At 71.8% G+C, this 56,643-nt stretch carries 51 protein-coding genes and 1 riboswitch (1 of these 52 only partly in view); of the genes, 24 read left to right on the top strand and 27 right to left on the bottom strand.

Annotated elements, in window-relative coordinates:
* The first annotated feature begins 13 nt into the window (after positions 1-13).
* Positions 14-610, top strand: coding sequence for an LON peptidase substrate-binding domain-containing protein (locus tag AC3CCI_RS03135; protein WP_354593584.1), 597 nt, complete (start codon positions 14-16; stop codon positions 608-610).
* A 192-nt stretch (positions 611-802) separates the two neighbouring features.
* Here the strand turns inward: AC3CCI_RS03135 and AC3CCI_RS03130 are convergent, their stop codons facing one another.
* From AC3CCI_RS03130 to AC3CCI_RS03105, 6 genes are all read right to left on the bottom strand, one after another.
* Positions 803-1,288 carry a hypothetical protein gene (locus tag AC3CCI_RS03130; RefSeq protein WP_488628072.1) on the bottom strand — a complete coding sequence of 162 codons (486 nt, stop codon included), beginning with the start codon at positions 1,286-1,288 and terminating at the stop codon, positions 803-805.
* Between the two features lie 167 nt (positions 1,289-1,455).
* A complete protein-coding gene (locus AC3CCI_RS03125) occupies positions 1,456-2,607 on the bottom strand; it encodes a M20 family metallopeptidase (protein ID WP_354593582.1) in 1,152 nt (383 codons plus the stop codon).
* Positions 2,604-3,659, bottom strand: coding sequence for a ketopantoate reductase family protein (locus AC3CCI_RS03120; RefSeq protein ID WP_488628071.1), 1,056 nt, complete (start codon positions 3,657-3,659; stop codon positions 2,604-2,606). Before AC3CCI_RS03120 ends, AC3CCI_RS03125 begins: the two co-directional genes overlap by 4 nt.
* Positions 3,660-3,674: 15 nt before the next feature.
* Positions 3,675-4,466, bottom strand: a complete 792-nt coding sequence (locus AC3CCI_RS03115) for an SDR family NAD(P)-dependent oxidoreductase (protein ID WP_488628070.1) — start codon at positions 4,464-4,466, stop codon at positions 3,675-3,677.
* Entirely contained in the window at positions 4,466-5,779 is a 1,314-nt protein-coding gene (locus AC3CCI_RS03110) for an MFS transporter (protein WP_354593579.1), read from the bottom strand. Before AC3CCI_RS03110 ends, AC3CCI_RS03115 begins: the two co-directional genes overlap by 1 nt.
* 88 nt (positions 5,780-5,867) lie before the next feature.
* On the bottom strand, positions 5,868-6,767 hold the full coding sequence (locus AC3CCI_RS03105; RefSeq protein ID WP_488628069.1) for a polysaccharide deacetylase family protein: 900 nt from the start codon (positions 6,765-6,767) through the stop codon (positions 5,868-5,870).
* A 183-nt stretch (positions 6,768-6,950) separates the two neighbouring features.
* Between AC3CCI_RS03105 and AC3CCI_RS03100 the strand changes: the two genes are divergently transcribed.
* Both AC3CCI_RS03100 and AC3CCI_RS03095 read left to right on the top strand, forming a co-directional pair.
* Positions 6,951-7,991, top strand: a complete 1,041-nt coding sequence (locus AC3CCI_RS03100; protein ID WP_488628068.1) for an Lrp/AsnC family transcriptional regulator — start codon at positions 6,951-6,953, stop codon at positions 7,989-7,991.
* A gap of 24 nt (positions 7,992-8,015) precedes the next feature.
* Positions 8,016-9,203 carry a N(5)-(carboxyethyl)ornithine synthase gene (locus AC3CCI_RS03095; RefSeq protein ID WP_488628067.1) on the top strand — a complete coding sequence of 396 codons (1,188 nt, stop codon included), beginning with the start codon at positions 8,016-8,018 and terminating at the stop codon, positions 9,201-9,203.
* 149 nt (positions 9,204-9,352) lie between these two features.
* On the opposite strand, the gene AC3CCI_RS03090 is transcribed toward AC3CCI_RS03095, so the two are convergent.
* The 6 genes from AC3CCI_RS03090 to AC3CCI_RS03065 form a co-directional block, all read right to left on the bottom strand.
* Positions 9,353-11,665 carry an FdhF/YdeP family oxidoreductase gene (locus AC3CCI_RS03090; RefSeq protein WP_488628066.1) on the bottom strand — a complete coding sequence of 771 codons (2,313 nt, stop codon included), beginning with the start codon at positions 11,663-11,665 and terminating at the stop codon, positions 9,353-9,355.
* Positions 11,662-12,633 (bottom strand): formate dehydrogenase accessory sulfurtransferase FdhD, encoded by a 972-nt coding sequence (gene fdhD / locus AC3CCI_RS03085; RefSeq protein WP_488628065.1) that lies wholly within the window; start codon positions 12,631-12,633, stop codon positions 11,662-11,664. The genes AC3CCI_RS03090 and fdhD overlap by 4 nt, the downstream gene beginning before the upstream one ends.
* A 116-nt stretch (positions 12,634-12,749) precedes the next feature.
* Positions 12,750-13,922, bottom strand: coding sequence for a molybdopterin molybdotransferase MoeA (locus tag AC3CCI_RS03080; RefSeq protein WP_488628064.1), 1,173 nt, complete (start codon positions 13,920-13,922; stop codon positions 12,750-12,752).
* Positions 13,919-14,176, bottom strand: coding sequence for a DUF6457 domain-containing protein (locus AC3CCI_RS03075; RefSeq protein WP_056263026.1), 258 nt, complete (start codon positions 14,174-14,176; stop codon positions 13,919-13,921). The genes AC3CCI_RS03080 and AC3CCI_RS03075 overlap by 4 nt, the downstream gene beginning before the upstream one ends.
* 9 nt (positions 14,177-14,185) lie before the next feature.
* Positions 14,186-14,821: a molybdenum cofactor guanylyltransferase gene (gene mobA / locus AC3CCI_RS03070; RefSeq protein WP_354593571.1), complete on the bottom strand. Its 636-nt coding sequence runs from the start codon at positions 14,819-14,821 to the stop codon at positions 14,186-14,188.
* Positions 14,822-14,914: 93 nt separating this feature from the next.
* Positions 14,915-15,895 carry a bifunctional methionine sulfoxide reductase B/A protein gene (locus tag AC3CCI_RS03065; protein ID WP_488628063.1) on the bottom strand — a complete coding sequence of 327 codons (981 nt, stop codon included), beginning with the start codon at positions 15,893-15,895 and terminating at the stop codon, positions 14,915-14,917.
* 124 nt (positions 15,896-16,019) lie between these two features.
* Between AC3CCI_RS03065 and AC3CCI_RS03060 the strand changes: the two genes are divergently transcribed.
* On the top strand, positions 16,020-17,636 hold the full coding sequence (locus AC3CCI_RS03060) for an ABC-F family ATP-binding cassette domain-containing protein (RefSeq protein ID WP_488628062.1): 1,617 nt from the start codon (positions 16,020-16,022) through the stop codon (positions 17,634-17,636).
* Between the two features lie 143 nt (positions 17,637-17,779).
* On the opposite strand, the gene AC3CCI_RS03055 is transcribed toward AC3CCI_RS03060, so the two are convergent.
* The 3 genes from AC3CCI_RS03055 to AC3CCI_RS03045 form a co-directional block, all read right to left on the bottom strand.
* Complete coding sequence (locus AC3CCI_RS03055; RefSeq protein ID WP_354593568.1) at positions 17,780-18,706, bottom strand: glycerophosphodiester phosphodiesterase; 927 nt, start codon at positions 18,704-18,706, stop codon at positions 17,780-17,782.
* A 71-nt stretch (positions 18,707-18,777) separates the two neighbouring features.
* Positions 18,778-19,113, bottom strand: coding sequence for a glycosyl hydrolase 53 family protein (locus tag AC3CCI_RS03050; RefSeq protein ID WP_488628061.1), 336 nt, complete (start codon positions 19,111-19,113; stop codon positions 18,778-18,780).
* Positions 19,114-19,200: 87 nt separating this feature from the next.
* Positions 19,201-21,240, bottom strand: coding sequence for a beta-galactosidase (locus AC3CCI_RS03045; RefSeq protein WP_354593566.1), 2,040 nt, complete (start codon positions 21,238-21,240; stop codon positions 19,201-19,203).
* 192 nt (positions 21,241-21,432) lie between these two features.
* Here AC3CCI_RS03045 and AC3CCI_RS03040 point away from each other — a divergent pair, with 192 nt between their 5' ends.
* The 5 genes from AC3CCI_RS03040 (at position 21,433) to AC3CCI_RS03020 (ending at position 26,639) form a co-directional block, all read left to right on the top strand.
* Positions 21,433-22,740, top strand: a complete 1,308-nt coding sequence (locus AC3CCI_RS03040) for an ABC transporter substrate-binding protein (protein WP_488628060.1) — start codon at positions 21,433-21,435, stop codon at positions 22,738-22,740.
* A gap of 81 nt (positions 22,741-22,821) precedes the next feature.
* Positions 22,822-23,832: a carbohydrate ABC transporter permease gene (locus AC3CCI_RS03035; protein WP_488628059.1), complete on the top strand. Its 1,011-nt coding sequence runs from the start codon at positions 22,822-22,824 to the stop codon at positions 23,830-23,832.
* 2 nt (positions 23,833-23,834) lie between these two features.
* Positions 23,835-24,791, top strand: a complete 957-nt coding sequence (locus AC3CCI_RS03030; protein WP_488628058.1) for a carbohydrate ABC transporter permease — start codon at positions 23,835-23,837, stop codon at positions 24,789-24,791.
* A gap of 79 nt (positions 24,792-24,870) precedes the next feature.
* Positions 24,871-25,884: a LacI family DNA-binding transcriptional regulator gene (locus AC3CCI_RS03025; RefSeq protein ID WP_488628057.1), complete on the top strand. Its 1,014-nt coding sequence runs from the start codon at positions 24,871-24,873 to the stop codon at positions 25,882-25,884.
* A gap of 68 nt (positions 25,885-25,952) precedes the next feature.
* Positions 25,953-26,639 carry an SDR family NAD(P)-dependent oxidoreductase gene (locus AC3CCI_RS03020; protein WP_488628056.1) on the top strand — a complete coding sequence of 229 codons (687 nt, stop codon included), beginning with the start codon at positions 25,953-25,955 and terminating at the stop codon, positions 26,637-26,639.
* Between the two features lie 20 nt (positions 26,640-26,659).
* On the opposite strand, the gene AC3CCI_RS03015 is transcribed toward AC3CCI_RS03020, so the two are convergent.
* The 7 genes from AC3CCI_RS03015 to AC3CCI_RS02985 all read right to left on the bottom strand — a co-directional run bounded on the left by AC3CCI_RS03015 (position 26,660) and on the right by AC3CCI_RS02985 (position 33,025).
* Positions 26,660-27,151 (bottom strand): MarR family winged helix-turn-helix transcriptional regulator, encoded by a 492-nt coding sequence (locus AC3CCI_RS03015; protein ID WP_354593561.1) that lies wholly within the window; start codon positions 27,149-27,151, stop codon positions 26,660-26,662.
* Positions 27,152-27,335: 184 nt separating this feature from the next.
* Positions 27,336-28,931, bottom strand: coding sequence for a hypothetical protein (locus AC3CCI_RS03010; protein WP_488628055.1), 1,596 nt, complete (start codon positions 28,929-28,931; stop codon positions 27,336-27,338).
* Between the two features lie 44 nt (positions 28,932-28,975).
* Positions 28,976-29,869: an ABC transporter permease gene (locus AC3CCI_RS03005; protein WP_488628054.1), complete on the bottom strand. Its 894-nt coding sequence runs from the start codon at positions 29,867-29,869 to the stop codon at positions 28,976-28,978.
* On the bottom strand, positions 29,856-30,878 hold the full coding sequence (locus tag AC3CCI_RS03000; protein WP_488628053.1) for an ABC transporter ATP-binding protein: 1,023 nt from the start codon (positions 30,876-30,878) through the stop codon (positions 29,856-29,858). The genes AC3CCI_RS03005 and AC3CCI_RS03000 overlap by 14 nt, the downstream gene beginning before the upstream one ends.
* Positions 30,879-30,888: 10 nt before the next feature.
* The gene (locus tag AC3CCI_RS02995) at positions 30,889-31,977 is read right to left on the bottom strand and encodes a LolA family protein (protein ID WP_488628052.1); all 1,089 of its coding nucleotides are present in this window, start codon (positions 31,975-31,977) and stop codon (positions 30,889-30,891) included.
* Between the two features lie 158 nt (positions 31,978-32,135).
* A complete protein-coding gene (locus AC3CCI_RS02990) occupies positions 32,136-32,447 on the bottom strand; it encodes an antibiotic biosynthesis monooxygenase family protein (RefSeq protein ID WP_354593557.1) in 312 nt (103 codons plus the stop codon).
* 95 nt (positions 32,448-32,542) lie between these two features.
* Entirely contained in the window at positions 32,543-33,025 is a 483-nt protein-coding gene (locus tag AC3CCI_RS02985; protein WP_354593556.1) for an FBP domain-containing protein, read from the bottom strand.
* A gap of 56 nt (positions 33,026-33,081) precedes the next feature.
* Here AC3CCI_RS02985 and AC3CCI_RS02980 point away from each other — a divergent pair, with 56 nt between their 5' ends.
* The gene (locus tag AC3CCI_RS02980; RefSeq protein ID WP_354593555.1) at positions 33,082-33,915 is read left to right on the top strand and encodes a putative protein N(5)-glutamine methyltransferase; all 834 of its coding nucleotides are present in this window, start codon (positions 33,082-33,084) and stop codon (positions 33,913-33,915) included.
* On the opposite strand, the gene AC3CCI_RS02975 is transcribed toward AC3CCI_RS02980, so the two are convergent.
* Positions 33,896-34,387 carry a hypothetical protein gene (locus AC3CCI_RS02975; RefSeq protein ID WP_354593554.1) on the bottom strand — a complete coding sequence of 164 codons (492 nt, stop codon included), beginning with the start codon at positions 34,385-34,387 and terminating at the stop codon, positions 33,896-33,898. The two genes, AC3CCI_RS02980 and AC3CCI_RS02975, sit on opposite strands and share 20 nt — an antisense overlap.
* A 116-nt stretch (positions 34,388-34,503) precedes the next feature.
* Here AC3CCI_RS02975 and AC3CCI_RS02970 point away from each other — a divergent pair, with 116 nt between their 5' ends.
* The 4 genes from AC3CCI_RS02970 to gcvP all read left to right on the top strand — a co-directional run bounded on the left by AC3CCI_RS02970 (position 34,504) and on the right by gcvP (position 40,060).
* Complete coding sequence (locus AC3CCI_RS02970; protein ID WP_354593553.1) at positions 34,504-34,956, top strand: SseB family protein; 453 nt, start codon at positions 34,504-34,506, stop codon at positions 34,954-34,956.
* A gap of 170 nt (positions 34,957-35,126) precedes the next feature.
* Positions 35,127-35,230: riboswitch (glycine riboswitch) on the top strand.
* A gap of 219 nt (positions 35,231-35,449) precedes the next feature.
* Positions 35,450-36,733: a glycine cleavage system aminomethyltransferase GcvT gene (gcvT, locus tag AC3CCI_RS02965; protein ID WP_488628051.1), complete on the top strand. Its 1,284-nt coding sequence runs from the start codon at positions 35,450-35,452 to the stop codon at positions 36,731-36,733.
* A gap of 25 nt (positions 36,734-36,758) precedes the next feature.
* Positions 36,759-37,136: a glycine cleavage system protein GcvH gene (gene gcvH / locus AC3CCI_RS02960; RefSeq protein ID WP_043595477.1), complete on the top strand. Its 378-nt coding sequence runs from the start codon at positions 36,759-36,761 to the stop codon at positions 37,134-37,136.
* Positions 37,137-37,240: 104 nt separating this feature from the next.
* Positions 37,241-40,060 carry an aminomethyl-transferring glycine dehydrogenase gene (gene gcvP / locus AC3CCI_RS02955; RefSeq protein ID WP_488628652.1) on the top strand — a complete coding sequence of 940 codons (2,820 nt, stop codon included), beginning with the start codon at positions 37,241-37,243 and terminating at the stop codon, positions 40,058-40,060.
* Between the two features lie 278 nt (positions 40,061-40,338).
* Here gcvP and AC3CCI_RS02950 read toward each other — a convergent pair whose 3' ends face one another.
* Positions 40,339-41,097: a CPBP family intramembrane glutamic endopeptidase gene (locus AC3CCI_RS02950; protein WP_354593820.1), complete on the bottom strand. Its 759-nt coding sequence runs from the start codon at positions 41,095-41,097 to the stop codon at positions 40,339-40,341.
* A 356-nt stretch (positions 41,098-41,453) separates the two neighbouring features.
* Here AC3CCI_RS02950 and AC3CCI_RS02945 point away from each other — a divergent pair, with 356 nt between their 5' ends.
* From AC3CCI_RS02945 to AC3CCI_RS02920, 6 genes are all read left to right on the top strand, one after another.
* Positions 41,454-43,073, top strand: coding sequence for a peptide ABC transporter substrate-binding protein (locus AC3CCI_RS02945; RefSeq protein WP_488628050.1), 1,620 nt, complete (start codon positions 41,454-41,456; stop codon positions 43,071-43,073).
* A gap of 150 nt (positions 43,074-43,223) precedes the next feature.
* Entirely contained in the window at positions 43,224-44,153 is a 930-nt protein-coding gene (locus AC3CCI_RS02940; RefSeq protein WP_354593548.1) for an ABC transporter permease, read from the top strand.
* Complete coding sequence (locus AC3CCI_RS02935; RefSeq protein ID WP_056262202.1) at positions 44,143-45,096, top strand: ABC transporter permease; 954 nt, start codon at positions 44,143-44,145, stop codon at positions 45,094-45,096. Before AC3CCI_RS02940 ends, AC3CCI_RS02935 begins: the two co-directional genes overlap by 11 nt.
* Positions 45,093-46,850 carry a dipeptide ABC transporter ATP-binding protein gene (locus tag AC3CCI_RS02930; RefSeq protein ID WP_488628049.1) on the top strand — a complete coding sequence of 586 codons (1,758 nt, stop codon included), beginning with the start codon at positions 45,093-45,095 and terminating at the stop codon, positions 46,848-46,850. The genes AC3CCI_RS02935 and AC3CCI_RS02930 overlap by 4 nt, the downstream gene beginning before the upstream one ends.
* Before the next feature lie 146 nt (positions 46,851-46,996).
* Positions 46,997-48,907, top strand: a complete 1,911-nt coding sequence (typA, locus tag AC3CCI_RS02925) for a translational GTPase TypA (RefSeq protein ID WP_488628048.1) — start codon at positions 46,997-46,999, stop codon at positions 48,905-48,907.
* A 129-nt stretch (positions 48,908-49,036) separates the two neighbouring features.
* On the top strand, positions 49,037-49,552 hold the full coding sequence (locus tag AC3CCI_RS02920; protein WP_488628047.1) for a hypothetical protein: 516 nt from the start codon (positions 49,037-49,039) through the stop codon (positions 49,550-49,552).
* Between the two features lie 28 nt (positions 49,553-49,580).
* On the opposite strand, the gene efeB is transcribed toward AC3CCI_RS02920, so the two are convergent.
* Genes efeB through efeU form a run of 3 tightly spaced genes read right to left on the bottom strand, consistent with a single transcriptional unit; the run spans position 49,581 to position 52,998 of the window.
* Entirely contained in the window at positions 49,581-50,870 is a 1,290-nt protein-coding gene (efeB, locus tag AC3CCI_RS02915; protein ID WP_488628651.1) for an iron uptake transporter deferrochelatase/peroxidase subunit, read from the bottom strand.
* Complete coding sequence (gene efeO, locus AC3CCI_RS02910) at positions 50,867-52,063, bottom strand: iron uptake system protein EfeO (RefSeq protein WP_488628046.1); 1,197 nt, start codon at positions 52,061-52,063, stop codon at positions 50,867-50,869. The genes efeB and efeO overlap by 4 nt, the downstream gene beginning before the upstream one ends.
* Positions 52,060-52,998 carry an iron uptake transporter permease EfeU gene (efeU, locus tag AC3CCI_RS02905; protein ID WP_488628045.1) on the bottom strand — a complete coding sequence of 313 codons (939 nt, stop codon included), beginning with the start codon at positions 52,996-52,998 and terminating at the stop codon, positions 52,060-52,062. The genes efeO and efeU overlap by 4 nt, the downstream gene beginning before the upstream one ends.
* 179 nt (positions 52,999-53,177) lie before the next feature.
* Between efeU and AC3CCI_RS02900 the strand changes: the two genes are divergently transcribed.
* The 4 genes in view from AC3CCI_RS02900 to AC3CCI_RS02885 are tightly spaced (at most 16 nt apart) and all read left to right on the top strand, a layout consistent with a single transcriptional unit that may run on beyond the window.
* Positions 53,178-54,524 (top strand): PIG-L family deacetylase, encoded by a 1,347-nt coding sequence (locus AC3CCI_RS02900; RefSeq protein WP_488628044.1) that lies wholly within the window; start codon positions 53,178-53,180, stop codon positions 54,522-54,524.
* A complete protein-coding gene (fdxA, locus tag AC3CCI_RS02895) occupies positions 54,521-54,847 on the top strand; it encodes a ferredoxin (RefSeq protein WP_043595461.1) in 327 nt (108 codons plus the stop codon). Before AC3CCI_RS02900 ends, fdxA begins: the two co-directional genes overlap by 4 nt.
* A gap of 10 nt (positions 54,848-54,857) precedes the next feature.
* Complete coding sequence (dapC, locus tag AC3CCI_RS02890; RefSeq protein WP_354593540.1) at positions 54,858-55,958, top strand: succinyldiaminopimelate transaminase; 1,101 nt, start codon at positions 54,858-54,860, stop codon at positions 55,956-55,958.
* A 16-nt stretch (positions 55,959-55,974) separates the two neighbouring features.
* On the top strand, positions 55,975-56,643 hold the 5' portion of the coding sequence (locus AC3CCI_RS02885) for a citrate synthase (RefSeq protein WP_082486828.1). Its footprint extends 627 nt past the window's final position; only the first 669 of its 1,296 coding nucleotides appear in the window; the start codon lies at positions 55,975-55,977; the stop codon falls past the right edge of the window.

The following is a 56,643-nucleotide window of genomic DNA, read 5'->3' as shown; positions in this document are numbered from 1 at the left end:
GCTTCACTGGGTCATGGCCGTCTCACCGATGTTCCCGCTGGGATCAGTGCTGTTCCCATTCGTGCCCATCCAGCTGCGCATCTTCGAGCCCCGGTACCTCACGTTGGTCGGCCGCTTGCTCGACGAGGATGAACCCGAGTTCGGCGTCGTCCTCATCGAGCGCGGATCAGAAGCCGGGGGTGGCGACCAGCGCGCCTCGGTCGGGACCATGGCGCGTCTCGTGAGCGCCGCCGCGGGCGCCGACGACCTGTTCATCGTCGGCCTGGGGACCCGGCGGTTCACGGTCGAACGTTGGGTCGACGAGGATCCGTTCCCGCGGGCCGAGCTTTCGATCCTGCCGGATCTCGAGTGGTCCGAGAAGCTCGCACCCCTTCGGGACCAGGCCGAAGCAGCTGTCCGCCGCTTGATCGTTCGCGCCGCGGGGCCCCAGTCGGATGACGACATCGAGCTGTCGGACGATCCAGTCGCGGCCGTCTGGCAACTGGCGGCGATCGCCCCGCTGGGTGATTACGACAGTTACACCCTGTTGAGGTCGACGACCTTGGAGGGTCTCCTGCGTCAACTGATCGATCTGGTCCTCGAGGCCGAGGAGCTCTGGTCCGCCGAGTGAGGCTTCTCACCACCGTTCACCACCTCTGGGTTCCGCGGCAACTCATGCTGGTCGGCCCAGGTGTCCATGCTTCGCAAGGAGATTCAAAGGTCATGCTTCGGATGGTCGGAACTCGGTGGAGTTCCGCTTCGACGACTGGTGGGGGCCGCTGGCTGACTTCTCGGGCTTCGTCATGAAACGACCGGGTGGCGCTCAGCCGATCCGATAGACCAGGCCGTTGCCCGCTTCCGCCTGGCGTGCCGTGAACTCTTGTGCCGTCGCAAGGTAGTGCCCGACGTAGTTCACGTCGCTCCTGAGTCTCTCGTCGGTGCGGCCGCCGGCGATGTAGAGAGCCAGGACGTCGGCCTTGTCGAATCGCGCTATCTGTCTCGCCACGACGTCGACCCGGTTCGGATCGAGCACCTGGTAGTGGCATTCGTACCCGTGCATCATGCCCCTCGGATGATGAACGTCTCCTCTCACGAGGTCGAGACCCATCTCGGCCGGTGACTGGTTCGGCATGACGAAGAGTCGCTGCAGATCACGCCACGACTTGTCGAGGTCGAGCCAGGAACGGGTCCACGACGGGTCGTCCCACGGTGCGTCGGGACCGTGTTCGTTCATGTACGCGAGAGGAGCGGCGCGAGCGAGTTCGAGATCCGCGGGTGCTACCGGACAGGCGCTGTATCTGATTCCCATGAAGACGATCCTCGCGACACGACACCGCGGTTCGTCCCGCGGAACCCGAGGCTGGGGAGAACGGCACCGACCCGCAACGTGGGGAGAACACTTCCGACGGTCACCACCGGCATCGCCCTCGTCCTCGCGATCTCGACGTCAGCAGTTCCGTGGCTCGGCGGCACCGCTCAGGCGCCGCCGCCGAGCCTCACGAGGAGTCCGGCCGCGAGGGCGGTTCGTTCGACCATGCCGTCGATCGAGATCCATTCGTGGCGTGCGTGGGCTCCGTCGCCGACGGCCCCCAGGCCGTCCAGGACGGGCAGCCCCAGGGCTGCGGCGAAGTTGCCGTCGCTGGCGCCTCCGACCGAGGTCTCGGCGACGGTGAACCCCTGCTCTGCGGCGACCTCCCGGGCGACGGCGAAGAGCGCGGCCGTACCGGGTCCGCGCGACATGACGGGCCGGTTCCAGCCCCCGTCGACCTTGATCCCCGCGGCCTCGCGGCGAGGTGTCAGAGCCGCGAAGGTGGCGTCCATCCGGCGCATCTCGTCGACGTCGGTGACGCGGACGTCGACCAGCGCCCTGGCGTGGCCCGCCGTCACGTTCGCCCGGGAGCCGCCCGACATGGTGCCGACGTTGACGCTCGTCCCGGCGGCCAGGTCCGCCGAGTCGTGCAGCGCGACGATCACCCGGGCCATCTCGTCGACGGCGCTCACGCCGTTCTCGGGATCGAGCCCGGCGTGCCCCTCGACGCCCTCGGTGGTGACCGTGAAGAGACCGACGCCCTTCCGCGCGGTCTTGAGCGCGCCTCCTGCGCTCGCCTCGAAGACGAGGACGGCGTCGCGGCCGGCGACCGACGCCTCGATGACGGGACGTGACGCGGGTGAGCCGATCTCTTCGTCGCCGTTGAGGACGAAGCGCACGGCCGGCAGGGGCAGACCTCGCTCGCGGGCGACGGCGAGGGCGTGCACCACCTGCACGAGGCCCGCCTTCATGTCGAAGGCACCCGGTCCGGTCAACCGGTCGCCGTCGACGGAGACCGGCCAGTCGGCCAGGGTGCCGAGGGGCCAGACCGTGTCGTAGTGGCAGAGCACGGCGACGGCTCCGGTCCCGCCGTTGACCGCGGCCCAGTCCAGCACCGCGACGTCGCCGTACGGGTCACCGTCGACGGTGGACGCGGTCTCGGGCGCGCCCAGGTGCGTGTCGAGGTAGCCGCGCACCCAGGCCAACCCCGCGGCGAGGGCCGAACGGTCGTCGGACGGCGTCTCGAGCTGCACGTAGGTGGTCAGGTCGTCGACCAGTGCACGGCGGCGAGCCTCGGCCGCCTCGACCAGGCGGTTCACGCGGCTGCCCGGCGGTCGAGCTCGACGAGGTGGTCCTCGCTCATGCCGATCCGCCCTGTCTCGAGTTCGACGATCGACTCGACCAGCCACCGGGTCAGGGGTGCGGGCAGGTCGTGACGCTCGGCTGCGGCGAGCACCGGGGCGTACTGGGTCGGCACCTCGGTGCGACGCCCGCGGACGGCGACGTCACGCCAGATGCCCGACCGCTTCTTCGTCTGACGACCGAGCCACGCGACGAGTCCGTCGGTGGCCGCGTGGGCGGCGTCGGCCGCGTCGGCGGCGTCGGCCCCGTCGGCGGCGTCGGCCCCGTCCGGCGTCGCAGGAAGGTAGGCGTTCGGCGTGAAGGCGTCGAAGCCCTCGAGGGTGACGCCTTCGGCGCGGGCGACCGTGAGCACCTCGCGGACCAGTGCGTGCATCCCCACCCGGTGTCGATCGATCAGGTCGCCCATGTCGTCGTCGGCCAGGGCGGACGCGACGAGCATCGCGCCGAAACCGAGCTTCGACCAGAGGAAGCCCTGGACGTTGTCGGAGACCACCGGGCGGCCCCAGTGCCGGAGGTCGTCGGCGAGCGTGCGCACGCGCTCGCTGCTGCCGCCGGCGTACTCGCCGAGGGCGATGTCGCCGAAGCCGCCGTCCTTGACGACGCCCGGGGCGACGACGTCGGCGAACAGGTCGACGAAGGCCGCGACGGTGCGTCCGTCGCCGACGTGACGGGCGATGGTGGCCTCGTTCAGGCCGTTCTGCATCGAGGCGACCCAGCCGTCGTCGGTCAACCGCCCCGCGATCCAGGCGGCGGCGTCCTCGGTCGCCTGCGCCTTGACGGCGAGCAGGACGCCTCCCAGCCGCTCGGGAGCCTCGTCGGGGGTCGAGATCGGCACTCTCGCGACGAGGTCGCCTGCCGGCTGCTCGATCCGCAGGCCCGCCTCGCGGACGGCCGCGACGTGCTCGGGGTCGGTGTCGACCAGGTGGACGTCGGCCCCGCCGAGGTGGAGGTGGGCGGCGAGGGTGCCGCCGATCGCTCCGGCGCCGACGACGGTGTAGGTCGGGATCATGGGGTGCTCCATTCGTCAGGTGGCGGGGCCGTCGACGTCGGTCGAGGCGCTCCAGTGGAGGGGCAGGTTCCAGGCTCCCGTGGACGAGCCGCCGTCCACGCGCAGCACCTCGCCCGTGATCCACCCGGCGTCGTCGCCGGCGATCCAGGCGACGGCGCGGGCGATGTCCGCCGGGCTGCCGCGACGGCCCAGGGGGTTGTCGCCGACCGCGTCCGCGTACTCGTCGGTGACCGGGTTGACGCTCGAGTCGACCGTCACGAAACCGGGCGCGACGGCGTTGACGCGGATGCCGTGGCGGCCGAGTTCGAGCGCGGAGGCGCGGGTCGCGGCCTCGAGGGCGGCCTTCGACGTCGAGTAGGGGGCCGCGCCCGGGCGGGCTCGGAGCGCGGCACCGGACGAGATGTTGACGACGCTCGCCCCTCGACCCGCCGCGACGGCGCGGCGGGCCAGGGCGACGGTGAGCAGCACGGGCGCCCTCGTGTTGACGTCGAGGACGAGGTCCCAGGTCGTGGCGTCGAGGTCGAGGAAGGGCGTCGCCGGGTAGACGCCGGCGCTCGACACCAGGACGTCGACGGGGGCGGTCGCCCAGGCGGCCGCCACGAGGGTCTCGTGCGCGTCGTCCCGCCGGAGGTCGATCGTCACCGTGTCGCAGCTGGCGGCGCCGGCCGACCGGGCGAGGGAGGCCGTCTGCTCGAGCGGGTCGGCGTGGAGGTCGGCGAGGGTGAGCGCGTCGCCGGCCCGGGCGAAGGTGAGCGCGACCTCCCGGCCGATGCCGGACCCGGCGCCCGTCACGAGCACGTGCCGCATCAGTCGAGCACCTTGCCCTTGGTCTCGGGCATCGTCAGGTAGACGACGAGGCCGACGGCTGCGGCCGCCGCGGCGTAGGCCCAGACCCACCCGCCGAGGCCGCTGGTGTTCATCCAGGTCGTGATGTACGGCGCGGTGCCGCCGAAGAGGGCGACCGCCAGGGCGTAGGGCAGGCCGATCCCGGTGGCGCGCACCTCGGGCGGGAACTGCTCGGCCATGATGACGGCGCAGTTCGCCGAGTAACCCACCAGCAGGACGATGCCGACGAGCTCGATGGCGAGCAGCGTCCAGAAGTTGCCGTTCAGCAGGGTGAAGGCCGGCCAGGCGAAGAGGAGGAACCCGCCGGCGAAGGCCGCCATGGTCGGCTTGCGGCCGATCGTGTCCGAGAGGATGCCGCCGAAGGGCAGCAGGCAGATGAAGACCACCATCGCGATGACGTTCGCCAGCAGGGCGAGGTTCAGCGGGATGCCCGTCGTCACCGCCGCGTAGGTGGGCATGAAGTTGACCCACAGGTAGTACAGCAACGTGCCGGCGATCGTGATGCCGAAGACCCGGAGGGTCGCCCGCGGGTGGTCCTTGACCATGCGGACGAACGCGTTGCGGCGGGCGGCAAGGTCGGAGCCCTCGACGCGGTCCTTGCCGGTGGCGAACGACGTCGTCTCCTCGACCGAGCGTCGGAGCCACAAGCCGACGAAGCCGAGCGAGGCGGCGAAGACGAAGGCCAGTCGCCAACCCCAGCTGTCCACGGCGTCGTCGGGCAGGGCCGTCGTGATGACGAACCCGAGCGCCGAGGCGATGAGGACGCCGGCGGCGACCGACACCTGCTGCCACGATCCGGCGAACGCCCGGCGACGAGGGGCGGCGGACTCGACGAGGAACGCTGACGCCGAACCGAACTCGCCACCGGCCGCGAACCCCTGGACGAGGCGGGCGAGCACGAGGATCACCGGTGCGAGGTAACCGACCTGCTGGAAGGTCGGCGAGATGCCGATCACCAGGGTCGCCACGGCCATGAGGGTGATGGTGAGCAGCAGGCCCTTCTTGCGTCCGTGCCGGTCGGCGTAGCTGCCCATGACGGCGGCGCCGACGGGCCGCATGACGAACCCGACGGCGAAGATCGCGAGGGTCGACAGCAGGGCTGCGACGTCGTCACCGGGCGGGAAGAAGTGGTGGGCGAAGATCGACGAGAACGTCGAGTACAACGCCCAGTCGACGAACTCGACGGCGTTGCCGATGCTCCCGGCGACGATGGCCTTGCGGCCCTTGGTGCTGAGCTTCGTGGCGTGGACGGTCTCAGGGGCGGTTGTGCTCATGTGCTGGCTCTCTCGAGGTGGACGTGAGTGGTGCGGGGGCGGGAGGCGCGGTGAGGGGCAGGAGGTGCGGCGAGGGGAAGGAGGCGCGTCAGAGGAGGCGACGGACGTGCGCGGCGAGGTCGGCGTGGGTGCCGAACCAGACGTCGTCGACCGAGCGGATGTGGGCCAGCAGGTCGTCGAGGACCCGGAGCCGCGACCGGTGGCCGATGATGTGCGGGTGCAGCGTGAGCTGGAAGAGTCCGCCCTCGGCGCGGGCGGCGTCGAACTCGTCGATCCAGATCTGCAGCAGGTCCCGCGGCGGCATGTGGGGCCGGAGTCCGCCGAAGCGATCCATCATCAGGTAGGGCGCGTCGTCGCGGATCCACTCGACGGGGATCTCGACGACGCCGGTGCGCTCGCCGCGTTCGAGCAGCTCGTAGGGCTCGGTGTCGGCCATGAGGGACGAGTCGTAGGCGAACCCGAGTTCGCGGACGACGGACAGGGTCGACCCCGAGAAGTCCCACGACGGCGTCCGGATGCCGACCGGGCGACGGCCCACCTGTCGCTCGAGCACGTCCAGTGCTCGCGCGGTGAGCTCGAGCTCGTCGTCGCGCCCGAGGGCGGTGTTGCGTTCGTGAATCCACCCGTGGACGGCCACCTCGTGACCCGCGGCCGCGTACGTGGGCGCCTCGTCGGGCCGGAGCAGGGCACAGACGGCCGGCATGAAGAAGGACGCCGGCACCTCGTGTCGGGCCAGGAGGTCGAGGATGCGGGGGACGGCGTGACGCGCACCGAACTCGCCCTGGGCCATCCGGCCGGGCGAGGTCTCGCCGTCGCGGAGGGCGGGCGTCTCGTGGTCGGAGTCGAACGAGATGGCGACCGCGACGGCGGCGCCGCCGGGCCAGCGTGCGGCCGGGTCATCGTCGACCAGGGACCGGCCCGCTCGCACGAACTCGACGTGGCCCCGCCACTCGGCCTCGCTCCACTGCCACGGTTGCTGGTCGTCCATGGGGTTCCTCCCGGCGTCGTCCGCGACCTCGATGTCACCGACACGTGCCACTGTAGAAAGAAATACAAGCAGACTCAAGCCAAATGGTTGTTTCGATCGCATTTCGACCCTCGAACGGTTGTATGAAGCAATCCATCGGGACGGGTCGGCGCCCCTCGGCGCGAACGCCCGTATCCTGATGCCGTGCCACGCCTCGTGCCTCCCGCCGGTCAGCCCCTCCTCGACGAGACCGACCTCGACATCGCCGCGGCCATGCACATCGCGCCTCGCGTCCCGACCGCCGCCCTCGCCGAGATCCTGGGGTTGCCCGTGAGCACGCTGAGTCGTCGCCTCGTCCGCCTGCAGGAGGAGCGCCTCCTGCGGGTGGTCGGCCGCTACGCCTGGGAGCTCATCACCTCCAGCAACCCGTACGAACTCTGGATCACCTCGGCGCCCGGGCGGTCGAGGGCGGTGCTGGCCGAGCTGCTGCGCATCCCGGACGTCCAGTTCGTCCTGCAGACCAGTGGTCCGGCCGACCTGTACGCCAACCTCTTCCCGCTCCGCGGCTCGGACCAGGAAGAACTGCTCGGAAGCGTCATCCCCTCGATCCCCGGCGTCCGGGCCGTCGACAGCCGAATGATCCTCGAGCCGGCGAAGGTCGGGCAGGCCTGGCGCTACCCGCGCCTCGACGACGAGCGCGTCGAACGCCTCGAGGGGCACGCGGCCGTGGCCGCCCACCCGCCGCTCGACGACCTCGCGCAGCTCAGCGACCTCGAGTTCGAGACGATGCGGATGCTCGGGGCCAACGCTCGCGTCACGGCGGCGGAGGTGGGCCGGACGCTCGGGGTGTCGTCCTCGACCGCCGCGCGGGCCATCCGGCTGCTGCTGCAGAGCGGGGCCGTCTCACCGCGGGTCGAGATGCAGTCCGACCTGCTCGGCTACCCGCTGCACGCCATCGTGACCATCGACGTGCAGCCGCGCGACGTCTCGAACACGCTCGAACGCGTCGCCGTGCACCCCAGCGTCCGCCTCCTGTCGACCGTGACCGGCTCGGCGCCGATCAGCCTCTCCGGTGTGTTCCACGGCCCGGCCGACCTCGCCACGTTCATCCGGGACGACTTGGGCGCCCTGCCCTGGGTCCGGTCGATCCAGAGCGTGACCGGCTTGCGGCTGCAGCGACGGTACTGGATCGACCGCGACGGCCTGCGCCTCGGTGCCCAGGTGGCCGACGTGTTGCGGCGCTGAGCACCCGCCCGTCTAAGGTCAGGCATGAGCCAAACGGATTCTCCGCCCACCGGCACCACCCCCGGCACCCCCGCCCTGCTGCGCCTCGGGGTGCTCGCCACCTCGCGGAAGCCCGACGAGCGCCGCCTGCCGATCCACCCCGCGCACCTCGACCGCATCGACGCGGACCTGCGCGCGGAGATGACCCTCGAGCGCGGCTACGGCCTGCGGTTCGGCATCCCCGACGCCGACCTCGAGCCCCTGGTGGCGATGGCCGACCGTGAGCAGATCGTCGCCGACAGCGACGTCGTCCTGCTGCCCAAGCCCCAGGCCGCCGACCTCGAGGGCCTGCGCGACGGTCAGACCCTCTGGGGCTGGCCGCACTGCGTCCAGGACCGCGAGATCACCCAGCTCGCCATCGACAAGCACCTCACCCTCATCGCGTGGGAGGCCATGAACCACTGGCAGTCCGACGGTGGCTACGGACTACACGTCTTCCACAAGAACAACGAGCTCGCCGGTTACTGCTCGGTGCTGCACGCCCTCCAGCTCTGCGGGTCGACGGGCGACTACGGCCGCCGACTCAGCGCCGTCGTCATCGGCTTCGGGGCCACGGCACGGGGTGCCGTCACGGCTCTCAACGCCCACGGCATCCACGACGTGCGCGTCCTGACGAACCGCAACATCGCCGCTGTCGGCTCGCCCATCCCGTCGGTCGACATCTTCCAGTTCGAGCACGACGCCGAGACGCCCGGCGCCAGCACGGTCAACACCCCCGACGGTCCGGTCGCCCTCGCGCCCTTCCTCGCCGCCGCCGACATCGTCGTCAACTGCACCCTGCAAGATCCGAACGCCCCGCTCACGTACCTGCGCGAGAGCGACCTCGGAGCGTTCCGGCCCGGCAGCCTCATCGTCGACGTCTCGGTCGACGAGGGCATGGGCTTCGACTGGGCCCGGGCCACGACCTTCGCCGACCCGTTGGTCACGGTCGGTGACACGACGAACTACTACGCCGTCGACCACAGCCCGTCCCTGCTCTGGAACTCGACCACGTGGGAGATCAGCGAGGCGCTCATGCCCTTCCTGCGCACCGTCATGGAGGGCCCGACCTCGTGGGCGGCGTCCGACACCATCCGCCGCGCCGTCGAGATCGCGGAGGGGCGGGTCGAGAACCCGGCGATCCTCGAGTTCCAGCACCGCGCCTCCTCGTACCCGCACGCACCGCTCGCCTGACGAGCCGCCCGGTACGAGGCGCCGCCGAGTGGACTGCGCGCCGCCGCAGGCCGCGGCGTCCTGTCCACTCGGCGGTGTTCGTGGGGGCCCAGGGACTCCACGACGACGAAGCCCGCCACCCGGGCCGCCCTGGACGCGCCGGGCGAGCCTCAGACGCCGACCGGCACCGCCGCCGGCGTGACCTTCACCAGCACCGCCTTCGACACCGGGGTGTTGCTGCCGATGGCCGCGCTGTCGAGCGGCACGAGCACGTTCGCCTCGGGGAAGTACGCCGCGGCGCAGCCCCGGGCCGTCGGGTAGGCGACGATCCGGTAGTCGCGCAGCACGCGCTCGACGTCGTCGGTCCAGACCGTCGACACGTCGACCTTCTGCCCGTCGACCAGCCCGAGGTCGTCGAGGTCGAGCGGGTTGACGAAGACGACGTGCCGACCCTTCTTGATGCCGCGGTACCGGTCGTTCAGGCTGTAGATCGTGGTGTTGTACTGGTCGTGCGAGCGCAGGGTCTGCAGCAGCAGCGTGCCCTCGGGTCGTTCGACGTGCTCGAGGTCGTTGACCGTGATCATCGCCTTGCCGACCTCGGTCGGGAACGTCCGCGAGTCACGCGGCCCGTTCGGCAGCACGAACCCCTCGCGGCTGCGCACCCGTTCGCTGTAGCGCTCGAAGCCGGGCACGACGCGGCTGATGTGGTCGCGCAGCGTGTCGTAGTCGTCCTCGAAGGCCTGCCAGTCGATCTCGAGGTCGGCCCGGTCGCCGAGCGTCGCCCGCGCGAGCCGGCTGACGATCGCGACCTCGCTGAGCAGGTCGGGCGCGACGGGCGGCACCTGGCCGTGGCTGCCGTGCACCGAGCACACCGTGTCCTCGACCGAGACGAACTGCGGTCCGGCCGCCTGCACGTCGATCTCGGTGCGGCCGAGGGTCGGCAGGATGAGCGCCTCGGCGCCGACGACGGCGTGCGACCGGTTGAGCTTCGTCGACACCTGGACGGTCATGTCGGTGCCGCGCATCGCGGCCTCGGCGAGCTGGGTGTCCGAGATGGCGGCGACGAGGTTGCCGCCCATGCCCATCCAGAACTTGATGCGGCCCTCTCGCATGGCCTTGATGCCCTTGAGGGCGTCGACGCCGTGCTCGCGCGGCGGGTCGAAGCGGAACTCCTTCTGCAGGGCGTCGAGGAACTCGTCCGAGACCTGCTCCCAGATGCCCATCGTGCGGTCGCCCTGCACGTTGCTGTGCCCGCGGATGGGCGACGCCCCGGCGCCGGGCTTGCCGATGTTGCCGCGCAGCAGCAGCAGGTTGATGATCTCCTTGATCGTGTCGACGGCCTTGCGGTGCTGGGTGATGCCCATCGCCCAGGTGATGATGACCCGGTCGGAGTGCAGGTAGCGGTCGGCGAGCTCGTCGATCTCGGCCCGGTCGAGCCCGGTCGCCAGCAGCACCTCGTCGTCGTCGACCTGCGCGATGTGCTCGCGGAAGGCGTCGAGGCCCACGGTGTGCTCGGCGAGGAACTCGTGGTCGAGCACCGTGCCGGGTGCGGCGTCCTCGGCCTCGAGCACGCGCTTGGCGACGGCCTGCAGCAGGGCCATGTCGCCGCCGAGCCGGATCTGCAGGAACTGGTCGGCGATGTCGGTGCCGCGACCCGCCACGCCGCGGGGCAGCTGCGGGTTCTTGTAGCGGCGCAGGCCGGCCTCGGGCAGCGGGTTGACCGCGACGATCTTGGCGCCCTTGAGCTTGGCGTCCTCGAGGGCGGTGAGCATGCGAGGGTGGTTCGTCCCGGGGTTCTGGCCCAGGATGACGATCAGGTCGGCCTGCTCGAAGTCGTCGTACGCGATGGTCGACTTGCCGACGCCGACGACCTCGGCCATGGCGAGGCTCGTCGACTCGTGGCACATGTTCGAGCAGTCGGGCAGGTTGTTCGTGCCGAACGCGCGGACGAAGAGCTGGTAGACGAAGGCGGCTTCGTTCGAGGTGCGGCCCGACGTGTAGAACGACGCCTCGTCGGGGCTGTCGAGCGACCTGAGCTTGTCGCCGACGATGCGGAAGGCTTCGTCCCACGACACCTCGCGGTAGTGGTCGCTGCCGGCCGGCTTGTGCACCGGCTTCGTGATGCGCCCCTGCATGCCGAGCCAGTACTCGGTCTTGTCGAGCAGGTCGGTGACGGAGTGCTCGGCCCAGAACGTGTCGGGCACGAGCACCGGGTTGGCCTCCCACGTGACCGCCTTGGCGCCGTTCTCGCAGAACTCGGCGACCTTGCGGTGGTGCGGGTCGGGCCAGGCGCAGCTCATGCAGTCGAAGCCGTCCTTCTGGTTCAGCGACGTCATGAGCTTGACGGTCCGCGCCAGCCCGAGCTGCTTGACCGCAGGCTCCATCGAGTGCAACACGCCGGGCACGCCGGCCGCCCACTCGCGCGGGGGCCCGACCTCGATGTCGGCGTCGGTCACGTCGGAGACGGGGGGTTTCTCGGTCACGGTCTTGGTCCGATCGTCAGGGGGACGGGGGTCGACGCGCGCGTCGCGCCGTCGGGGGAGTCGGGGGACGAGGAGGCGCGGGTCGCGTCACCAGCACCGCCGGCGCGGGCCGCCGGCTCGGTGCCGTCGGGCTCGCCGAGCCGGTCGGGTCGCGAGTACACGACCATCGACCGCCCGCGGAGGAAGCCCACGATCGTCACGCCCAGTTCGTTCGCGAGGTCGACGGCGAGCGACGACGGTGCCGACACGGCGGCCAGCACGGGGATGCCCGCCATCGAGGCCTTCTGCGTCAGCTCGAACGAGGCGCGACCCGAGACCATCAGGACGGTCGAGGTCAACGGCAGCCGCGCCTCCTTGACGGCCCAGCCGACGACCTTGTCGACGGCGTTGTGCCGTCCGACGTCTTCGCGCAGCACGAGCAGCTCGCCGGTGCGGCCGTCGAAGAGGGCGGCGGCGTGCAGCCCGCCGGTCTTCTCGAAGACGTCCTGCCCCTCGCGGAGGCGGTCGGGGAAGGTCGCGAGCAGGGCCGGTTCGAGCACGAGCGGGTCGTGCAGCACCTCGTGCTGCGACTTCGTGCGCACGGCGTCGATCGAGGCCTTGCCGCACAGCCCGCACGAGCTCGTCGTGTAGAACGCCCGCTCGAGGCTGGGGTCGGGGGCGGGCACCCCCGGCGCGAGCGTGACGTCGAGCACGTTGTAGGTGTTGAGGCCCTCGGCCGTGGCCCCGGCGCAGTACCGCGCCGCGAAGAACTCGTCGCCCGTCGAGATGACGCCCTCGGAGACGAGGAAGCCCGCGGCGAGGTCGAAGTCGTGGCCGGGCGTGCGCATCGTGATGGCGAGCGACGAGCCGCCGACGCGGATCTCGAGGGGTTCTTCGACCGCCAGGGTGTCCATCGTCTTCCGGACGCCCGCCCCCTCGTCGCCGACGGTCATGCGGGTCACCGGTCGCCGTGCCGTGATTCGTGCCATGGCTCAGGTCTACCCCCGATCGGCCTCCACCGAAAGTCGGCACGCGTCCGGTGGACAGCGCCGCCCTGCACCCGGCCCTGGGGAGGAGTCGAGACCGAGCCCCGGCCGGTCGCCGGTCACCACGGCAGGGCGAGCGCCGGCACGACGTCCCCGGCCCGCGCACCGCCCTCGGGCACGACCAGGAGGCCCTCGGCGTCGGCCAGTCCGCGCAGCATCGCCGACGACTGACGCGCGGTGGGCACGGCGCCGTCCTCCGTCACGCGGTACGCCTGCACGAGGACGCCCGGCCGCGGGTGGGCCACGTCGACCGCGAGGGTGACGACGCCGGGAGGCGCGGCTCGCCGACCCAGCAGCCCGTCGACGACCGCGGTCCCCACGACCACGAGCCCCACGTAGGCGGCCATCGGGTTGCCCGGCAGGCACAGGTACAGCGTCCCGCCCCGCCGCGCGACGATCAGGGGCTGGCCCGGGCGCATCGCGAGACCGTCGACGACCAGTTCGGCTCCGAGCCGGTCGAGGGCGGCGCGGACGTGGTCGGTGCGGCCGTGGGCGGTCCCCCCGGTCGTCACGACGAGGCGACGGTCCGGGCGGTCGAGGGCCGCGACCGTCGCGTCGAGCTGGTCGGGCACCCGCGTCGTCGACGTGTGCGCGACGCCGAGGGAGCCGAGGAGGCGCGGCACCGGCACCGAGAACACGTCGCGGACGGTGCCGGGCTCGGGCACGCCCTCGGCCACGACCTCGTCGCCGAGGACTGCCAGCGCGACCGTCGGCCGGACGACGACGGGCACGGCGTCGTGCCCCCCGAGGGCCAGCACGGCGAGGCGGGGCGGGGTGAGGAGCGTGCCCGCGGCGAGCAGGACGTCGCCGTGGTCGATCTCTTCTCCGGCACGACGGACGTGCGACGGGCGCCGCGGGTCGGGGTCCGCCGTCAGGACGCCGTCGGCCACGTGACCGGCCTCCGACCGCAGCACCCGCTCGGTCCCGGTCGGCACGACGGCCCCGGTGGTGACGGGGCGTGCGGTCCCCGGTGGCAACGGTTCGACGCCGTCGCCGACCCGGCCCGCGACGATCGACCGACCGAGGCGCCACGGTCCGTCGCCGGCGACCGCCCAACCGTCCATCGCCGAGACGTCGGAACCGGGCACCCGCGCGAGGCTCACGACCTCGCGGGCCAGGGTGCGTCCCGCCGCCTCGCCGAGAACGACCGTCTCGACGGACCGGGGCAGCGCCCGGGCGACGTCGGCCGCCTCGGTCCGGGCGACGCGCCAGTCGGCCCGCCGGACCGTCACGCCGGGTCGGCCGTGGCGAGCGCGGTGGCGGTCGCGACCGCGCGGTCGAGTTCGGCGCGCGAACCCCCGGCGAGCCCCGCGGCGTAGCCGACGAGGAAGGTCGTCAGCGGGGCGGCGGGCCGGGCGACGCCGTGCGCCGCGTCGCGGGCGAGGTCGAGCACCTCGGGGACGTCGACCACGAAGTCGTCGGGCAGCCCCAGGGCCCGGGCGAGTCGTTCGGCCCAGGCGTCGAGGTCGGCAGGTGTGTCGGTCATGCCAGTCACTCAACCAGTCGGGTGGGACTCGTGCCGGACGACACCCAGGCGGTCGGCGTCGTCCACGGTGTCGACGTCGGCGCAGAGCTCGTCGGGCACCGGCACCTCGAGCAGGTCGAGGCCGTCCAGCAGCCGCCGGAGCGACAGGCCGACGAGGGGCCCCTCGGCCCGCAGCGCTTCGAGTCGGGCCCGCAGGGACCCGGTCCGGTAGACGCCGAGCAGCGGTTGGCGACGCCCGCCCGAGTCGACGGCCAGCAGGCCGTCGCGGCGCTCGCCGTCGCCGTCGTGACGGCCACCGTCCTCGAGCAGCGCCCGGACGGCCTCGGGCGCCCGCGGCAGGTCGCAGGCGAGCACGAGGGTCCACGGGGCCGGTCGCGGGACGACGTCCAGGCCGGCCGCCAGCGCGGTGACGGGCCCGGACCAGGCGGGTCGCTCGCGGGTCAGCAGCGCCCCGGTCGGCGGCACCCGCCCCTCACGCAGGCCGACCACGACGAGGGCGCGGGCGCCGGCCGACGCCTCGACGGCCCGGTCGAGCAGCGTCGCGTCCCCGCTCGTGAACGCCGTCTTGTCGACCCCCTCGACCCGGGAGGCGCGACCCCCCGCCAGCAGGACGGCGTCGAAGGCGAGCGGAGTGTCTCTGCGCATGCCCACAGGCTAGGGCGCGCGAGACCGGACGGACGCAGGAGGCGCGGTGCCGGTCGGACCGGCACCGCGCCTCCTGTGGGCTCTCGCGGGGCGTCAGCCCGCGGCGACCTGCTGGTCGCGCTTCGGCAGCACCCAGCCCGGGCGCACGAAGTGGCAGGTGTAGCCGTAGGGGTCCTTCTCGAGGTAGTCCTGGTGCTCCTCTTCGGCCTGCCAGAAGTCGCCGGCGGGCGAGACCTCGGTGACGACCTTGCCGGGCCAGAGGCCCGACGCGTCGACGTCGGCGATGGTGTCGAGCGCCGTCGCCCGCTGCTCGTCGTTCGTGTAGAAGATCGCCGAGCGGTAGCTGTCGCCGACGTCGTTGCCCTGGCGGTCCTTCGTCGACGGGTCGTGGATCTGGAAGAAGAACTCGAGGATCTCGCGGTACGAGGTCAGGCCCGGGTCGAAGACGATCTCGACGGCCTCGGCGTGGCCTCGGTGGTTGCGGTACGTGGCGTTCGGCACGCTGCCGCCCGAGTAGCCGACGCGCGTCGAGACGATGCCCGGTCGACGGCGCAGCAGCTGCTGGGCGCCCCAGAAGCAGCCTCCGGCGAGGATGGCGGTCTCGGTCGTGCCGCTGGGGGCGGGGGTGGATTCGGGGGAGAAGAGCGTCATGTAGGCACCGTATCCTTCGGTTTCGAGTGAGGCGTGGGGGACGAAGCGGAGGGCCGCCGAGTTGATGCAGTAGCGCAGGCCGCCGGTGGCGGCGGGACCGTCGCCGAACACGTGGCCGAGGTGGCTGTCGCCCGCGGCGGACCGCACCTCGGTGCGCTTGAAGAACAGGCCCTCGCGCTTCTCGACGACGTGATCGGCGTCGATCGGGCGGGTGAAGCTCGGCCAGCCGGTCCGGCTGTCGAACTTGTCGACCGAGGCGAACAGGGGCTCGCCCGAGACGACGTCCACGTAGATGCCGACGTCCTTCGAGTCCCAGAACTCGTTGCGGAACGCCGGTTCGGTGCCGCCGCCCTGGGTGACTCGACGCTGGGTCGAGGTGAGACGGGCGACCGCCTCGGGGTCTTTCCGGTACTGGTTCGACATGATGCCTCCTGTTCGTCGGCGCCGGTGCGATCGGATGGGGTCGGGTGCCCGCGATCGCGTCGATGCCTCTCACGACAACAACCGGGCGGTGCCGGGTGTTCCGAAGGCCTGCGAGGATCGACGCATGAGCCTCATCCGACTGAACGACGTGACCGTCCGCTTCGACGGCACCCCGGTGGTGCGCGAGGCGTTCTTCCGCCTCGACGAGAAGGAGCGCGTGGGGCTGATCGGTCGCAACGGCAGCGGCAAGTCGACCCTGCTCAAGCTGATGCTCGACCAGGTGCGGCCCGACGTGGGCACGGTCACGCTCGAGCAGGGCGTGCGGGTGGGCTACTTCTCGCAGTTCTCCGAGCTCGACGGCACGCAGACGATCGTCGAGGTGCTGACCGGGCTCTTCGCCCACGAGCGGGCGATCGAGGCCGACCTGGCGCAGATCGACGCCGACATCGCGGTCGCGGCCGTGGACCCCGACGGCGGGGACGCCCTCGACCAGCTGATCCACCGGCAGTCCGAGCTGTTCGCCGAGATGGACCGGGTCGACGGCTGGGAGTACCCGCGCCGCATCGACACCGCCCTCAGCGTGCTGGGGTTCGGCGACGCGCACCGCAGCAGCCCGATCGACGACCTCAGCGGCGGCTGGCGCAACCGGGCGGCCCTCGCGAAGATCGTCCTCGAGGACCCCGACGTGCTGCTGCTCGACGAGCCCACGAACTTCCTCGACGTGGCGGGCGTCGAATGGCTCGAGGCGTGGTTCCGCGACTTCCACGGGGCCGCGGTCGTCGTGTCGCACGACCGCAGCTTCCTCGACGCGGTCGTCACGCGCATCGTCGAGGTCGAGAACTTCCACCTGCACGACTACCCGGGCGACTTCGCCGAGTACGTCGTGCAGAAGCAGTTCCGGCTGAAGAGCCTCGAGCAGCAGTTCGTGCACGAGTCCGAACTCCTGGCGTTCGAGGCCGAGGGCATCTCGGACCGCCGCGACGCCGCCAAGGCCGCCAAGCGGCAGGACGGTGGCGACCTGCTCAAGCAGCTCGCCAAGGTCAAGAAGTCGCGGGCCCCGCGCCCTGTCGACCAGATCATCACCGAGATCTACTCGGGCCTGCACGTCAAGGACGTCCTCTGCCGCGTCGACGGCCTCGGCAAGGCGCGCGACGACCGCACGCTCTTCGACGACCTGACCTTCGAGCTGCGCCGCGGTGACCGCCTCGTCGTCACCGGTGCGAACGGCAGCGGCAAGAGCACCCTGCTGCGGGTGCTGACCGGCGAGGAGCGCGCCGACGCGGGGCGGGCGGCCTGGGCCGGCGGCGTCAAGGTGGTCTCGTACGACCAGGTGCTCGCCGAGCTCGACGACGACGACACCGTGACGCACTCGGTCAACGCCCTGCCCGACAGCCTCGCGCTGACCGCGACCCGCAAGTCGGTCGGTCGGTTCCTCGCCATGTTCCAGTTCAGCGAGGCCGACCTCAAGAAGCGCATCGGCTCGCTCTCGGGCGGTCAGCGGGCCCGCGTGGCGATGGCGCAGTGCCTGCTCTCGGGGGCCTCGGTGCTGTTGCTCGACGAGCCGACCAACCACCTCGACGTGCCGAGCGCCCAGGTCATGGAGCGGGCGCTGCAGCACTTCCCCGGCGCCGTCGTCGTGGTCAGCCACGACCGGTTCTTCGCCGACAAGGTCGCCACCCGGCGGCTGGTGTTCGGGGCGGACGCCGAGCGGCCCGAGCGCGTGGCGGTCACCGCCGCTTGAGCCGTCGGTCCGCCCGGCGTCGGACCCCGGTCGTCGGCCCCGGGTCGTCGGCCCCGGGTCGTCGGGCCGCGGTCGTCGCCCCGGATCGTCGGGCCGCGGTCGTCGCCCCGGGTCGTCAGTCCGCGGTCGGCAGGCCTCGGTCGTCAGCCCTCGGTCGTCAACGGTGGGACCACCTCGGCCACGCCCGAGACGACCAGCCCGTCCGCGTCGTGGTCGAGGGCGGAGTACGCCGCGTCGAGGTCGGGCACGATGTGGCCGTAGACCGGCTTGCCGGTCGCGGCGAGGGTGGCCCAGGTCGTGGCGGGCGCCTGCCAGTCGAGGCCCAGCAGGCTCCAGCTCGACGAGGTGCGGCTCAGCAGCCCGGGGTCCTCCGCGAGCTCGCCGGCGTAGTAGTAGCCCCAGGTCTCGCACCCCCGGGCGGTCGCGAGGTCGCCCCACTCGGTCTGCGTGCAGTAGCCCTTGGCGACGAGGGTCTGCGTCAGGTCGGCCGTGCCGAGCTGCGTCCGGGCGATCTCGAACAGCTCGGGGTAGAAGTCGGCGCCGACGTACTTCGGGTCGACGAAGAGCGCGTGGTCGTGGCCGAACTCGAGGACGATCTCGTCGAAGCGGGCGTAGGGCTGGTCCGACTGGTCGGGGTCGCTCGTCCCCGCCGCCGAGATGCGGTAGCGCTGCACCTCGGCCCAGGTGTGCTCGGCGGCGACGAAGCCGGTCGTGCCCGAGGTGCGGTCGAGGGTCTCGTCGTGCAGGCCGAACCAGACGCCGTCCGAGGTGCGGGCGAGCGACATCTCGAGCGCGTCCACCCCTGCCGCGACCGACTGCCGGTACGCGAACAGCGACATCTCGGGCCAGTCGAGCGACCCGCCGCGGTGCGCGACGGTCGCCGTGCCCGCGGCCAGCAGGGCGTCGACGGGCCGAGGAGGCGCGGTCGGCGTGACCCGCGCCTCCTCGGTCACGCGGTCGGCCCGCAGGGCGACGCCCGCACCGAGCGTGCCGAGGACGGCGAGTCCGCCCGCGCCGAGCAGCGCGGTGCGGCGGGACACGCGGGGTCGCGGACGCGGGGCGGAGGGCATGGCTCAATCTTGGGGGTCGCCGGGCCCGGGGCGCGACGCCCGGGGCCCGGTTCACCCGGCGGTCGCCCGCGTCAGTCGGCTTCGTACTCGTCGAGGGCGGGCAAGGGGCGACCGTCGGGGTCCCACATCGCCTGGTCCTCCCACGCGTTGCCCGAGGCCGGGTCGTCGGGGTCCCAGCCGGCACCCTCGACCGCGGTCCACGCGGGCTCCCACGCGACGACGCCGATGCCGCGGCCGCCGGGGGCGGATGCCACCGCGTCCTGGATCGCCCGGAAGTTCGCGGCCTGGCCCTCGGGCGTCGCAGGATAGCCGGCGACCAGCTGCGACGGGGCGACGATCACGTTCTCCCAGGCGTGGTCGGGGTCGTCCTCGAGCGTCCACGGGTACGAGGTCTCGACGATCAGCACGTCGCGGCTCTCGGGGTGGGGTGCAGGAGGCGCGGTGCCGGTCTCGACACCGGCACCGCGCCTCCTGCGATCGCCTCGCGTCGCGGCTCAGCCTCGCGGGCCGCTGACGACGCGCACCGCACCGGCGGGCACGGCGAGACGGCCGTCGACGGGGTCGCCGGTGATCAGTTCGGTGCCCCGCCCGGTGACGACGTCGGCCTCGGCGTCGCCGTGGTTGACGAAGAACGTGAAGTCGACGTCGTCGCCGTGACGGACGACGACCTCGAGCCCCGCGGGGTGCTCGACCGGCACGGCGACCCCGGCGTCGTCGAGCACGGCCCGGACGAGACCGTCCAGGTCGGCGCCGGAGGTGCGGGTGGAGACGTACCAGGCCGACCCGTCGCCTCGCTCGTTGCGGGTGACGGCGGGCCCGCCGGCGGCTGGACCGTCGACGTAGCGCGAGACCGCGTCGGCGCCCTCGAGCACGATGTCGTCCGACCAGCCCGTGCCCGTCGTGCCGTCGTCCAGGGTGACCACCTGGTCGGCGTACAGGGGCAGGAACTCGGGCACCGAGAGGCCGAGCGTCCGTCGCAGGGCACCGGGAGCGCCACCCTCGTGGACGGCGTCGTCCTCGTCGACGACCCCCGAGAAGTACGACGCCACGAAGGTGCCGCCGGCCCGGACGAACGCGTCGATCGCCTCCGACGTCGCCTCGTCGGCGAGGTAGAGCGACGGGGCGACGACGAGGTCGTACCCCGTGAGGTCGTCGTGCGGGTGCCGGAAGTCCACCGTGACGCCGAGCTGCCACAGGGCCGCGTACCAGGCCACGACGCGCTCGCGGTGGTCGAGTTCGACGGAGGGGCGCCACTCGAGGTCGTGCGCCCAGAACGACTCGACGTCCCAGAGGACGGCGACCCGCGCCTCCACCCGGCTGCCGCGGACGGCCGCGAGGCGACCCAGGTCGGCGCCGAAGTCGACGACCTCGCGCCAGGTGCGGGTCGCGACGCCGGCGTGCGGCAGCATCGCCGAGTGGAACTTCTCGGCGCCGTAGCGTGACGCGCGGAACTGGAAGAACAGGATGGCGTCGGCGCCGCGGGCGAGGTGGCTGGCCGCGTTGCGGGCCAGTTCACCGGGCCGCTTGGCGATGTTGCGTGGCTGCCAGTTGACGGCCGAGGTCGAGTGTTCCATCAGCATCCACGGCGCACCGCCGGCGAGCGACCGGGTGAGGTCGGCGTCCATGGCGAGCAGCACGTGGTTGTCGTGGCGTTCGGCCACCAGGTAGTGGTCGTTCGCGACCACGTCGACCTCGCGGGCCCACTTCCAGTAGTCGATCGAGGGGCAGTTGGTCGCCATGAAGTTCGTGGTGACCGGGAGGTGCGGTGCATGGCGCTTGATCGCGTCGCGTTCGGCGGTGAAGCAGGCCAACAGGGCGTCCGAGGTGAACCGGGCGAAGTCCAGGCGCGACGTCTGGTTCACGACCGTGGCCGAGGTGCGTGGCACGTCGATCTCGTCCCACTCGCCGTAGGTCTGGCCCCAGAACCGGGTGCCCCACGCGGCGTTCAGCGCGTCGAGGCTGACGTACTTCTCCTCGAGCCAGGTGCGGAAGGCGAGCACCGAGTGGGGGCCGTAGTCCTCGCTGATCGGGGCGCCGTACTCGTTGTGGACGTGCCAGAGGACGACCGCGGGGTGGTTCGCGTACCGCTCGGCCAGCCGCTCGGTGATGGCCAGCGCGGCCCGACGGTAGTCGGGGCTGCTCGGGCTGACCATGCCGCGCGAGCCGCGGCCCAGCGTGACGCCGTCGCGGGTGACGGGGTGCGAGTCGGGGTAGGCCTTCCAGAACCACGCGGGAGGCACGGTCGTCGGGGTGGCGAGGTCGACGTCGATGCCGGCGTCGTGGAGCAGGCCGAGGACGTCGTCGAGGAAGCCGAAGTCGTACTCGCCCTCACGGGGCTCGAGCAGGGCCCACGAGAAGATGCCGACGCTGACCAGGTTGACGCCCGCCTGCTTCATCAGCGCGATGTCCTCGAGCCAGACCTCGCGCGGCCACTGTTCGGGGTTGTAGTCCCCGCCGTAGCGGAGGTCGGCGCGACCGGGCAGCCAGGTCGTGGTGGCCTGGGGCGTGGGCCGGGCGTCGAGCTCGAGTGACATGCGGTGATCTCCTTTGACTGTGTGCGCTCCCAGTTGTAACACACCGGTATCGACTGCCGAAAGCGTCTATTTCGGTGTTGACAAGCCAAAAGTGCTGTGCATAACTGTAACCGCTCACAGGCACAGCGACGTGGTTCTCCGAGGCCCGCGCTGTCCCCCCACCACAGCTCTTGCTTTCCTCAAGGAGGACGAATGCGCAGCTCATCCCGCCGTCTCGGTGTCGCCACGATCGCGACCGCCGCCCTACTGCTCACCGCCGGATGCTCCGGCGCCGGGGGAGGCTCGGCCGACGACGGCCCCGTCGAGCTCAGCTACTGGGCCTGGGCCCCGAACCTCGACAAGGTCGTCGACCTCTGGAACCAGGACAACCCCGACATCCAGGTCACCGTCAACAAGCAGGACGGCGGAGACCCGGCCATCACCAAGCTGCTCACGGCCATCAAGGCCGGCAGCGGTGCTCCCGACCTGATCCAGGCCGAGTACCAGAAGATCCCGACCCTCGTGTCGTCGGACGCGCTCGCCGACATCTCTGACCTGGGCGCCGCCGACCTTAAGGGCGACTTCTCGGAGGGCACCTGGTCGTCGGTGACCCTCGGCGGCGACGCCGTCTACGCCATCCCGCAGGACTCCGGCCCGATGATGGCCTACTACCGCACCGACATCCTCGACCAGTACGGCCTGAGCGTCCCGACCACGTGGGACGAGTACGCCGACGTGGCCACGAAGCTGCACGCCGCCGACCCGTCGAAGTACCTCGGCACCTTCTCGGCCAACGACGCCGGCTGGTTCGCCGGCCTCACGCAGCAGGCCGGGGCCTCCTGGTGGTCGATCGACGGCGACAGCTGGGGCGTCGACATCGCCGACGGCCCGACGGAGGAGGTCGCCTCGTACTGGGGCGGGCTCGTCGAGAGCGGTGCCATCGACAACAAGCCCATGTACACGCCCGAGTGGAACGCCGGGCTGAACGACGGCAGCCAGGTCGGCTGGATCAGCTCGGTGTGGGCGCCAGGCGTGCTGGGCGGCAACGCCCCCGACACCGCCGGCAAGTGGACCGCGGCCCTCCTGCCGCAGTGGGACGCCTCGAAGCCCGCGGACGGCAACTGGGGCGGCTCGACCACGGCCGTCACGACGCAGTCCGAGCACAAGGAGGCGGCGGTCGAGTTCGCCACCTGGCTGAACACCGACCCGACGGCCGTGGCCGCACTCGCCGACGTCGCAGGCGTCTACCCGGCGGCGACCGACGCCGCCGCGGACGCGCTGACGACCAGCCCCGACTTCTTCAGTCAGCAGGACGACTTCTACGACATCGCCGCGCAGGCGTCCGAGTCGGTGAACCCGTTCACCTACGGCCCCAACGTCAACGTCGCCTTCAGCGCGTACAACGACGAGTTCGCCAAGGCGGCCGACGCGAAGACGCGGACGGCCTTCGAGGACGCGGTCGAGGCCATGCAGGAGATCACCGTCGACGACCTGACCAAGAGCGGCTTCTCGGTCGAGTAGCGACACCGGGCGGGGCAGCCGGGGTCACCCCGGCCGCCCCGCCACCCCTCCGTCACACCCGTCTCGACCCAAGGACACGGCATGGCCGACACCCTCACCCCTCTCAGCCCTCGCACCGACGGCACCGGGCCGACCCGGTCGACGAGCGATCGCGAGGCACCCCGACCCGCGACCCGCCGGGGCAACGGCAGCTTCCGCACCCGAGTGCTGACCCCCTACGCCATGCTGGCCCCCGGCATCGTCCTCTTCGTGCTGTTCATGGCGGCGCCCATCGTCTACACGCTCTTCCTCAGCTTCCAGAAGAAACAGGTCGTCGGTCTCGGGCTCGGCTCGGGCGGCGAGAGCCAGGTGTTCGCCGGCTTCGAGAACTACGTCGGTTCGCTGACCGACCCCGAGTTCGCCGCCAGCGTCGGACGCGTCCTGCTCTACGGCGTCGTGCTCATCCCGTGCATGCTCGGCCTCGCGCTGCTCTTCGCGCTGCTGCTCGACTCGAAGCGCACCCGGGCCACGGCCTTCTCGCGCGTCTCGATCTTCATGCCCTACGCCGTGCCCGCCGTGATCAGCTCGTTGCTCTGGGGGTTCCTGTACCTGCCCGCCGTCAGCCCCTTCTACTACGTGTTCGACCGGCTCGGCTGGGACGTGGACGGGGTGCTCGGCTCGGGCACCGTGCTGTTCGCGATCGCCAACATCGCCCTCTGGGGCGGCGTCGGCTTCAACATGATCGTCATCTACACGTCGCTCAAGGCCGTGCCGACCGACGTCTACGAGGCCGCGCGCCTCGACGGTGCCAGCGAGGTGCAGATCGCCCTGCGCATCAAGATCCCCATGGTGGCACCCGCGCTCGTCATGACCGCCCTGTTCTCGATGGTGGCCACCCTGCAGGTGTTCGCCGAGCCGACGACCCTCCGCCCGCTCACGAACAGCCTGTCGACCAGCTGGTCGCCGCTCATGCTCGTCTATCGCGACGCCTTCACCCGCGACGACATCTACTCCGCGGCGGCGACCTCGGTCGTCATCGCGCTCGCCACCTTCATCGTCAGCTTCTTCTTCCTCCGGGTCGTCCAGAAGCGCGCGTTCGGCCAGGAGGACTGACCATGACCACGATCCACCTCGACGGCTCCCGTGACGCGGCGGCCCCGGTGCCCGACCCGACCCGCGCCTCCTCGGGTGGCCGACGCGCCTCGGACGAGCTGCCGCGCGACCCGAGCACCCCGCGACTGCACGCCGAACGGCCGAGCATCGTCTCGACCGTGCTGCTGTTGATCGGCGCCGTCTACTGTCTGTTCCCGGTGCTCTGGGTCGTCACGGCCTCCACCAAGGACGGCGGCGAGCTCTTCTCGACCTTCACCCTGGCCCCGAGCGGGCACCTGCTCGACAACGTCGTCGCCCTGACGCAGTACCGCGACGGGCTGTTCTGGCGCTGGATGCTCAACACCGCGCTCTACGCCGGCCTCGGCGCGATCGCGTCGACCTTCGTCTCGGCGCTCTCGGGCTACGTGCTCGCGAAGTTCGAGTTCCCGGGCAAGAAGGTCGTCTTCAACGTGCTGCTCATGGGCGTGCTCGTGCCCGGCGTCATCCTGGCGATCCCGCAGTACTTCCTGCTCGCGAACGTCGGCCTGACCAACACCTTCTGGGGCGTGCTGCTGCCGCAGATCATCAGCCCGTACGGCATCTACCTCGCCCGCATCTACGCCGCGGCCGCCGTGCCGACCGACGTCATCGAGGCCGCCCGCACCGAGGGGGCCCGAGAGATGGGCATCTTCGGCCGCATCGCCGTGCCCATGCTGCTGCCCGGGCTCGTGACCATCTTCCTGTTCCAGTTCGTCGCCATCTGGAACAACTTCATGCTGCCGTACATCATGCTCGGCGACGACTCGTTGTTCCCCCTCACGGTCGGCCTCAACGGTCTGCTCAACCAGGGTGCCTCGGCCCCGGCGTTGTACACGCTCGTCATCACCGGGGCGCTGCTGTCGGTCATCCCGCTGATCGCGATCTTCCTGGTGCTGCAACGGTTCTGGAAGGTCGACCTCGCGGCCGGTGCGGTCAAGTAGTGCCGGCTCGACGGTGGGCCGTCCCGGTGGGTCGGATCGCACCGTCGATCCGAGGGCCGCTGCCCCCTAGGCTGGCCGCGTGAGCAGCGCGACCGGCCGTGGCCGACCGACCATCGACGACGTCGCCACGGCGGCCGGCGTCTCGCGAGGCACGGTGTCGCGGGCGCTCAACGGCGGACGGTGGGTCAGCCCGGAGGCCAAGACCGCCGTGGACGCCGCCATCAAGGCGACCGGCTACCGGGTCAACCCGCACGCGCGCAGCCTCGCGACGAACCGCACCGGGTCGGTCGCCTTCCTGCTGACCGAGGACCACCAGCAGCTCTTCGAAGACCCCAACTTCTCGATCCTGCTCCGCGGCACGGCTGCGGCACTCGCCGAACGCGACGTCTCGCTCGTGCTGATCATGGCCGGCTCGGCCGCCGAACAGCAGCGGGCGCTCGCCTACATCGGGGCCGGTCACGTCGACGGCGTCCTCCTCGTCTCCGCGCACAGCGGGGGGCGGTTGTTGACCGACGTGGTCGACTCGGGCGTGCCCGCCATCGCCTGCGGCATCCCCCTCGGGCACGAGAAGAAGATGGGCTGGGTCGCCGCAGACGATCGCGAGGGCGCCCGCGAGATCGTCGCCTACCTCCGCGGCCTCGGCCGCCGACGCATCGCCACGATCGCCGGCCCCGCCGACACCCCCGGTGGCATCACGCGCCTCGAGGGCTACCGGGACGAACTGGGGGACGACGCCGACGACTCCCTCGTCCGGCACGGCGACTACGGGCGCGAGAGCGGGCGCGTCGCCATGGAGGCGCTCCTGGCAGAGCACGCGGACCTCGACGCCGTGTTCGCCGCCAACGACCGCATGGCCGCGGGGGCGATCGACGCCCTGACGGCCGCCGGGCGGCGTGTGCCCGACGACGTGGCGGTCGCCGGGTTCGACGACTCGAGCGTCGCTGCCGAGACGACTCCGGCCCTCACGACCATGCGTCAGCCCTTCGACCGCATCAGCAGCGAGATGGTCCGCCTGCTGCTGCAGGTCATCGACGGCGAGAAGCCCGCGGCCATGACGCTCCCGACCGAGCTGGTGGTGCGCGCGTCCGCGTGACGCGACCCGCGCCTCCTGCGGTTCGCCGCCCCGGCGTCGGACCGGGCCGCGCGCGTAGGGTCGGCCGCATGACCGATCTCGACGGAGCCGTGGTGCTCGTGGCCGGTGCGTCCGGCGGACTGGGGCAGCGTCTCGCCGCCATGCTCGAAGACGAGGGGGCCGTGGTGGTCCGCGCCGCCCGGCGGCCCGAGTCGTTGTCGGGGCCCGGTGCGTACCTCGCCGACCTGCGGGAGCGGTCGGGAGGCGCGGCGCTGGTCCGTTCGGCGCTCAACGAGCACGGCCGGCTCGACGGCGTCGTGGTCGCCGCGGGCGTCGTCGCCTTCGGGGCGGCGAAGGACCTCGACGACGACACGCTCGACGAACTCGTCGAGACGAACGCGCTCGGGCCGATCCGGCTGCTGCGGGCCGCGCACCCCGCGCTCGCCGAGAGCGCCGCCGCCGGTCGCGAACCGTTCGTCGTCACCCTGAGCGGCGTGGTGTCCGAGGCGCCGACCGTCGGCATGGCGGCCTACTCGGCGTCGAAGGCCGCGCTCGCCGCCTTCGTCACGGCGGCCGGCCGGGAGTACCGGCGCGACGGCATCCGGGTGCTCGACGCGCGCCCCGGTCACACCGACACCGGTCTCGCCACCCGGGCGGTGGCGGGCGAGGCCCCGGCGTTCGGCGCGGCGCTCGACCCCGACGCGGTGGCCGAGCGCATCGTGCGGGCGATCGCCGAGGGCGCGAAGGACCTGCCGAGTTCGGCGTTCACCGACTGACGCCGGTGGGGCCGTCGGCCCTAGCTGAACTCGTCGCCGACGAGGCGCAGCAGGTCGGCGAGCTGGGCCTGCTGGGCGGGTGACAGCGAGTGCAGCCGGGCGCTCTCGGCGTCGACCAGGCTGAGCATCGCGGCGTCGACCCGGGCGATGCCGTCGGCGGTCACCCTCACGAGGACGCCGCGACCGTCGCTCGGGTCACCTCGGCGCTCGACCAACCCGCGTTCGACGAGTCGGTCGAGGCGGTTCGTCATGGTGCCGCTGGTGACCATGGTCGCCGTGACGAGGTGCTTCGGGCTGAGCTGGAACGGGTCGCCGGCCCGGCGCAGGGCCGACAGGACGTCGAACTCCCAGTTCTCGAGTTCGGCGTGGGCGAAGGCCTCGCTGCGGATGCGGTCGAGCCGTCGCGACAGGCGCCGCAGTCGCGAGAAGACGTCGAGGGGTGCGAAGTCGATGTCGGGGCGTTCGCGTGCCCAGGCGTCGATGATCAGGTCGACTTCGTCGTTCGTGGCCACGGTGCTGCGTTCCAATCGGTCGGGTCGTACCTGTCATCTTCGTCCACCCGTCGGAGAATCGGCCACACGGGCCCGTGGTCGGCAGCACGGGCGGGTTCGCCCTCGACGGTCCACCGCGACGGTCCGCTCTGCAGGAACCTGCCCGGCTGGCCTCCGGCGCGGTCGCCTCGGCGGTCGCGCTCGGCTACTGGTACGTCACGAGGTCGGGCGTGGGCGAGACGTCGGCCATGGTCTGCTCGGGGCTGAGCATCGGGGCGTCCTCGTCGTAGAAGTTCTTCCAGCCCCAGGCCACCCCCGCCGGTGCCCCGTCGTGCAGGGTGCGCCAGGTGGCCTGCTTGTCGGGCTGCGAGCCCTGGCCGTCGACGTGGACCAGCGTCTCGAGTTCGGGGTGCGACGTGTCGATCGACGACCGATCGCGCAGCATGTCGAGCCGGAACTGGTGCAGCACGAACATCTTCGGCGGCAGGCCCCTCGACGCCACGAGGTCGGCCAGCCAGCTCGAGACGGCGTTCACCTCGCTCGCCTCGACCCCGCCGATCTGCCGCAGGGGCACCTGGTCGGCCTCGAGCCGCCACTCGGGGTCGAGGGCCAGGCCCACGTTCGGCCGCGACAGCAGCGACTCGTAGCGCTTCGCCTGGCTGAGGAAGTCCGCCCGCCCCGGCTGCAGGTCGATCACGACGTACTGGCCGGCCGCGGCGGCCGCGTCGACGTAGGGCAAGATGCTCTCGGGTGAGAGCTCGTTCGAGTAGTCGCCGTCGGCCCCGGCCGCACCGGAGGCCACGGTGGCGATGATCTCGAGCAGCGGGACGACGGGACGGTCGCTCACCGCGTCGTAGCTCGCCGCGACGGCGGCGGCCCGCTGCACGGTGGCGGCGACGTCCTGCTCGCCGAGCACGCCGAGCGCTCCCGTGCCGGGGGCGCCGTAGAGCGCCACGAACCGTCGGTCGGGGAAGAACCGCTGACCACCGCCCGGCAGCTGTGCGCCCGAGCGGGCCGCCGCGACCGACCAGTCGGGGTCGGGGACCGTCGAGAACGAGGCGCCGACCAACAGGGTGGCGGTCGTCGACGAGGCGTGCAGCGCGTCGATCACCTCGCCGGACGCCTGCAGGTCGACGACCCCGTCGGGCAGGGCCTCGACCTCGGCGCCCGCGGCCCGTGCCGTGGCCGTCGCCGCGGCGTCGTCGCCACCGGCCACGACGGCGAGGACGTCGTGGCGTGCGGTGCCCGCCTCGGGGACGTCGACCGAGGAGGCGCTGGTCACGACCTCGACACCCGTCGCGCCGAGCGCCCCCACGTCACCGACGCCCAGCACCGTCTCGACGCCGAGTCGGTCGAGCTCGGCCCCGAGCCCCGTGGACGAGTCGGTCGCGAGTCCCGACGAGGAGGGGACCGGTGACGCCGATCCGCCGGTGGACCCCGCCGCGGGCGCCAGCAGCATCGGCACCCGCAGTCGTCGCGCCTCGTCGGCGGCCACCGCCTGGGCCTCGGGATCGCCGTCCGGGGCGACGACCGCGACGGGGCTCGAGGTGAACAGCGCCCGGCTCGCCTCGACGGCCCTCTCGGGTGCCCCGGCCGCGCCGACGACGGTGACCCGCGCCTCCTGCCCCCGGGTGACGACGGCCGTCCGGTCGTCGACCGCGGTCGACGTGCAGCCGGCGGTCGCCACGAGCACCGCAGCCGCGAACGCGGCGGCGACCGTGAAGCGGACGCGACGAGGTGGGCCCGGGACGAGGCGGGGTCGAACGGGTCGGGTCGGAGCGGGGCCGGGTCGGAGGAGCACCGATCAACGGTAACCGCGACCACCGACCCCGGCGCACCGGGGGATCAGCTCAGGACGTCCTTCGTCGTGAAGCGGCCGAGTGCGAGGGCGCCGAACACGGCGACGTAGCCCGCCTGCAGCAGGGCGTTGGCGGCGAAGGAGTCCCACGAGATCGGATCGCGCATCAGGTCGGCGAAGCCCAGCCAGTGGTGGGTGAACAGCCACGGGTCGAGGGCGTCCAGCTGCGGCAGCGCGTCGACGATCTGGGCGACGGTCGAGAGCACGATGGTGGCGGCCATGGCGCCGACGGGCACGCTCGTCAGGGTCGAGGCGAACAGGCCGATCGCACTGAGGCCCAGCAACGAGAGCGTGACGTAGAGCGCCATCAGCAGCAGCCTCAGGGCGTAGTCGCCGAGGCCGACGGTCTGGCCCGAGAGCAGGGTCACCGGCCCGATCGGGAACAGCGCGGCCCCGGCGATGGCCCCGAACACGACCACCACGAGGGTCGCTGCGAGACAGAACGCGGCCGCGGCCACGTACTTGACGAGCAGGAGGCGCACCCGGCCCACCGGGGTCACCAGCAGGTACCGCAGGGTGCCGAGGCTCGCTTCTCCGGCGATCGTGTCGCCGGCGACGACGCCCACGGTCAGGGGGAGGAAGAGCGGGATCGCCACCGTGAGCGCGGTGAGGGAGACGAAGAGGCCGTTCTGGGTGATGTCGCCGAGGAATGCCGGCCCGCGGCCTCCGCCGCCGTCGGCCGTCGTGACGCGGACCGCGACGGCCAGCAGCACGGGGATCAGCGCCAGGGCACCGAGCAGCGCGATGGTCCGCACGCGGCGGAAGAGCATCGCGAGCTCGCTGCCGAGCAGGGCGAGGCCGAGTCCGTGCCGGGGCCGGTCGGCCGGGCCGTCCACGGCCCGGTCGTCGGGGTGGGCGTCCCTGGGCTCAGCCGGCGACATCGAAGCCCTCTCCGGTCAGGTCGACGAAGCGGTCCTCGAGGCTCGCGCCCGCCACCTCGAAGCCCCGCACCCGGACGTCGGCCGCGACGAGCGCGGACACGATCGACTCGGGTGACAGGCCTTCGACGGCCAGGTCGGCCTCGACGCGGACCGAGCCGCCCGCGGTGGCGGGCGTCGCGTCCGAGCGGGCCGGCGCCTCCGGGGTGAGCCCGAGGCGGGTCAGCACGTCACGGGCGACGTCGGGGTCGGGGGTGAGCAGTCGGACACGGTGTGCGCCGAGGGCTCGCAGGTCGTCGAGCGTGCCCTGGGTGAGCAGCCGCCCTGCGCTCATGACGCCGATGTGCGTGCACATCTGCTCGACCTCGCTCAGCAGGTGGCTCGAGACGAGGACCGTCGTGCCCTCGTCGGCCAGCGAGCGGATCAGGCCGCGGACCTCGCGGGTGCCCTGCGGATCGAGGCCGTTGCTCGGCTCGTCGAGCACCAGCAGGTCGCGGGGCATGAGCAGGGCGGTGGCGATGCCCAGGCGCTGCTTCATGCCGAGCGAGTACGCGTGCGCCTTCTTCGAGGCGGCGTGCCCGAGGCCGACGCGGTCGAGCGCCGCGTCGACGCGGGCCCGGCGGGTGGCCGCCGGTGCCCGACGGTCGCCCGAGTCGAGGCGGTGCAGGTTGGCCCGACCCGAGAGGAAGGGGTAGAAGGCCGGACCCTCGACCAGGGCGCCCACCCGGGGCAGGACCCGTCGGAGGTCGTCGGGCATCGAGCCGCCCAGCACGCGGATCTCGCCGCTCGTCGCCGAGGTCAGCCCGAGCAGCATGCGGATCGTGCTCGTCTTGCCCGATCCGTTCGGGCCGAGGAACCCGTAGACGCTGCCGTGCGGCACGGCGAGGTCGACGCCGTCGACGGCCTGCTGGTGGCCGAAGCGCTTGGTCAGGCCGCTCGTCTCGACGGCGAACGCGCCGCGCGGCCCGGCGTCGTCGCGCGACGACCGGACCGCGGTGGTGTCGTGGCTCACCGGCCGGGGGTCACTGGCCGGCCGCGGCGGCCTGGAGGGCCTCGGCGTCGACGGCTCCGGCGAACACCCGGCCGTCGTCGGTGAGCAGCACCGAGACGAGCGAGGTCTCGAGCACGCGCCCGCCGTCGACCTTCGTGGTCAGCTGGTCGAGCAGGCCGCTCGTGTCGGACGACGAGGCACGGTCGGTCGATCCGGGTGCCGGGGTCACGCCGACGACGGTGCTCCAGCCCGAGCCGACGACGGTCTTCTCGGCGTGGGTCCCCTCGACCTTCGCCCGGCCGGAGACGCGGCCGGGCGCCGTCGCCTCGGTCACGGTCGCGTCGGCCGGGGGAGTGAAGGCGAAGACGCTCGCCGCCGGGGCGTCGAAGTCGATCGAGGTGAACCCGGCCGAGAGGGCCGGGTCGGCTTGACCCTTGGCGTCGACGACCACCTTGAGCGGGACGCCGGTCGCGGCGTCGACGGTGAGCGTCGCCCGGGCGACGAGGGTCGACGAGTCCTTCGGCGTGAGGACGACCTGGTACGCGTCGCGTCCGGCGACGTTCACGTCGGACTCGGCCGTGACGGTGGTCGTCGGCTCGACGTTCGCCAGGACGAGGTCGGCGAGCTCGGCGGGCGTCTGCGGCACGGCGGTGCCGTCCGGCAGGACGGAGGGGCGTTGGGCACGGCTCTCGTCGGGCAGGGTGGCGTGGGTGGCCTCCTTCGTCTTCGAGTCGTAGGTCCACACGCTCGAACCGTCGCGGATCACGTTGCGCTCGGCCAGGTCGTCGATGACCTGCACCCGCTGCTTGGACGTGCCGTCGGCGTAGACCTCGGCCGTGTGGCTGCCGGTCAGCAGCTCGAGGGCACCCGCGACGTCGGACGACGCCGAGCCGCCGGAGGCCTGGGCCGAGACGTCGGGCAGCCCCAGGTCGGAGGTCTGCTCGACGGTGCCCGAGTACGACGCACCCGAACTCGAGGCGGCCAGCGCCAGCACCTGCCGGGGCGACTTGTCGGGCAGGTCGACGTCGGCGGTGGCCGAGACGGCGGGGACCACGATGCTCGCGGCGATGACGGCCACGGGCACGGCGGCGGCGGTGGCCCAGCGGGTGGACTTCTTCATGACGATCGCGACCTCTCACGCCGGGCCCCGAGCGGGTCGACGACAGGGCAGGAGACTACGCGCGAACCCTGGAGAACGCTGTCACCCGGGCGGTCGGTCGCTCGACGTCGACAGAGCCCGGCCGCGACCCGTCCGGTCGGGCTCGGCGGACACGGGCGTCAGAGCTCGACGACCTCGAACTCGAGCAGGTCGGCACCGGTCGCGACGGGGCCGCGCGGGGCGTCCGCCGCACCGGCCGGGCGGGCGTGCGCGGCCTTCACCCCCTCGGCCGACCAGGCCCGGAAGTCCTCTTCGCTGCGCCAGGTGGTGACGACGAAGTAGCGGTCCTCGCCGGCGACGGGGCGAAGCAGCTGGAAGCCCTCGAACCCCTCGGCCCCGTCGACCGAGTGCTTGCGCGCGGCGAAGCGCTTCTCGAGCTCGGGGCCGGACCCCTGGGGGACGTGGATGGCGTTGATCTTGACGACGGACACGGCGGGGCCTTTCGATGGGTGGTCGGTGGTCGGGGTGCGGCCTCGACGGGACGGGGCCCGGGAGGCGCGGTGCGGGTCGTCGGGACGCCCTCGCGTCAGGCGGTCTTCATGACGTTCGCCGTGAAGCCCCGGACGCGCTCGGTCAACCCGACCGAGCGCCGCTCGATCTGCTCGGGCGGGTTGAGGTGCGGCGGCGCGACGCGGATGAGCAGCGAGCAGGCGAGGTCCTCGCAGATGTAGGTGCCGAGGGTGTTGCCGTTCAACCCGGCCTCGCCGGCCTTCGGAGCGGTGAAGAGGCGCACCTGGGTGGCCGGCTGCGGCGAGTGGCAGAGCGAGCACATGGCCGCGATGCCGGGGCGGAGCGAACTGCTCGACGACCGCACGACGAGGCCGACCGGCCGGTCGTCCATCCAGTGCACGATGTACCCGCGGTGGTGGGCCTGCGGGTCGCGCCAGCCCAGGAACTCGCGGTCCTCCCAGAGCATCTCGTGCAGCCCGGGGATCGGCAGCCGCTCGAGGTCGCCCGGCAGGGCGTTGACGAACGACTCGCGGATGTCGGTCTCGGTCAGCGGCTTCATGTTCTCCCTCGTGCCGTCGGGTCTCGTCAGCCTACGCGTCGGTCTAGCGTGGACGCGTGACGATCCCCGGGGCCGAGCGCGAACGACTCGTCACGCGTCGCCTGCGGGCCGCGGGCTGCGTCTTCGCCGAGGACGAGGCGCGGGTGCTGCTCGGCGAGGCCCCCGACGACGAGGCGCTCGAGTCGATGGTGGCCGACCGCGTCGCGGGTCGGCCGCTCGAGCAGGTCGTGGGCTGGGCGGCGTTCGCCGGACTGCGGATCGTCGTCGAGCCGGGCGTCTTCGTGCCCCGCCGCCGCACCGAGCTGGTCCTCCACCAGGCCTCCGCGGCGCTCGCGGCCGCCGACCCGACCGGCCGTCCCGCGGCCCCCGGCGGCCCCGTGCTCGAACTCTGCTGCGGTGCCGCCGCCGTGGCCACCGCCCTCGCCGTCGAGCACCCGGGTCTCGAGCTGTGGGCCACCGACCTCGACCCGGCGGCCGTGCACTGCGCGCGGCGCAACCTCGCCGACCAGGGCACGGTCGTCGAGGGCGACCTCTTCGGCGGCCTGCCCGCGTCGCTGCGCGGCCGCCTGCGCGTCGTCGCCGCGAACGCCCCGTACGTGCCGACCGACGCGATCGCGTCCCTGCCCCCCGAGGCGCGCCTCCACGAGCCGTCGCTCGCCCTCGACGGCGGCGCCGACGGGCTCGACCTGCACCGGCGCATCGCCGCCGAGGTCGGTGCGTGGCTGGCGCCGGGCGGCACGCTCGTCCTCGAGACGAGCGTGGGTCAGGCGGACGACACCCGGGAGGCGCTGGTCACCGCGGGCCTCCGGGCCCGGGTCGTCCGCGACGACGAGGTCGACGGCACGGTCGTCGTCGCCGTCGCGTCGTCGGTCAGAGGTCGGCCGGGGTGACCGAGTCGACGACGGGGGACTCGGGGGTGCCCGAGATGCGGCACGTCCACTCGGTGGCGGGACGACCGTCCGAGAGGTGACCCATGGTGACGGTGGCGACCGCGCCCGTGGCGCTGTCCTGGACGTCGTCGGCCTCGTAGGCCCAGACGTCGTCGAGGAAGGGAAGGTCGGGGTTCTGGTCGCCGATCGCCGTGACGCACGCGTGCCACGCGGGGGGCGCCTCCTGGGCCTCGGCCGTGGCGGGGGCGGGCGGCTCGGTCTCGGGCAGGGCGGTGGCGTCGGGCAGGGCCGTCGCGATGTCGGACGCCGTGGCCGAGGGCTCCGCCTGCCGCGTGGCCGACGGGCCGGGACTCGAGCTCGAGGCGGGCGTGGCGCCGGCGCAGCCCGTGACGAGCAGGGCGACGGCGAGGCCGACGACGGTGAGGGCCGCGGGCACGCCCGCTCGACGGGACGGTCGGGGGGTGCGGGGCACGGGGGCTCCTCGGGACGGTGCTGCGCGACGGGGTGCTGCACAGGGTAGCGAGCGGCACGGCCGCGCACCACGCCGACACGGAGGCGACACGGAGGTTGGCCCGGCACCCTGGAGCGATGACCGCAACGGACAACCGCGAAAAGACCGCACTCGAGCAGGCCATCAGCAAGGGGCAGGCGGGTGAGGGCGACATGAACAGCGTGCTCGCCGAGTTCGTCAACGCCCAGGTCGTCGTCGCGACGGCCACCGACGCGCAGGAGTCGTTGAACGACCTGCAGCCCGTGCTCTTCGACCGCGAGGGCGTGCCCATGCTCGCGGCCTTCACCCACGTCGACATGATCGGCGAGCAGGTCAAGGGCGTCGCGCGGTACTCGGCCACGCTGCCGGCCGCCGAGCTCGTGCAGGCGATCCCGGCCGAGACCGGCCTCGTCGTGAACCCGGGCAACCACGAGGGCTTCGAGATGCTGCCCGAGGGCGTCAGCCAGCTCGCCGACGACGTGCGCAAGCTCGTCGCCGCCCACGAGGCCGCCGGCTCGCCCGAGCCCGGAGAGCCGTCGCGCGCCGTCTAGGCCCCCTCCGTCGCACCCGCACCACCCGACGCCCCGACCGCCGCCCGGTCGGGGCGTCCGTCGTCCGGGCCGTCGTGCCGCGGCCGATGCCCTCCCGATCCGACGGGATCTCGAAACCTGCGTGTCACACGACGGCGCTAGGCTGACGCCACAACCGAACATCGGGCCACGAACACGTCGCGGGAGAGCTCCGGTGCGCAGAGACTGCGCCGACCGGGCACCGAAGGAGCAAGCTCCCCGCCAATCTCTCAGGTACGCGTACCGCGACGGACTGGCCACTCTGAAAAGCAGGAGGCGCGAGGCGGTCCACAGACCCCTCGCCGGTCCTCGCCCACGGTGAAAGCCGGCCTCGGCCGGTGAAGCTCTCAGGCCCATGACAGAGGGGGAGTCCGCACCGGCGACCACCGGTGCGCACTGCCCCGTCGTGCCCGACCCGCACGACACCGTTCCCGGCCGAGACACCTGGCGGCCGGTCCGTCCCTCCAGGAGCACGATGTCCGACGCAGCCTCGAACCTGCCCGCCGCCCCCGGGCCCGACGACGACGACCTCACGGACGTCGACGCGGCCGCCACGCCCGGAGGCGACGTCGTCCTGTCCGACGACGGCACCGAGGGCATCGCCACGGGGCCCGGCGACGCCGACGACCCGACCGGCTCCGACGAGCCGGACGAGCCGGACGAGCGCTTCAGCCCGCTGCACGAGGTGCACGTCGCAGCGGGGGCCGTCTTCACCGACTTCGCCGGCTGGCAGATGCCGGTCCGCTACGACTCGGACCTCGCCGAGCACCACGCCGTCCGCACGGCCGCCGGCCTCTTCGACCTCTCGCACATGGCCGAGATCGCGGTCGTCGGGCCCGACGCCGGGGCGTTCCTCGACCACGCGCTCGCCGGCACGCTGTCGACCATCGCGGTCGGGCGGGCCAAGTACTCGCTGCTGCTCGCCGCCGAGGGGGGCATCGTCGACGACCTCGTCGTGTACCGCCTCGACGACCACGACTTCCTCGTGGTGGCCAACGCGGGCAATCGCGAGGCGGCCTTCGCGGCGCTGGCGACCCGCGCCTCCGGGTTCGACGTCACGGTCGACGACGAGAGCGACGACACCGCGTTGATCGCCGTGCAGGGCCCCGAGAGCGAGGGCGTGCTCGACGAACTGGTCACGGCCGACCGGCTGCAACCCGACGCGCCGCTGTCGACGCTGCGCTACTACCGCGTGCTGCAGGGCACCTTCGACGACGCTCCCGTGCTCATCGCCCGCACCGGCTACACGGGCGAGGACGGCTTCGAGCTCTACGTCGACCCCGAGACCGCCCCCGTGCTCTGGGCCGCGATCGCCGAGGCCGGCGGCCCCCGTGGGCTCGTGCCCGCGGGCCTGGCGAGTCGCGACACGTTGCGCCTCGAGGCCGGCATGCCCCTCTACGGCCACGAGCTCGGCCTCGACGTGCGCCCCGACCAGGCGGGTCTCGGTCGCGTCGTCGACACCTCGAAGGACTTCGTCGGGCGTCAGGGCGTCGAACCGGCCGCGGGGGCGCGCGTCCTCGTCGGCCTCACGCTGACCGGCCGCCGGGCCGCGCGGGCCGGCTACCCGGTGGTCACCGACGACGGCACCGTCGTCGGCGAGGTCACGAGCGGCGCCCTGTCGCCGACCCTCGGCCACCCGGTCGCGATGGCCTACGTCGACCCCGACGTGGTCGACCGCGGCCCCGCGCTCGCCGTCGACGTCCGGGGCACCGCGGTCGCCGCGACCGTCGTCCCGCTGCCCTTCTACAAGCGCTCCTAGGCACACCACCCCGAAAGGACCGGCCATGACCGATCTCACCGCACTGAAGTACACCGCCGAGCACGAGTGGCTCCTCATCGACGGCGACACCGCGACCGTGGGCATCACCGACTACGCGGCCGACAAGCTCGGCGACGTCGTGTACGTCGACCTGCCCGCCGAGGGCACCGAGGTCGAGACCGGCACGGTCGTCGGCGAGATCGAGTCGACGAAGTCGGTCGGCGAACTCTTCGCCCCGGCCCTGGGCACGGTGCTCGAGGCCAACCAGGCCGTGGTCGACAGTCCCGACCTGGTCAACAGCGACCCGTTCGGCGAGGGCTGGCTCATCAAGATCACCCTGTCGTCGACCGACGGCCAGGGCCTGCTCTCGCGCGACGAGTACGTCGCGCTGACCGCCGAATGAGCACCGGGCAGCCCGGCGGGTCGGTCTTCGGCGGCTGGTCCGACCAGGTGGCCACCGGCTTCGTCGACCGCCACGTCGGCACCACCCCCGACGACCAGGCGACCATGCTCGCCGCGGTCGGCCACGACAGCGTCGAGTCGCTCGTCGCGGCCGCCGTGCCCGACGCCATCCACGCCACGCCCCTCGAGCACAGCGTGCTGCCCGAGCCGATCGGCGAAGAAGAGGCGCTCGCCGAGTTGCGTGCCCTCGCGGGGCGCAACCGCGTGTCGCGCAGCCTCCTCGGCCTCGGGTACTACGACACGGTCACGCCCGCCGTCATCCAGCGCAACGTGCTCGAGAACCCGAGCTGGTACACCGCCTACACGCCGTACCAGCCCGAGATCTCGCAGGGCCGGCTCGAGGCCCTGATCAACTTCCAGACCATGGTGGCCGAGCTCACCGGCCTGACGACGGCCAACGCCTCGATGCTCGACGAGGGCACCGCCGTCGTCGAGGGCATGCTGCTGGCGCGCCGGGCGTCGAAGGCGAAGACCGACGTCTTCGTCGTCGACAGCGACACCTTCCCGCAGACCAAGGCCCTGTTGGCCGGCCGTGCCGAGGCCGTCGGCATCGAGCTCGTCGAGCTCGACCTGTCGGTGCTCGACCCCGCCGAGCTGCCCGCGTCGTTCGGCGTCTTCGTGCAGTACCCGTCGGCCTCGGGCTCCGTCTGGAGTCCCCGTGCCGTCGTCGAGGCCGCCCACGCCCACGGCGGCCTGGCCGTCGTCGCCGCCGACCTGCTGGCGCTGACGCTCGTCGAGGCGCCCGGCGAGTTCGGGGCCGACGTCGCCGTCGGCACCAGCCAGCGCTTCGGCGTGCCGATGGGCTTCGGAGGTCCGCACGCGGGCTACATGGCCGTGCGCACGGGCCTCGAACGCCAGCTGCCCGGCCGGCTGGTCGGCGTCTCGCAGGACGCCGTGGGCCAGCCCGCCTACCGGCTCAGCCTGCAGACCCGCGAGCAGCACATCCGCCGCGAGAAGGCCACGTCGAACATCTGCACCGCCCAGGTGCTGCTCGCCGTCATGGCGTCGATGTACGCGGTCTACCACGGCCCCTGGGGCCTGCGGCACATCGCGACGCGCGTGCACGGTCACGCCTCCGACCTCGCGGCGGCGATCGGCGCCAGCGAGCTCGAGCTCGAGAACGACTCGTTCTTCGACACGCTGCAGGTCTTCGTCCCCGGTCGCGCGGCCGAGATCGTCACCGCGGCCCACGACCGCGGCTACCTGGTGCACGCCGTCGACGGCGACTGCATCCGGCTCTCGTTCGACGAGACCACGACGCGGGACGACGTGCGCGTCGTCGCCGAGGTCCTCGGCGTCGACCTGCTCGAGGGCGAGGCCGGGTCGGGCCTCCAGGAGGCGCTGCTGCGGACGAGCGACTACCTCACGCACCCGGTCTTCCGCACCCACCGCAGCGAGACCAGCATGATGCGCTACCTCAAGCACCTCGCCGACAAGGACTACGCGCTCGACCGCGGCATGATCCCGCTCGGCAGCTGCACGATGAAGCTCAACGCGGCGACCGAGATGGCCGCCGTCACCTGGCCCGAGTTCGCCGGCGTGCACCCGTTCGCCCCGGCCGACGACGTCGCGGGGTACCTCGACCTGATCGGTCAGCTCGAGGGCTGGCTGGCCGAGGTGACCGGGTACGACACCGTCTCGCTGCAGCCGAACGCGGGCAGCCAGGGCGAGCTCGCCGGCCTGCTGGCGATCCGCGGCTACCACCTCGCGAACGGCGACGCCGACCGCACGGTGTGCCTGATCCCGCAGAGCGCGCACGGCACGAACGCGGCCAGCGCCGTGCTCGCCGGCATGCGCGTCGTCGTGGTCGCCTGCGACGAGGGCGGCAACGTCGACCTCGACGACCTGCGCGCGAAGGTCGAGCAGCACGCGGCCCAGCTCGCGGCGCTCATGATCACCTACCCGTCGACCCACGGCGTCTACGAGCACGACATCGTCGCGCTCACCGACGCGGTGCACGCCGCGGGCGGCCAGGTCTACGTCGACGGGGCGAACCTCAACGCCCTGCTCGGGGTGGCGCGCTTCGGCGACTTCGGCGGCGACGTGTCGCACCTCAACCTGCACAAGACCTTCTGCATCCCCCACGGTGGTGGTGGTCCGGGCGTCGGACCGGTGGCGGCCAAGGCGCACCTCGCGCCCTTCCTGCCCGGTCACCCGATGGCGCAGCAGGCCGACCGCCGCACGGGTGCCGTCGCCTCGGCCGACGGCGATCGCCTCGCCCACGCCGGAGTGCCGGTCTCGAGTGCCCCGTACGGGTCGCCGAGCATCCTGCCGATCAGCTGGGCCTACGTCCGCATGATGGGCACCGAGGGCCTCACCCGCGCGACCGGCGCGGCCGTCCTGTCGGCGAACTACGTCGCCGCCCGCCTGCGCGAGCACTTCCCGGTGCTCTACGCCGGCGAGAACGGCCTCGTGGCGCACGAGTGCATCCTCGACCTGCGTCCGTTGCGCGACGCGACCGGCGTGACCGTCGACGACGTGGCCAAGCGCCTCATCGACTACGGCTTCCACGCCCCGACGATGTCGTTCCCCGTCGCGGGCACGCTCATGGTCGAGCCGACCGAGAGCGAGGACCTCGCCGAGATCGACCGCTTCGTCGACGCGATGATCGCCATCAAGGGCGAGGCCGACCAGGTCGCGGCCGGCCGGTACACGGCCGAGTCGAGCCCCCTGCGCGGTGCTCCGCACACGGCCGAGTCGGTCGTTGTGGGCGAGTGGACGGCCGAGTACGGCCGCGAAGAGGCCGTGTACCCGGTGCGCTCGCTCGTCCGCGGCAAGTACTGGCCGCCGGTGCGTCGCATCGACCAGGCCTACGGCGACCGCAACCTGTTCTGCAACTGCCCGCCGGCCGAGGCGTTCGCCTAGGTCGCGTCCGGCGCCGACCGCGCCTCGGACGGGAAACCGCCAGCACCCGATCCCGTCGAGTGCTGGCGGTTCCCTCTTGGTCCCTCGGACGTCGGCCGCCGAGTGTCGCGGAGGGCGTTCACGTAGCGGCGACCGTCCCGATCGACGCCCGGGGGACAGCTCACGCTGTTCGGCTAGCGCGGATCGCGACGACCCGTGGGTACATCAGACTCGCCCCCCGAACGGGTGTCAAGACCCAGTTTCGTCGGGCCGGCCCGCGTGCGCTCGACGCCGCGGGGTCAGGACGGCAGGCCGAAGAGGGCCGGGAACGCCGTCGCGGCCCACGGGTAGCCGACGAAGACGGCGGCGTCCATCACGAAGTGCGCGATCACCAGGGGCAGCACCCGGCCGAAGCGCACGTAGAGCCAGCCGAAGGCGACCCCCATCACGACGTTGCCGACGAAGGCCCCGAAGCCCTGGTAGAGGTGGTAGCTGCCGCGCAGCAGGGCGGCGGTGACGATGATCGACCAGGTCCGCCAGCCGAGGTCGCGCAGGCGCGCGAACAGGTAGGCGACGACGATCACCTCCTCGGTGACGCCGGCCCGCAGCGCCGACAGCAGCAGCACGGGCACGGTCCACCAGTGCTCGCCGAGGTTCGTCGGGACCACCGTGACGGTCAGGTCGAGCGCCTTGCCGACCAGGTAGAGCCCGATGCCCGGGATTCCGATGGCCAGCGCGAGACCGACGCCCCCCAGGGTGTCGCGCCCGGCGCGCGAGAAGTCGACGCCCAGGCGGCCCAGGTGCGGGCGCTCCCGTCGCCACAGCAGGAAGGCCACGAGCAGCACCGGCACGAGGTCGACCGCGATGCCGAGCACCTGGTAGGCGAGGTCGAAGAACTCGCGGCTGCTCAACGGCGAGTTGAGGGTGGCCGTCTGCTGCGAGAGCGCGGTCTGCTGCGTGAGCCGGTTGACGATCGACAGGACCGAGTACACGGCCGAGGCGCCGAGCGAGAGCCCTAGGACGATCGCGATCTCGACCCGGAGGCGTGCGCGGGTCATCGGGGCCGGGTACGGTGCGAGGACCACGGGTGGTGTCGCGTCGGAGGCAGGGGCGTCGGGGCGGCTCACGGGGGTGATCGTACGCGGCGGACGTGAGCGGGCCGACCCGCGCCTCCCGGGTGGCGGAGAACAATACCTGCCAGGTGGCGGATTTCCCGCAGCCGATTCCTGCGAACTTCAGGTCTTCCGCGCAACGAACTGCATGCCGACGCAATGATCCCGCGAGTTGGTTTCCGTCGTGTAACCGTTGTCGCGGTGGTTTGGTGATGCCGGAACGGGGTGCTTAGGCTCACTGCATCCAACGCGGCACGGCCCCTGGGCACAGTGCTGCGTCCTTTCCCGCATCAGGAGGAACATTGAAGAAGACGCGCATGGGCCTGTCGGCCGTCGCCGTCGTGGGGACGGCAGCACTCGTCCTCACCGGTTGCGCCAGCGGCAGCGGGGACGACTCGTCGTCCGGTGACGCTTCCGCGGTGATCACGACGAACGGCAACGAGCCGCAGAACCCGTTGATCCCCTCGAACACCACCGAGGTCGGCGGTGGCAAGATCATCGACTCGATCTTCGCCGGTCTGATCAGCTACGACGCCAAGGGTGCGTCGGTCAACGACGTCGCCGACAGCATCACCTCGGACGACAACCAGAACTGGGACGTCAAGATCCGCGAGGGCCTGAAGTTCACCGACGGCACCGACGTGACCGCCGAGTCGTTCACCAAGGCCTGGAACTGGGCTGCGCAGCTCAGCAACGCCCAGGGTGGCAGCTACTTCTTCGACGACATCCAGGGCTTCAGCTACGACGCCGACAGCGACCTCGCCCTCGAGGTCGTCAGCCCGACCGAGTTCACCGTCCAGCTGACGGCCCCCGAGGCCGACTGGCCGCTGCGCCTCGGCTACTCGGCGTTCTCCCCGCTGCCCGAGGCGTTCTACGCCGACACGGCGGCCTTCGGCGAGAACCCGATCGGCAACGGCCCGTACAAGCTCGACGGCGAAGGCGCCTGGACCCACAACCAGGACATCAAGCTCGTCACCAACTCGGACTACGACGGCCCCCGCACGCCCAAGAACGGTGGTCTGACGATCAAGTTCTACACGACGCAGGACGCCGCCTACGCGGACGCCCAGTCGGGCAACCTCGACATCCTCGACGCCGTCCCCGACAGCGCGTTCGAGACGTACAAGGACGACTTCCCGGACCGCAACGTCAACCAGGCGGCCGCGATCTTCCAGTCGTTCACCATCCCCCAGTACCTCGAGCACTTCGACGGCACGACCGACGAGGGCAAACTCCGTCGTCAGGCCATCTCGATGGCCGTCAACCGCGACGAGATCACCAAGGTGATCTTCCAGGGCACCCGCACCCCCGCCAAGGACTTCACCTCGCCCGTCATCGACGGCTACTCCGAAGACCTCGAGGGTTCGGACGTCCTGACGTACAACGAGAGCGAGGCCAAGAAGCTCTGGGCCGAGGCCGACGCCATCTCGCCCTACGGTGACACGACGTTCAGCATCGCCTACAACGCCGACGGTGGCCACCAGGCCTGGGTCGACGCCGCGGCGAACAGCATCTCGAGCACGCTCGGCATCAAGGCCGAGGGCAAGTCGTACCCCGACTTCAAGGGTCTGCTCGACGAAGAGTCGAACGACGCCATGACCGGTGCGTTCCGCTCGGGTTGGCAGGCGGACTACCCGTCGCTGTACAACTTCCTCGCCCCGCTCTACCAGACCGGTGCCGGTTCGAACTACGGCCGCTACAGCAGCGACCAGTTCGACACCCTCGTCAAGGAAGGCAGCCAGGCCGGTTCGGTCGAGGACGCCAACGCGAAGTTCCAGGACGCCCAGGAAGTCCTCTTCAAGGACCTCCCCGCGATCCCGCTGTGGTACTCGAACGTGACCGGCGTCTGGGCCGACACGGTGGACAACGTCGAGTTCGGCTGGAACTCGGTGCCCCTCTACTACGAGGTCACGAAGAACTAGCTGCACCCGCGCCGAGGCACTAGCCTCGATCAGCGCTCGAGAGGGGGCTCGGAGCAGACACGATCTGGTCCGGGCCCCCTCGACGGGCGTCCGCCACTTCCCGACACGATTGCGAATCGCGATGCTCCCGCTCCACACCGAGGAGGACTGATGCTCTGGTACACCGGTCGACGACTCCTCCAACTGATCCCCGTGTTCTTCGGGGCCACCTTCTTGATCTACTTCATGGTCTTCGCCGTCCCGGGCGACCCCGTGGCGGCGCTCTTCGGCGACAAGCAGCCGAGTCCTCAGGTCCTCGAGCAGATCCGAGCGCAGTACAACCTCGACAAGCCGTTCATCGTGCAGTACCTGCTCTACATCGGCGGTCTCTTCACGGGTGACCTGGGCACCACCTTCTCCGGTCGCCCCGTCATCGACGAGCTCGTCCGGGCCTTCCCCATCACGTTCCGACTCGCCATGCTCGCCCTCGTCTTCGAGGCCGTCGCCGGCATCGTCGTCGGTCTCGTGGCCGGCCTCCGCAAGGGCAAGCTCTTCGACACCAGCGCCCTCGTGGTGAGCCTCCTGCTCATCTCGGTGCCCATCTTCGTCGTCGGCTTCGTGCTGCAGTACGTCTTCGCGATCAACCTCGGCATCTTCCGCACCACGGTCAGCTCGCAGGCTCCCTGGAGCGAACTCGTCCTGCCGGCGATCGTGCTGGCCAGCGTCTCGTTCGCCTACATCGTGCGCCTCACGCGCGCGTCGGTCTCCGAGAACATGAGCGCCGACTTCGTCCGCACCGCCACCGCCAAGGGCCTCACCCGCAACCGCGTCGTGACGGTGCACATCCTGCGCAACTCCCTCGTCCCGGTCGTCACCTACCTCGGTGTCGACATCGGCTCGCTGATGGTCGGTGCGATCGTCACCGAGGGCATCTTCAACATCCAGGGAGTGGGTGGCACGGTGTACCGCGCCATCCAGCTCGGCGAGGGCCCGACGGTCGTGTCGTTCGTGGCCGTCATGGTGATCATCTTCATGCTCGCCAACCTGCTCGTCGACCTGCTCTACGCCGTTCTCGACCCGAGGATCCGCTATGCCAAGTAACGACAACCCCCGACTGTCGAGCGGACACTTCGTCGCCGACCTCGACGAGACGCCCATCAAGGCCGTCGACGCCGTCGACGAGTCCGAGAAGCCTCGTTCCAGCTGGAACGACGCCTGGGACTCGATGAAGACCCGCCCGCTGTTCTGGATCTCGGCAGCGCTCATCGTCCTGGTCATCGTCGTCGCACTCGCGCCCGGGCTCTTCACGAGCGTCGTGCCCACGGCCGCCGACCTCTCGAAGAGCAACCAGGGGTCGCAGAGCGGCCACATCATGGGCTTCACGCGGCAGGGCACCGACGTGTTCTCGCGCGTCGTCTACGGCACCCGCGCCTCCTTGACCGTCGGCCTGCTGGCGACGGTGCTGGTCACGCTGATCGGTTTGATCATCGGTTCGCTCGCCGGCTTCTACGGCGGCTGGCTCGACGCCGTCGTCTCGCGCATCGGCGACATCTTCTTCGCGATCCCCACCGTGCTCGGCGCCATCGTGCTGATGTCCGTGCTGCCCTCGCGCACGCCGCTGACCGTGGCCCTCGTGCTCTCGCTCTTCGCCTGGCCGCAGATCGCGCGCATCATGCGCGGTTCGGTGCTCGGCGCGAAGAACAGCGACTACGTCACGGCGAGCCTCGCACTCGGCGTCTCGCGGTTCCGCATCCTCATCCGTCACGTCGTCCCCAACGCGATCACCCCGGTCATCGTGGTCGCCACCGTCTCGCTGGGCACGTTCATCGTCGCCGAGGCGACCCTGTCGTTCCTCGGCATCGGCCTGCCGAGCGGCACGATGTCGTGGGGCAACGACATCAGCCAGGCGAGCGTGTCGATCCGCACCGCGCCGATGACCCTGTTCTGGCCCGCGGCCGCGCTGTCGATCACGGTGCTGTCGTTCCTCATGATGGGCGACGTCGTGCGCGACGCCCTCGACCCGAAGGCGAGGGCCCGTCGATGACGTCCACCTCCACGCGTCCCGAGCAGGCGAACCGCGCCTCCTCGGCCGTCCCCCTCCTGCAGATCAAGAACCTGCAGATCGGCTTCAAGACCCAGGCCGGCTACGTCGACGCCGTCCGTGGCGTCGACATCACGATGAACCAGGGCGAGACCCTGGCCATCGTCGGCGAGTCCGGCTCGGGCAAGTCCACGTCGGCCACGTCGATCATCGACCTGCTGCCGGGCACCGGCCGGGTGACCGGCGGTGAGATCCTGTTCGAGGGTCGCGACCTCGTCAAGGCCAGCGCCGCCGAGATGCAGTCGATCCGCGGCCGCGAGATCGGCTACGTCCCGCAGGACCCCATGTCGAACCTCAACCCGGTCTGGAGCATCGGCTTCCAGGTCGAGGAGGCGATCCGCGCCAACGGCATCGCCACCGGCAAGCGCGAGATCCGCGAACGCGCGATCGAGGTGCTGAAAGAGGCCGGGTTGTCCGACGCGGGCGACCGTCTCAAGCAGTTCCCGCACCAGTTCTCCGGGGGCATGCGGCAGCGCGTGCTGATCGGCATCGGCCTCTCGTCGAGGCCGAAGCTGCTGATCGCCGACGAGCCGACCTCGGCCCTCGACGTCACGGTCCAGCGCCGCATCCTCGACCACCTCGAGACCCTGACCCGCGACTACGGCACCTCGGTGCTCTTCATCACGCACGACCTCGGCCTCGCCGCCGAGCGGGCCGAGAAGCTCGTGGTCATGTACAAGGGCCAGGTCGTCGAGTCGGGCCCCTCGAAGGAGATCCTGGCCAACCCGCGGCACCCGTACACGCAGCGACTCGTCGCCGCGGCCCCGAGCCTGGCCAGCCAGCGCATCCAGTCGAGCATCGCCCCGACCCACGCGCACGCCGTCGCCATCTCGGACGAGGGCGCGGACGACGCCGAGCTCATCGCCCGAGCTCGTCAGCGCGAGGAGGCGGGCAAGAAGAACGCCGAGTACATCAAGGTCGACAACCTGTCGAAGGTCTACAAGATCCGCCAGGGCGGCTTCAAGACCACCGAGCTGCGGGCCGTGGACGACGTGTCGTTCGCCATCCCGCGGGGGACGACGATGGCCCTGGTCGGCGAGTCCGGTTCGGGCAAGTCGACCGTGGCCAAGCTCGTCCTGCAGCTCGAGTCGATCACCTCGGGCACCGTGGCGATCGACGGCCAGAGCATCGGCGCCCTGACGGGCAAGGACCTCTTCGACTTCCGTCGTCGGGTGCAGCCGGTCTTCCAGGACCCCTACGGTTCGCTCGACCCGATGTACAGCGTCGGCAACACCATCGCCGAGCCGCTCGTCACGCACGGCATCGGCGACCGGGCGAGTCGCCAGGCCCGCGTGCGCGAGCTGCTCGACCAGGTGTCGTTGCCCGCGTCGACGGTCAACCGCTACCCGAACGAGTTGTCGGGTGGTCAGCGCCAACGCATCGCCGTGGCGCGGGCGCTCGCGCTCAAGCCCGACGTGATCGTGCTCGACGAGGCCGTCTCGGCGCTCGACGTGCTCGTCCAGGGCCAGGTGCTCGACCTGCTGACCGACCTGCAGACCGAACTCGGCCTGACCTACCTCTTCATCACGCACGACCTGGCGGTGGTCCGGCTGATCGCCGACAACGTCAGCGTCATGCAGAAGGGGCGCGTCGTCGAGGCGGGCACGACCGACGAGATCTTCGCCAACCCGACGCAGCAGTACACGCGTGAGCTGCTCGAGGCGATCCCCGGCGCGAACTTCGAGTTCGGCCGGTAGTCGACCCGCGCCTCCTGGCGTCCGAGGGGCCCCTGCGCCGTGCCGCGAGCACGGCGGAGGGGCCCCTTTACCACGTGCCGTAGACTGTCCTGGCCGGGCTCTGACCCGACCACTTCCCCCTCTCTCTTCTCGTAAGGAACACATCCATGGCGACTGCCATCCGCAGCGACCTGCGCAACGTGGCGATCGTGGCCCACGTCGACCACGGCAAGACGACCCTCGTCGACGCCATGCTCAAGCAGACCAACTCCTTCGACGCGCACTTCGACACCGAAGACCGCATGATGGACTCGAACGAGCTCGAGCGCGAAAAGGGCATCACGATCCTCGCGAAGAACACCGCGGTGCTCTACAACGGCGCGCACGCGACCGACGGCCCGATCACCATCAACGTGATCGACACCCCCGGCCACGCCGACTTCGGTGGCGAGGTCGAGCGCGGCCTCTCGATGGTCGACGGCGTCGTGCTGCTCGTCGACGCGTCCGAGGGCCCCCTGCCCCAGACGCGCTTCGTGCTGCGCAAGGCCCTCGCGGCCAAGCTGCCCGTCATCCTGCTGGTCAACAAGACCGACCGCCCCGACGCGCGCATCGACGAGGTCGTCGCCGAGTCGCAAGACCTCCTGCTCGGCCTCGCCAGCGACCTGAGCGAAGAAGTCGACGACCTCGACCTCGACGCCATCCTCAACGTGCCCGTCGTCTACGCCTCGGGCCGCAACGGTGCCGCGTCGACGAACAAGCCCGCCGACGGCTCGCTGCCCGACAACGACGACCTCGAGCCATTGTTCGACGCGATCCTCACGCACGTGCCCGCGCCGACCTACGACGACGAGCACCCCCTGCAGGCGCACGTCACCAACCTCGACGCCTCGCCGTTCCTCGGTCGCCTCGCCCTGCTGCGCGTCTTCCACGGCACGCTGAAGAAGGGCCAGACGGTCGCCTGGGTCAAGGCCGACGGCTCCGTCGTCAACGCCCGCATCACCGAGCTGCTGATCACGAAGGCGCTCGACCGCTACCCGGCCGAGAGCGCGGGCCCCGGCGACATCGTCGCCGTCGCCGGCTTCGACACCATCACCATCGGCGAGACGCTGTCCGACCCCGAGGACGTCCGGCCGCTGCCGACCATCACGGTCGACGACCCCGCGATCTCGATGACCATCGGCACCAACACCTCGCCGCTCATCGGCAAGGTCAAGGGCCACAAGCTCACCGCCCGCATGGTGAAGGACCGCCTCGACCGCGAACTGATCGGCAACGTCAGCCTCAAGGTCGTCGACATCGGACGCCCCGACGCGTGGGAAGTCCAGGGTCGTGGCGAGCTCGCGCTGGCCATCCTCGTCGAGCAGATGCGTCGCGAGGGCTTCGAGCTCACCGTCGGCAAGCCGCAGGTCGTCACCCGTCGTGACGAGAACGGCAAGCTGCAAGAGCCCTTCGAGCACATGACCATCGACGTGCCCGACGAGTACCTCGGGGCCATCACGCAGCTCATGGCCGCCCGCAAGGGCCGCATGGAGAACATGGCGAACCACGGCTCGGGCTGGGTGCGCATGGAGTTCATCGTCCCCTCGCGCGGCCTGATCGGGTTCCGCACGCAGTTCCTCACCGACACGCGCGGCACCGGCATCGCCAACGGCATCAGCCACGGCTACGGCCCGTGGGCCGGCGAGATCTCGACCCGCACGAACGGTTCGATCATCGCCGACCGCTCGGGTGTCGTCACCCCCTTCGCGATCATCAACCTGCAAGAGCGCATGTCGTTCTTCGTGCAGCCGACCGAAGAGGTCTACGAGGGCATGGTCGTGGGCGAGAACTCGCGCGCCGACGACATGGACGTCAACATCACCAAAGAGAAGAAGCTGACCAACATGCGTCAGTCGACGGCCGACAACTTCGAGTCGATGACGCCCTCCAAGGTGCTGTCGCTCGAGGAGTCCCTCGAGTTCGCCGGTGACGACGAGTGCGTCGAGGTCACCCCCGACGCCATCCGCATCCGCAAGGTCGAGCTCGACGCGTCGGCCCGCCAGCGCAGCACGGCCCGCCTGAAGAAGCAGAACGCGTAGGCACCGCAGCACCACAGCACCACAGCACCACACGCCGAGGAGGCGGTCCGCACCACCGCGGGCCGCCTCCTTCGTGCACCGCCCGCACGTTCTGCGCCTGCCCCCAGCGTGCGCGGCTAACCTCGCGAGGTGCCGACCCAGAAGAACACCCTGACCCGCTCCGCCGCCACCCTCGCGCTGGCCGTCGGCCTCGTCGCGGGGCTCACCGCCTGCGGCGAGGGCTCGCCCGTCGACAACATCGTCGGCGGTGCGGTCGACAGCGGCGTCGAGAGCCTGAAGGGCACGGCCCAGAAGGCCGTCGAGGACGCCGCGGGCGAGGCGCTGAACGGCGCGGGCATCACGACCGACGGCACCCTGCCGGCGAGCTTCCCGGCCGACGTGCCGCTCGTCGAGGGCACCACCCGCGGCGGGGGAGCAGGCCCCGACGGCACCGGCTGGGTCGCCCAGATCGCCGTCTCGGGTGCGGACCGGTTCGCGGTCGCCCAGCAGCAGCTCGAGGCCGCGGGCTACACCTCGTCAGGCGTCGACACGGACGCCGACAGCGGCTTCGGCACCTTCACCGGCGCCACGCACCGCGTGGTGCTCACCGTGTCGACCGACAGCGACGGCCAGGTGCTCGCCACCTACGTCGTGACGCCCGTCTGACGCCGCTCCGTCCGGCGAGGTCCGCGGCTCACGCGAAGAGCGTCTCGCCCACCCAGCCGCCCTGCGAGGCCCCCGGGGGCACGGCGAAGATCGCCGAGCCGACGTGCGTGACGTACTCGTTCATCCGGTCGTTCCGTGACAGCGCCTGCTGGATCGGCACGTACTGCCGCCGCGGGTCGCGGTTGAACGCGATGAAGAACAGCCCGGCGGCCAGTCGGCCGAGTTCGTCGTTGCCGTCGACGAAGTTGTAGCCCCGGCGCAACAGGGTCGCCCCGTCGTTGTTCTGCGGGTGGGCGAGGGCGACGTGCGAGTCGGGCGCGATCGCCGGCCCCGTGCCGGTCGCGGCGGCTGCGGTGAAGTCCGGGGCCGTGAACTCGGTGCCGCCCGACAGCGGGGCCCCCTCGCCCTTGTCGCGGCCGACGACCGTCTGCTGCTCGCCGAGCGAGGCACGGTCCCACGTCTCGATGGTCATGCGGATCTTCCGCGCGACGAGGTACGAGCCGCCGTCCATCCACCCGGCGCCGTCCGACGCGGTCGCCCAGACGCCGTCCGCCACAGCGGCGACGTCCTCGGCCTTGACGTTGGCCGTGCCGTCCTTGAACCCGAAGAGGTTGCGCGGCGTCGTCTGACCGCGGGTCGTCGACGAGGTGCGGCCGAAGCCCAGCTGCGACCACCGCAGGGAGGCGCGGCCGAAGGCGATCCGCGAGAGGTTCCGGATCGCGTGCACCGCGACCTGCGGGTCGTCGCTGCAGGCCTGGACGCAGAGGTCGCCTCCGCTCGCGGCCGCCACGAGCTGGTCGCCCGGGAAGTGGGGCAGGTCGACGAGGGCCGGCGGCCGCTTCGAGGCGAGCCCGAAGCGGTCGGTGCCGTCGGCTGTCGTGAACAGGGTCGGCCCGAAGCCGATCGTGATCGTCAGCCCGGCCGCGGGCAGGCCCGAGGCCTCGCCCGTGTCGTCGGGTGGGGCCAGCAACTCGCCGCCCGTCGCGCCGGTGGGGCTCACGTCGAGCCCGGCGGTCAGGCGAGAGGCCGCGTGGCTCCAGTCCTGCAGCAGCTCGACGAGCTCGGCACGCGTGACGCCGTCCCCGACGTCGAACGACGCGAAGTGCAGGCGGTCCTGGGCGGCGGTCACGATGCCCGACTGGTGGACGCCGAAGAACGGGTACGAGGCGGACGCGCCCGACGACCCCTCGGCGTGCGCCTGCACGGCGCGGTCGGTGCCGACCCCGACGCCGAGTCCGAGCACCCCCGCCCCGACGCCCGTGCCGACGAGCCCCAGCAGACCGCGGCGCGAGAGGCCGCCTCCGTCCGTCACGGTCAGGCGATCAGCGCCGAGGTCAGCCTGCTCAGCGGCTCGCTGAGGGCGTTGACGGCGTCCGACAGCTTCCTCTTGTCGGAGTCGGTCAGCTCGGTGTACGAGGGGTAGCCCGCGTCGAGGCTGCCGTGGCCCGCGAGCAGCGTCTCGACCTTCGTCAGTTGGGTGTCGATCTCGGTCGCCAGCTCGGGGTCCTTCCGGTCGACCACGTCGCGCACCCCGTCGAACGCCACCCGCGCGCCCTCGAGGTTGCCCTGGAAGTCGTAGAGGTCGGTGTGCGACCAGATCTCCTCCTCGCCGGTGATCTTGCCGGTGGCGACCTCGTCCATCAGGCCGACCGCGCCGTTGGCGATCGTGTCGATGCCGAGGGTGAAGTCGCTCGCCGTGACCTCGTCGTACAGGTCCTTCGTGTCGCTGGTGAGCAGACCGGCGTAGTGCGCGCGCTCGTCGGCCGTCAGGGGGACGTATGCCGCGCCTCCGTTCTCGGCCGCCGTGGGTTGCCAGAGGTCCTTCTCGATGCGGTGCCAGCCCGTCCACTCGGTGCCGGGTTCGACGTCGGCCTCGCGGAAGTCGATCTTCGGGTCGAGGTCGCCGAACGACTCGGCCACGGGCTCGATGCGCTCGTAGTGCGCCCGAGCCGACGGGTAGAGCGACCGGGCCCTCTCGTCGTCGCCGGCGGTGTACGCGGCGAGGAACTCGTCGGTGGCCGTGACGAGCTGCCCGGTCTGGTCCTCGACGTAGCCCAGGTAGGCGGTCGCCGCCGCGTCGACCTGCTGCTTCTCGCTGCCGGTCGGCTCGACGGCGGTGCCCGAGTCGGTCACCGTGAAGGAGGCGCGCACGCCTTCGCCCACGAGCCCCGGCACGCAGGCGGTGTAGTAGTCGCCGGCCGGGACCGAGACGGTCATCGAGCCCGACGTGCCGGGGCCGATGTTCTCCTTCTCGCTGACGATGCGCAGGCCGTCCTCGGCGAGCAGCTCGAACTCGCTGTTGTCGCTGCCCGTGTTGGTCATGGTGAAGGTCACCGGGCCGCTCGGCACCGTCGTCGTCGAGAGCCGACACGTGTCGTCGGACCCCTCCACGGTCACGGCGGTGGCCGCGGACGACCCCGCGGGGGCGTTCGCGACGCAGCCGGTCAGGGCCAGCACGAGGGCGGCGGCACCCGAGGCGGCGGCGAGGGGGCGGAGGGGGCTGGCGGTCATCGAGGTGCTCCTGTGCTGCGGGGGGACGGGGTGGTCGAGAGGGCGGGCGCGCGGTGGTCCGGCGTCGCCGGGGCGACCGTCGAGGACTCGCCCGACGCGTCCGACGCACCCGCCACGTCGGCGGGGCCGGGTCGGCGTCTCCGGGTCGAGCGCACGAAGAGCGGCACGACGACGGCGAGGTACGCGAGCCAGACGACGACCTGCAGTCGGCTCGGCGTCGGCGTGAAGTTGACGAGGCCCTGCAGCAGCGTGCCGTACCAGCTGGTCGGCGGCACGGCCGCGCTGACGTCGAAGGCCAGGGAGGCGCGGCCCGGCAGCACGGACGCCTCCTGCAGGTCGCCGACCCCGTAGGCGAGGACGCCGGCGGCCACGACGACGAGGAAGCACCCGGTGACCCGGAAGAACCGCGCGACGTCGAGGCGCACGACGCCGTGGTAGATCGCGAGCTGGATCGCCACCGCGGTCAGGATGCCCAGCACGGCCCCGACCAGGGGCGCGGCGCCGCCGCCGGTGGACTGCACCGTCGCCCAGACGAAGAGGGCGGTCTCGATCCCCTCGCGCCCGACCGAGAGGAACGCCAGGGCCACGACGGCCCAGGCCCCGCCGACGAGGGCGCGCTCGAGGCCCGACTCGAGCTCGCCCCGCAGGCCCCGCGCGGTGCGGGCCATCCAGAAGACCATCCAGGTGACGAACCCGACGGCGACGATCGAGAGTCCGCCGCCGATGACCTCCTGTGCCTGGAAGGTCAGGCCGTACGTGCCGAAGGTCAGGACGGCACCGATGCCGAGCGACAGCACGACGGCGGCGCCCACGCCCAGCCAGAGGCGGGGGAGCACGTCGCGACGGCCGACCCGGACGACGTAGGCGACGAGGATGCCGACCACGAGGGCGGCCTCGAGGCCCTCTCGGAGTCCGATGAGGTAGTTCGCGAGCACGGTGACGGCTTTCTCGGAAGGGGAGCGGAGCTCGTCGTCGAGCAGGAACGGGAGGCGCGGGGCGGCCTCGACGCAGAGGCACCGAACCCACCGAACGCGTCGGTATGGTTAGGCTAACCTCACTTAGGGCACCCTGAGCCAGGACGACAGTAGTGCGGCTCGGCATATCCTGTCCAGTGATGAACTCCTCCGCCTCGCCGACGCCCGCGTCGCCCTCGACCGCCGGCGACCCGCGGCTCGAGCGCGTGCTCTTCGTCCACGCCCACCCCGACGACGAGACCATCACCACGGGTGGCACGATCGCCGCCCTGGTCGAGGCGGGGGCGGGCGTCACGGTCGTGACCTGCACGCGCGGCGAGCTGGGCGAGGTGATCCCCGACGACCTCGCGGCCCTCCGAGACGACCAGGCAGCCCTCGCCGTGCACCGCGAGGGCGAGATCGCCGCCGCCATGCGCGACCTCGGCGTCGACGACCACCGGTTCCTGGGTTCGGCGGGCGCGCGCACGACCGGCCTGCCGGAGCGCGCCTACCGCGACAGCGGCATGGTGTGGCGCTCCGACGGCGTCGCCGGGCCCACTCCCGACCTGCACCCCGCGGCGTTCTGCGCCGCCGAGTTCGGCGAGGTCGTCAGCGACCTGTCCGCCGTCGTGCAGTCCGTCCGCCCCACCGCGATCGTCAGCTACGACGAGGACGGCGGCTACCACCACCCCGACCACGTGCGGGCCAACCGGGTCGCCGTGCGCGCCGCGCGCCTCGTCGGCGTGCCCTACTTCGCGATCGTGGCCGGCGCCGAGGCGGCCGAGGGAGCCGAGGCCGAGGCCCTGGCCGACGACGACACCGTGGTCACGATGGACGCCCGCCACGTCGCTCCGCGCAAGCTCGCCGCGTTGCGCGACCACCGCAGCCAGGTCGAGGTGGTCGACCTGCCGGGTGGCCGGGCCGGCATCCGGTTCCCGCACGGTGCCGTCGAGCCCGTCACCCTTCGCGAGTCGTTCCGCTTCGTCCCCGAGCCGCTCGTCGACGAGGGCGCCTCCGAGATGGCGCGCATGACGACGGGCGGCCGCGTCGCGGCCCTCGTGCTGGCCCTCGCCGCGGGGGCGGTGTTCGGCGCGATCGGCACCGTGATGCACCAGTCGACGATCACCGTCGGCGGCGTGCCCCTCTGGTCGGGGCTCGTGCTCGCGCTCCTGATGAGCCTGGCGCTGCTCGCCGGGCTCCGCTCCCTGTTCGGCTCGCGCGCGGTGGCGGGCGTGGCCGCCGTCGGGCTCGTCGGCACGCTCGTCGTGCTCTGGCAGGCCAGCCCGGGGGGATCGGTGCTGCTGCCCGCCAACACGCCCGCCTACGTCTGGCTCGTGGGGGTCGTCGTGGTCGTCACGCTCGTGCTCGGATGGCCGCGCCTGCGGGGCGGCGGCGGAGGGGGCGTGACGCCTCCCGGCGACGCGACCCGCGCCTCCTCGGTCGGGGCGCAGCCGGCAGGCGATAGGCTGGACGCCCTGCCCGACGCGAAGGGAACACCCCAGACGTGACGTACGTGATCGCACTGCCCTGTGTCGATGTCAAAGACCGTGCCTGCATCGACGAATGCCCCGTCGACTGCATCTACGAGGGCGAACGCTCGCTCTACATCCACCCCGACGAATGCGTCGACTGCGGTGCGTGCGAGCCCGTGTGCCCGGTCGAGGCCATCTACTACGAAGACGACCTGCCCGACAAGTGGGCCGAGTACTACAAGGCCAACGTCGAGTTCTTCGACGAGATCGGCTCGCCCGGCGGCGCGGCCAAGGTCGGTGTCATCGCGAAGGACCACCCCGTGATCTCGGCGCTGCCCCCTCAGGGCGCCGGCGCCTAGGTCGACTTCCGTGGCGCTCGACCTGCCCGAGTTCCCCTGGGACGCCCTCGTGCCGTACGCGGCGACCGCCCGGCGTCACCCCGGTGGCATCGTCGACCTCAGCGTCGGCTCGCCGGTCGACCCGACGCCCGACGTGGTCCGCGAGGCCCTGGCCGTCGCGACGGATGCGCACTCGTACCCCCAGGTCGCCGGCACCCCGGCGCTCCGCTCGGCGATCGCCGAGTGGTACGCGCGCCGTCGGGGCGTCGCGGGCCTCGGTGACGAGAACGTCCTGCCGACCATCGGTTCGAAAGAGCTCATCGCGGGCATGGCGCTCTGGCTCGGCATCGGCCCGGGCGACACGGTGGTCTACCCGACGAACGCGTACCCGACCTACGCCCTCGGGGCGGCTCTCGTCGGCGCGACCGCCCTCGCGTCCGACGACCCGGCCGAGTGGCCCGCCTCGACGAAGCTGGTCTGGCTGAACAGCCCGGGCAACCCCGACGGGGCCGTGCTCGGCGTCGAGGCCCTGCGGGCCGCCGTCGCCCGGGCGCGCGAACTCGGCGCCGTGATCGCCGGCGACGAGTGCTACGCCGAACTCGGGTGGACGGGCGACTGGGCCGACCGGCCCACGCCCTGCATCCTCGACCGGCGCGTGGTCGGCGACGATCTCCGGGGCGTCGTCTCGGTCTACTCGCTCAGCAAGCAGTCCAACCTCGCCGGGTACCGCGCGGGCTTCGTGGCCGGCTGCGACCACGTCCTCGGCCAGTTGCTCGCCGTGCGGAAGCACGCCGGCCTCATGCCGCCCGCGCCGGTCCAGCAGGCGATGGTCGTCGCCCTGGCCGACGAGGCGCACGTGGCCGAGCAGAAGCAGCGCTACGCGGTCCGGCGGACGCGCCTCCTGACCGCCCTCGAGGGGGCCGGGTTCCGCATCGACCGCAGCGAGGCCGGGCTCTACCTCTGGGCCACCCGCGACGAGGACGCCTGGTCGACCGTGGCGTGGCTCGCCGACCGCGGGGTGCTCGTCGCTCCGGGGTCGTTCTACGGGCCGGCCGGCGACCGCCACGTGCGCGTCGCCCTCACGACGACCGACGAGCGCGTCGACGCCGCCGTGGAGCGTCTCGGCAGCTGACCGCTAGGCTGATCGGGTGACTGACACTGCCAACGACGCCCAGAAGGCCACGCTGCAGTTCCCGGGGGGAACAGCCGAGTTCCCGATCGTCGCGAGCACCGAGGGTGCCTCGTCGATCGACATCTCGACGTTCACCAAGCAGACCGGTTACACGACCCTCGACACGGGTTTCGTGAACACCTCCAACGCCCGCAGCACGATCACCTACATCGATGGTGACCAGGGCATCCTGCGCTACCGGGGCTACCCGATCGAACAAGTCGCCGCGAACTCGACCTACCTCGAGACCGCCTGGCTGTTGATCTACGGCGAACTGCCCACCCCCGACCAGCTCGCCGACTTCGACGCGCGCATCCGGCGGCACACGCTGCTGCACGAAGACCTGCGACGCTTCTTCGACGCCCTGCCGCACAACGCGCACCCGATGTCGGTGCTCTCGAGCGCGGTCGGCGCCCTGTCGACGTTCTACGAAGACAGCATGAGCGTCCACGACCCCGAGCAGGTCGAGCTGCAGACGGTGCGACTGCTGGCGAAGCTGCCGGTCATCGCCGCCTACGCGCACAAGAAGAGCCTCGGCCAGGCCTTCCTCTACCCGGACAACTCGCTCAGCTTCGTCGACAACTTCCTCAAGCTGAACTTCGGCACGATGGCCGAACCGTACGAAGTGAACCCGGTGCTGTCGAAG

The sequence above is a fragment of the Frigoribacterium sp. CF331 genome (assembly GCF_057787905.1).
This window is presented reverse-complemented; position numbering and strand designations above follow the sequence as displayed.

What these genes read in the sequence shown, in the direction of transcription:
- AC3CCI_RS02950 (WP_354593820.1), bottom strand. Translation starts at nt 41,097, where the DNA reads ATGACCCGCGCACGCCTCCGGGTCGAGATCGCGATCGTCCTAGGGCTC.
- AC3CCI_RS03075 (WP_056263026.1), bottom strand. Translation starts at nt 14,176, where the DNA reads ATGACCGACACACCTGCCGACCTCGACGCCTGGGCCGAACGACTCGCC.
- gcvT (WP_488628051.1), top strand. Translation starts at nt 35,450, where the DNA reads ATGTCCGACGCAGCCTCGAACCTGCCCGCCGCCCCCGGGCCCGACGAC.
- AC3CCI_RS03045 (WP_354593566.1), bottom strand. Translation starts at nt 21,240, where the DNA reads ATGTCACTCGAGCTCGACGCCCGGCCCACGCCCCAGGCCACCACGACC.
- AC3CCI_RS03110 (WP_354593579.1), bottom strand. Translation starts at nt 5,779, where the DNA reads ATGAGCACAACCGCCCCTGAGACCGTCCACGCCACGAAGCTCAGCACC.
- AC3CCI_RS03030 (WP_488628058.1), top strand. Translation starts at nt 23,835, where the DNA reads ATGACCACGATCCACCTCGACGGCTCCCGTGACGCGGCGGCCCCGGTG.
- gcvP (WP_488628652.1), top strand. Translation starts at nt 37,241, where the DNA reads ATGCTCGCCGCGGTCGGCCACGACAGCGTCGAGTCGCTCGTCGCGGCC.
- typA (WP_488628048.1), top strand. Translation starts at nt 46,997, where the DNA reads ATGGCGACTGCCATCCGCAGCGACCTGCGCAACGTGGCGATCGTGGCC.
- AC3CCI_RS03065 (WP_488628063.1), bottom strand. Translation starts at nt 15,895, where the DNA reads ATGTCGAACCAGTACCGGAAAGACCCCGAGGCGGTCGCCCGTCTCACC.
- AC3CCI_RS03115 (WP_488628070.1), bottom strand. Translation starts at nt 4,466, where the DNA reads ATGCGGCACGTGCTCGTGACGGGCGCCGGGTCCGGCATCGGCCGGGAG.
- AC3CCI_RS03105 (WP_488628069.1), bottom strand. Translation starts at nt 6,767, where the DNA reads ATGGACGACCAGCAACCGTGGCAGTGGAGCGAGGCCGAGTGGCGGGGC.
- fdhD (WP_488628065.1), bottom strand. Translation starts at nt 12,633, where the DNA reads ATGGCACGAATCACGGCACGGCGACCGGTGACCCGCATGACCGTCGGC.
- AC3CCI_RS03035 (WP_488628059.1), top strand. Translation starts at nt 22,822, where the DNA reads ATGGCCGACACCCTCACCCCTCTCAGCCCTCGCACCGACGGCACCGGG.
- AC3CCI_RS03040 (WP_488628060.1), top strand. Translation starts at nt 21,433, where the DNA reads ATGCGCAGCTCATCCCGCCGTCTCGGTGTCGCCACGATCGCGACCGCC.
- AC3CCI_RS03055 (WP_354593568.1), bottom strand. Translation starts at nt 18,706, where the DNA reads ATGCCCTCCGCCCCGCGTCCGCGACCCCGCGTGTCCCGCCGCACCGCG.
- efeO (WP_488628046.1), bottom strand. Translation starts at nt 52,063, where the DNA reads ATGACCGCCAGCCCCCTCCGCCCCCTCGCCGCCGCCTCGGGTGCCGCC.
- gcvH (WP_043595477.1), top strand. Translation starts at nt 36,759, where the DNA reads ATGACCGATCTCACCGCACTGAAGTACACCGCCGAGCACGAGTGGCTC.
- AC3CCI_RS02940 (WP_354593548.1), top strand. Translation starts at nt 43,224, where the DNA reads ATGCTCTGGTACACCGGTCGACGACTCCTCCAACTGATCCCCGTGTTC.
- AC3CCI_RS03135 (WP_354593584.1), top strand. Translation starts at nt 14, where the DNA reads ATGGCCGTCTCACCGATGTTCCCGCTGGGATCAGTGCTGTTCCCATTC.
- AC3CCI_RS02935 (WP_056262202.1), top strand. Translation starts at nt 44,143, where the DNA reads ATGCCAAGTAACGACAACCCCCGACTGTCGAGCGGACACTTCGTCGCC.
- AC3CCI_RS03095 (WP_488628067.1), top strand. Translation starts at nt 8,016, where the DNA reads ATGAGCCAAACGGATTCTCCGCCCACCGGCACCACCCCCGGCACCCCC.
- AC3CCI_RS02970 (WP_354593553.1), top strand. Translation starts at nt 34,504, where the DNA reads ATGACCGCAACGGACAACCGCGAAAAGACCGCACTCGAGCAGGCCATC.
- mobA (WP_354593571.1), bottom strand. Translation starts at nt 14,821, where the DNA reads ATGCGCAGAGACACTCCGCTCGCCTTCGACGCCGTCCTGCTGGCGGGG.
- AC3CCI_RS03130 (WP_488628072.1), bottom strand. Translation starts at nt 1,288, where the DNA reads ATGGGAATCAGATACAGCGCCTGTCCGGTAGCACCCGCGGATCTCGAA.
- AC3CCI_RS03060 (WP_488628062.1), top strand. Translation starts at nt 16,020, where the DNA reads ATGAGCCTCATCCGACTGAACGACGTGACCGTCCGCTTCGACGGCACC.
- AC3CCI_RS02930 (WP_488628049.1), top strand. Translation starts at nt 45,093, where the DNA reads ATGACGTCCACCTCCACGCGTCCCGAGCAGGCGAACCGCGCCTCCTCG.
- AC3CCI_RS02985 (WP_354593556.1), bottom strand. Translation starts at nt 33,025, where the DNA reads ATGAAGCCGCTGACCGAGACCGACATCCGCGAGTCGTTCGTCAACGCC.
- AC3CCI_RS03020 (WP_488628056.1), top strand. Translation starts at nt 25,953, where the DNA reads ATGACCGATCTCGACGGAGCCGTGGTGCTCGTGGCCGGTGCGTCCGGC.
- AC3CCI_RS02995 (WP_488628052.1), bottom strand. Translation starts at nt 31,977, where the DNA reads ATGAAGAAGTCCACCCGCTGGGCCACCGCCGCCGCCGTGCCCGTGGCC.
- AC3CCI_RS03120 (WP_488628071.1), bottom strand. Translation starts at nt 3,659, where the DNA reads ATGATCCCGACCTACACCGTCGTCGGCGCCGGAGCGATCGGCGGCACC.
- AC3CCI_RS03005 (WP_488628054.1), bottom strand. Translation starts at nt 29,869, where the DNA reads ATGTCGCCGGCTGAGCCCAGGGACGCCCACCCCGACGACCGGGCCGTG.
- AC3CCI_RS02900 (WP_488628044.1), top strand. Translation starts at nt 53,178, where the DNA reads ATGAACTCCTCCGCCTCGCCGACGCCCGCGTCGCCCTCGACCGCCGGC.